Source organism: Sphingomonas sp. AC435 (assembly GCF_979253005.1).
Map to the genome: position 1 here is coordinate 170,630 of NZ_CEEDCJ010000003.1, position 54,317 is coordinate 224,946.

The following is a 54,317-nucleotide window of genomic DNA, read 5'->3' on the forward strand; positions in this document are numbered from 1 at the left end:
CGCCAACATCATCTGGGGCAACCCCGCCAGCGTGCTGGTCGGCGATTTCCTGTTCAGCCGCAGCTTCGAACTGATGGTCGAGGATGGCAGCCTGAAAGTGCTGAAGATCCTGTCCAACGCGAGCGCTGTGATCGCGGAGGGCGAGGTCAACCAGTTGACCGCCGCCCGCCGCGTCGATTTGGGCGAGGACCGCTATCTCGACATCATCGGTGCGAAGACGGCCGCCTTGTTCGCCGCCGCGTGTCGCATCTCCGCCGTCGTCGCCGAGCGATCGGATCGCGACGAAATGGCGCTGGACGCCTATGGCCGCAATCTGGGCATTGCGTTCCAGCTGGTCGACGACGCGATCGATTACGTGTCGGACGCCGGTACGATGGGCAAGGATGCCGGCGACGACTTCCGCGAGGGCAAGATGACGCTGCCCGTCATCCTGGCGCATGCGCGCGGCGACGCCGAGGATCGCAAGTTCTGGAAGGACGCCATCGAGGGACGCCGCGACTCGGACGAGGATTTCGCGCACGCGATCGACCTCGTCCGCCGCACCCGCGCAGTCGACGACACGATCGCCCGTGCGCGCCACTATGGCCGGCGCGCGATCGACGCGATCGCCGGCTTCGCGGACGGACAGGCGAAGGACGCGATGATCGAAGCGGTCGAGTTCGCGGTGGCGCGGGCCTACTGAACGTCGGGTCGTTCGCGCGAGCGACCCATTGCCGTCGAAGCTCAGGCGGGGTGCCTGTACCTCACACCCGCGGCATGACGGAGATCAGCGCCCGAACAGGCCGCCCAATCCGCCAGCCAGTCCGCCGAACCCGCCAATCTTCGCCAGCACCTCCTCGCCGCCGATCTGCTCCAGAAGCGCACGGAGCGGTTCGATCGGCAAGCCGGACGAATCTGCCGCCTCCGCCGCGGTGTCGCCGGGGTGGGCCTGTGCGATGCCGAGCGCTGCCAGCGCTGCACCCACCTGATCCGGCGTCAGCCCGACCCGGGCCGCCAGCGACTCCGCGTCGAAGCCGCCGGGAATCTGTCCCATGATGCCGTCCAGAATGCCCATCGCGCCGACTTCCCATAGATAAAGCCCATCCTTGGAGGGCGCCGCATCGAAATACAATCGATCGCAGGACAGGTCGCCGATCCCGTAATCTGTACCAAATTGAGAAGCTTATGAATTTACTATCTTTAGCGCTTCTCTCGAAAATCCTTCATGGTTACGAAACTGTCAACGCCGACCATCGGGGCGGCGGATTCGGGGGATATCTGAGATCATGAAGCATTTTGCTCGCGCTGCCGTGCGCGCCGCCTTTATCGCCACCACTGCCTTGTCCGTTCCGGCTTTTGCCGGCGAGGTAAAGGTACTGCCGACCGACACTGCGTGGCGGAACCTGCCGGGCGAACTGCGCGATAACGCGACCGCCGGCATCACCGATACCGCACCGCGGTCCGGCAACGGTTCGCTGGAGCTGACCGGCCCCCGGACGCGCTTCGCGATCGGCAACATCTATCCCAACGCGCAGACGACGCCGCTGATCGCTCTCGATCAGGTCACCGGCCTGACCTTCGACTGGCGGATCGCCGGCGACTCCGTGAACCCCTACAACCCGGATTACACCCCGGCGCTGCGCCTCCACATCTGGGATGCGGGTGCGGGCGTCCGCCGCGAGATCATCTGGGAGGGTGCGTATAACGGCGCCTACGGGCCGCAGACGGTGCCGAACACCTGGTACAGCTCGACACTGACCGACTCCTTCTATGTCGGTGCGGGGAACGAGAATAATGGCCGGACCGTCGCCGACTGGGCGCAGCGGTATGCCGCCGGCTCGTTCGTGGCGGCGATCAGCGTCGGCTCGGGCGGCGGTGCCGGTGCGTATCACGCCTTTGCCGACAACGTGACGCTGTACACGGTCGGCGGTAGCACGACGTACAACTTCGAGGTCGCCGGCGCGGTGCCGGAGCCCGCCACATGGGGCATGATGATCGTCGGCATCGGTGCCGTCGGCGGTGCCGCCCGCGTCCGTCGTCGGAAGGTGACCGTCGCGATCGCCTGACCCTGTCCTAAGGCGCCCCGGCTGTGGCATGGGGCGCCGATGACCGGCCCGCTGCTTCCTCCGTTCGACCCGTCGCCGGCGACGCTCGTATGAGCGAGCGCCTGCCGATCGAAGCGGTGTTGCCGGACCTGCTTATGGCGTTGCGGCAAGCGCCGAACGCGGTGCTCGTCGCGCCGCCGGGAGCGGGCAAGACCACCGCCGTCGCACCGGCCCTGCTGAGGGAGGACTGGTGCGACGGCGAGGTGCTGTTGCTGTCGCCGCGGCGGCTGGCAGCGCGGGCGGCGGCCGAACGCATGGCCGCGCTGGCGGAGGAGCCGGTCGGCCGCACCTTCGGCTACGCCACGCGGCTCGACAGCAAAGGCTCCGCCGCGACGCGCGTCACCGTCGTGACCGAGGGCATCTTCGTTGCGCGGATACAGGCCGATCCTGAACTTGCCGGCATCGCCGCGGTGCTGTTCGACGAGGTTCACGAACGCAGCCTCGACGGCGACTTCGGATTGGCGCTTGCACTGGATGCGCAGGCAGGGCTGCGGCCCGACCTGCGGCTGGTGGCGATGTCCGCGACGCTCGACGGCGCGCGGTTCGCGGCGTTGATGGGCGCAGAGGGCCAACCCGCGCCGGTGATCGAGAGCGAGGGCCGCAGCTATCCGTTGGCCCTGCGCTACCTCGGGCGCGACGGAGCGAAGCGGATCGAGGACGAGGTCGCCGCCGCCGTTCGCCAGGCCTTGGCGACGGACGAGGGCGGGGTGCTCGCGTTCCTGCCCGGCGTCGCCGAGATCGAGCGGGTGGCGGAGCGGCTCGACCGGTTGCCGGCGGGCACGATGCTGCACCGGTTGCACGGCAGCCTCGACCCGGCCGAACAGCGCGTCGCGATCCGGCCTTCGGCGGAGCGCAAGGTGGTGCTCGCCACCTCGATCGCGGAGACCAGCCTGACGCTCGACGGCATTCGCGTGGTCGTCGACGCCGGGCTGGCGCGGCGACCGCGCTACGACCGTGCGGCCGGCATGACCCGCCTCGTCACCGAGCGCGCCAGCCAGGCCGCCGCGACGCAGCGTGCTGGCCGTGCGGCGCGGCAGGGGCCGGGCGTCGCCTACCGGTTGTGGGAGGAGGCGGCGACGGCGGGCCTGCCGCGGTTCGACCCGCCGGAGATCGTCGAGGCGGACCTGTCGGCGCTGCTGCTCGCGACCGCGATCTGGGGCGTCTCCGATCCGCGTGCACTGGCTTGGCTCGACCCGCCGCCCGAGGCGGCGGTGGCGGAGGCGCGTGCCCGCCTGACGCTGCTGGAGGCGCTGGACGAGGATGGCCGGCCGACGCCGCATGGCCGCGCGATCGCGGCGATGCCGATGTCGCCGCGGCTGGCGCACATGCTGGTCCGGGCGAGCGAACGCGGACTGGCGGAGGTGGCGGCGGAGGTCGCGGTGCTGCTGTCGGAGCGGGGGCTGGGCGGGAACGATCCCGATCTGGAGGTTAGGCGGCGACGCTGGCGATCCGAACGTGGGCCCAAGGCGGAGGCGTCGCGCAAGCTGGCGGTGCGGTGGGCGCGATCCAGCGATCCGGTGCGCGGCGGCACCGCCCCGCCGAAAACGAGGGGGGACCGATCGGCGGAGGACGTCGCCACCTGCATCGCGATCGCCTTTCCGGACCGGGTCGCGCGGCGGCGGGATGCGTCGGGGGAGTTCTGGGCGTCCGCCGGGGGGCGCGGTTTCCGGCTGGATCCGACATCGTCGCTGGCGTCGGCCGAGTGGCTCGCGGTGGCGGAGACGCAAGGGGCGGCGTCCGGCGCGCGCATTCTGGCGGCGGCGGCGATCGACCTTGCGACGATCGAAGCGCTGTTCGCCGACCGGATCGAGCGGCGGCGGACGGTGACGTTCGACCCGACAACGGGCGGGGTGCAGGCGCTGCACGAGCGGCGGCTGGGCAGCCTGCGCCTGCAATCCGGGCCGGACGCTAATGCCGATCCGGCGGCGATCGCCGCGGCGCTGCTGGAGGGGGTGCGGACGCATGGGCTGGCGTTGTTGCCGTGGAGCCGGGCGGCGGAGGCGCTGCGGCGGCGGGCCGAGTACGCCGGGCTGGCGCTCGGCGATGCCGAGCTGCTCGATCGGGCGGAGGAGTGGCTGGTACCGCTGCTGGCCGGCCGGCGTCGGCTGGATGCGATCCCGCCGGGCGATCTGACCGACGCGCTGCGCGGGCTGATCGGGTGGGACGATCTGAAGCGGCTGGACCGGCTTGCACCCGCCGATTTCACCAGCCCGGCGGGCAGCACGCATGCGATCGACTATGCGGCGGAGGGTGGGCCGCGCGTCGAGTTGCGTCCGCAGGCGCTGTTCGGGCTGGCCGAGCATCCGGTGATCGGCGAGGCGCGGGTGCCGCTGGTGCTGTCGCTGACCTCCCCTGCGGGTCGCCCGATCCAGACCACGCGCGACCTGCCGGGCTTCTGGGCGGGCAGTTGGGCCGATGTCGCGCGGGAGATGCGCGGACGCTATCCCCGTCACCCCTGGCCCGACGATCCGGCCGCGGCGAGCGCGACGCTGCGGACGAAAAATGCGGATGCACGGCGCGCGCGATCCGGCTAGGGGAGGCATATGGCTATTGCTCGCATATTCCAGCGCCCCAAGAACGCGATGCAGTCCGGCAAGGCGCGCACCGACCTCTGGCAACTCGAATTCGAGCCCTCCGAGGCGAAGCATCCCGACCCCCTGACCGGCTGGGCGGGCAGCGGCGACACGCGCGAACAGCTCCGCCTGTTCTTTCCCACCGCCGAGGCCGCCGTCGCGTGGTGCGAGCGGGAGGGGCATGAGTCAGTCGTGATCCCCGCGCCGCAGAAGACGCTGAAGTTGCAGGCTTACGCGGATAATTTCCGCTGAATCGAGCCCGTCGCTGGGTCGGAAGGTTAGGCTAAGGTTAGTCCAACGCGGTGTTTCGCGCAGGGCTGCGTTCGTTTTTATGCATGTCCAAAGAGCGGCTCGTGTTCGCGGTTTACGCTGGTGCCGGGTTGTAGGACAGCGGTTTGCCGGCGGTGCTTGCGGCCCCGATGTGCCGCCCCGGCAAGGGCCGGAATCCAGTCGCCTCCGACGCGTGGAATCTTGGTGGCGTTGCCGAGATTGGGCGTCTGCCGCCGTCGGAGGGCTCTGGTGACGGCCTGTGTTCCCGCGCAGGCGGGAGCTCTCACATCGTCGCTGCGTCCAGCAACAGCAGGATCTTGGCGTCGATCCCCAACCCCTCCGAGCGCTTCAGGCTGATGAAGGCGGGTACGTCCTCGACGGGCACCAGATGCACGGTGATGTCCTCCTGCGCATCGCCGCCACCTTCGCCGACGCGGGTCAGGCCGGTCGCGCGGACGATCGTGAAGCATTCGGAGGTCATGCCGGGCGACGAGTAGAACAGCCCCAGTTCCTCGACGGAATCGGCGCGAAAGCCGGTTTCCTCCTCCAGTTCGCGGCGGGCGCCGGTCGCGACCGACTCGCCGGCCTCTTCGTCGCCGATCAGACCGGCGGGTAGTTCGATCGTGCGCCTGCCGACCGGGATGCGGTGCTGTTCGACCAGCACCAGCCGGTTTTCGCCATCGATGGCGACGATCACCGCCGCGGCGATCTGGCCCCTGCGCTCGGCATATTCCCACGTCCCCTCCGTCACCACGGTGAGGAAGCGGCCTTCCCAAACGACGGTCTTCATAGCTCGATCACCCGGTCCGGCAATTCGTTGGTGTCGTTATCGGAGCGCGGAAAATGCTCCGCGAGCACGGTGCCGATCTGCGTCACGGCAGCGGCCATGCCGTCGCCTGGGCGACCGTCTTTCACCGCGAGGACCAAGGCCGCCATCGCCTCGCCCCAGCGTTCGGGCGCAACGCGGCTGTGGATCGCGGCATCGGCGACGATCTCCGCCCGGTGCTCCGCCAGCGACAGGTACAGGAGCACGCCGGTGCGACCGCGGGTGCGCTGTTCGGCGGCGGTGCGGAACAGCGTCATCGCCCGGGCGCGGACCCGCCGCGCCTTGGTCGCGCCGGGGGTCAGCGCCATGCGCAACGCGGGCAGCGCGAAGACGTAACGGCCGATCAGGAACGCCGCCGTCACCACCACCAGCGCGATCGTGTAGAGCGCGGCGGGCGTCGCCGGTCCGCTCCACGGATCGGCGACCAGCGCGTGCAGCCAGTCGGGCAGCCCCGGTACGCTCGCCAGCAAGGCCAGCGCGAGCAGCATCGTCAGCACCGCCCAGTGCAGGCCGACATCGTGGTACGCGTCCGACTGGCGCGCGACGATCGTGACGATCTCGCCATCGGTCTGGAGTTCCGCCGCCGTGACGGCCTGGGTGACGCGGGTGCGATCCGCTTCGCTCAACTGCATCACCAATCCCCCGAAGCGCCGCCGCCGCTGAAGCCGCCGCCACCGCCGCCGGAGAAGCCGCCATCGCCCCAGCCGCCACCGCCATCCGACGAGCCGCCACCCCAACCACCGCCGAAGCCGCCGCCGCTTTGCCCCGATCGGCCGATCTCGTTCGCGATCGACCACAGGACGATGGGCAGGGCGCCGCCATCGTTGCTGAAGCGTCGGCCGCGACCGTGCTTGCGTCCGACGATCGCGGGCAGGATGACGAAGCCGAGCACGACCAGCCAGAAGATCAGCCCGATCGGGATGCCGCCGCCGTTGTTGCGGCGCTGCGTCTTGTGCGTGCGGTCGAACTCCTTGATCGCCGCGTCGGTGCGCGCCTGCGCTTCCTCGGGCGAGGCGCGCAATTGCTTGTCGATCGCGTCGACACCGGCGATCATCGCCGAGTTGATGTCGTCGCCCGCGCGCAGCTTGGGCATCATCTGCTGCTGGATCATGACGCTGCTGAACGCGTCGGTCAGGATCGGCTCGAGTCCCGTGCCGACTTCCAGTCGCGGACCGCGCTGCCCGCCGGGGTTGTTCGGCGCGGCGAACAGCACCGCGCCGTTGTTGACGTCACGCAGGCCGACGCCCCAATTGCGGCCGAGCCGATACCCGTATTCGTCCAGCGGGTACCCTTGCGTATCGGACACCGTCGCGACCACGACCTGGCGCTTCGTATCCTTCTGCAATGCCTCCAGCTTTGTCGTCAGCACCGCCTCCGTCTCCGGAGACAGCACATTGGCGGCGTCGACCACATAGCCGGTAAATTTCGGGAAGGTCTGCGCCTGCGCGGCTCCTGCCGTCATCAGCAGGAGCAGCGCGGCGATCCAGCGCATCATGACGCTCAGCTGGCCCGATTAACTGGCGTTACCGAAGTTCACCGCCGGCGCCTGCTCCGCGCCGGGCGTGGTCGCCGCGAACGGCGTCAGCGGCTTGGCACCGTAGAAGATGCGCGCGCCGACCGCGTCCGGGAAGGTGCGGATGCGGGTGTTATACGCCTGCACCGCCTGGTTGTAATCGGTGCGGGCGATGGTGATGCGATTCTCCGTCCCCTCCAGCTGGCTCATCAGCGTGGTGTAGTTGCCCTGCGACTTCAGCTCCGGATAGGCCTCCTGAAGGCGCTGCAACGACAGCGTCAGCCCGGCCTGCGCCTGCTGATACGCCTGAACCTTGGCAGGGTCGGTCAGCTGGTCCGGCGCGACGCGGATCTGACTGGCGGAGGCGCGCGCCTGCGTCACCTGGGTCAGGATGTCCTTCTCCTGCGCACCCGCGGCACGCACGGTCGAGACGAGGTTGGGGATCAGGTCGGCGCGACGCTGATACTGGTTCTGCACATCGGCCCAGCGCGCCTTCGCATTCTCCTCCGCGGTCGGCACCGAGTTGATGCCGCACCCGGCCAACAGGGCCGAAGCGCCGATGAGAACGGTGATCGAACGACGGGACATGCGTGAAGCTCCTGCTGTCTGTCCTATGGATATAGGACACTCGTGCCGCTTGGCGAAGGGGAAAACGGGGGTTACCCTCGCGCAAGGATCAACGACGGCGAAAGGGGCCGATGATGCTCAAGGAATTCAAGGCGTTCATCGCGCGCGGTAACGTGCTGGACCTGGCCGTCGCGGTCATCATCGGCGCGGCGTTCAGCAAGATCGTGACCTCGCTGACCGAGGACGTGCTGATGCCGATCATCGGCAAGCTGTTCGGTGGACTGGATTTCTCCAGCTACTTCCTGACGATGGGACCGGTGCCGGCCGCTTTGCAGGGGTCGAGCGACTATGCCGCCCTGAAGAAGGCGGGCGTGCCGCTGCTCGGATATGGCGAGTTCGTGACCCAGGCGGTGAATTTCATCATCGTCGCCTTCATCATCTTCCTGATCGTGCGATCGGTCAGCAAGCTGCTGCCGAAACCCGAAGCTCCCGCGACGGCGGAACCGGCCGACGTGACGCTGCTGCGCGAAATCCGCGACGAGCTGAAGGCGCGGCCGCGCGTCTGAGGCTTCGCTGCCCACCTGTCGGCTCCCATCACTGCGCGAACGGGAGCCGATCGGCGTGATCGGCGGCAAGGCGCGCGTGCTTCGCCAGGGCTCGACACGAACGGTTCGAGCGGATGGCACGCGCTCCCACGTTCTGACGGTGCGAAACGCGTCGCACGAATGCGCGGCCGGAATGCTTTCGAACAAGCATCCCGGATCAGGCGCAGATGTCGTCTGTCGATCGTAGGCGGTCGATCAATAGGCCGGGCACGTGTTCGCGACAGCCGCGAGATTCTCGAGATGCCGCGGGATCGACCGGGCACCCAGAAAACGCTCCTTCGCATCGGTGGATTTCACCGTTACTTCGACTCCGTCCTTCATCAGATCAACGACGCGGTGCAGGAACTTGTGCTTGTCGCTTATCTTCTCCGGCACCGCTCCCAACGGACCGAGATACCCAATCGTGTGGGCAAGCCGATATCCCTTCTTGTGAAGGTAGCGGGCGACGAGATCGGCAAAGGCAGGATTGTTGTCGTTCTTGATGGAACTGTAGCACACGTCGCAGGAGATCGCGCCGAGATAGCGCTTCGGCAGGCCCTTCTCGATCAACCTGTCGACGACGACATTGTACGGCAGATATTCCTTCTGCCCGTAACCCGCCGAGTTGCTGACGTACGGCCGTCCCGCCAACCCGTGACCGGCGATCATGACCCGTGTCATCGGAGAAAATCCGAGACTCGCCAAGGGTTTGCCAGGGTCGTCATAGCATACGAGCGCGAACTTGCGCCCGTGATGAGTGCTGGCGCCGAGTGCCTCCGCCTTCTTAGTTTCCGCGATGAAATCACCGGCCTGATCCCTTTTGAACGGGATGAACACCAATCGGTCGACGGTCATCTTGATTCTCCCCCTGACAATTGCGGGGACAATCCGTCAGCATCGAACGCGAGTCAATATTCCACGCAGATCGATCCTGATCTTGACCGGAGCTAGAACAGCGATCGGTCGGGCGCAAAATTTGTTTGTGAAGTAGTTACAGGGTCTTGATCGCGACGGGTCGTAATTTCGAAATCCGGAGGGTGAGCGACGGTCGATCGGTGCGCCATAGCGCCGACGTCCGTTCAGACACCGCTATCCGCGCTCGCCTGCGCGCGCCGGTGCTGCCATGACGTTCCGGAATGGGTTCGCGCAGGCATGACAGGCCGGGATCGGCATCCGGCTTACGCCGCAACCAGGTCCTCGGCGGTGGCGTCGGCGAGGCTGGTGCCGTCGAGGATGCGAGCGGTTTCGTCGCGGACGCGCATCATCGCGTGACGGATTGCGCAGGCGGCTTCGTCGGCGCAGTCTGCACAGCGACGATAGGCGGTGCGGCTGACGCAGGGGACCAGCGCCAGCGGTCCTTCGATCACGCGAATGATGTCGCCGAGCGAGATCAGGTGCGACGGGCGGGACAGGCAATAGCCGCCGAGCTTGCCGCGGTGGCTGTGCACCAGTCCGGCATCGCGCAGGTCGGCGAAGATCAGCTCCAGAAACTTGCGCGGGACGTTCGCCTCCGCCGCGATCCGGGTCATCGGAATGGGCGGGCTCTGGGCCGGCGCGCGTGCCAGAAACAGCATGGCGCGCAGAGCATAACGGGAACGCTGGGTCAACATGATCGGTCCGCTATGGACCCGCATTGTGGCAAGCGGAAGGCCCCGGACCCGATGTCGTGAAAGACGTTGCGTCGATGCGCGCGACTACCTACATCCGTGGCTGCCGGGTTTACCCGGCTATAGCGATAAAAGGCGGCGCGCAATAGATGCAGCGGACCCGGGGGCGGTACCCGGCGGCTCCACCATTTACGCCGATCTGCAAACCGTTTCGGCGGGTGGCGGGACGGCGTAACTGACGGGGCCGAACTAGGATCGACGTGTGTTGAAAAACGCTGCTCTTCGCTCGGAATGGGACCACCGTAACGGCCCATTACACAAGTGCCAACGATAACGAAGCACTCGCGATTGCGGCGTAACTGAGGGCCTCACGGCCTAAGGTTACTCCAAAATAGCGCGGTTGGACCCCACCGGGCAACAGAAGGGGAATCCAGCGGTACGGGGAGCACCGGGCAACAGAAGCTCCCCACTTCCCCCTTTTGCTACCGGGCTTGCGACCCGCTCGCGCTGGGGCCGGTCGACGATGAGCTTTTGCCCTCTACTCACCCGTCACCCCGGACTCGTTCGCTACTTATCCCCCCGAGACACGTACCGATCTTATGTCTCCGCGGTGGCGTGGACTCACCACTGGGCTCCCGCCTTCGCGGGAGCACATGGGATGTCCCGTGCCTGTTCAAAGCGATAAGTACCGGCTCGTTCGGGTTTCACCGTGCCGATAACCCAGAGTTTCGCCCACTTGTCCGTCGAAAGCCGCGTAATGGACCCGGAACACGTCCGGGGTGCGCTTCGACGCACCCTCCCTCAGGGCACGGCTTACGTCGCCGATGCCAGTATGCAGTAGACGAGTACGGGAACGCCGATCAGCAGGATCATCAGCAAGAGGTTGAGATCGATCAGACGTTCCAGACCAGTGGCGTGGGCACGCGGCCGAGCACTGGGGCGTGCACTGGACCGGCCGCTGGGCGGTTGCGGGTGTTCCACGTCCTCGATGTGAAGGTGGAACCGGTGGGAGAAGAAGCTCTCCGGCCGCATGATCAGGTGCGGTTCGGTGGTTGCGGTCGGGCCTGTAGGGGCAATGGGCTCCGATCGGCGATCCATCGCCGATGCGTTATCGTCAGACATGGTGCGTTATCCGCTTATTCGAGAACACGGACGCGAGGGCGCGACCGTGGATCGTCAGATCGAATAAGTCCCGGACTCGGACCGGATGCCCGAGTCCGGGCTACAGGCGCGCGGCGAGTTGGCCGGCGTGGTTGCGGAAGCGCAAATATGTCGCGGGGGCGTACACAGGACATAGATGACAACTCCGTCATCTTTGGTCAAGCCCTGCCGGTAAATGCTTGAAGCGGCTCCGGGTCCGCACCGTTCACCGCGGCGTCGGGCGGCACTTGCCAGCGTCCATCGTCGATGCGACGCTCGGCGTCCGAAGAGGAGGCCGACATGCAAGAGGCGAACATACTAGTGATGCGGCGAGCGGCGATCCTGTGGACCGGCTCCGCCCTGGTGACGGGCTTCAATATCTTTGCGGCGTACGCACAGGATCAGCGTCTGGTGATGGGGGCGCTGGCCCTGACGGCGGCGTTCGCCCTGTTCGGGGTAGCCTTCGGGATCTGGGCCGCGCGCAAGGTCACGGCACGACCGTAGCGCGGCGGGCGGTGGTGGCTCCACGCGGTCGCCCATAAAAAAGGGGCCCGGTCGCCCGAGCCCCTTTTCGTCATTCCAAGACGAGGATCAGTCGCGATCGCCGGTCAGGAAGGCCGGCGCGAACTCGGGCGCGGGGCCGCGATCGTCATTGGCATCGTTGCCGCCGCTGCGGGGTGCGCGGTCGCCGCCACCGTCGCTGCGGGGGCCACGGTCGCCGCGGTCGCGACGCGGACCGCCACGGCCACCACCGTCACCGCCGCCACGCGGACCACGATCGCCGCCGCGGCCGCCATCACGCCCACCGTCACGGTCACCACCGCCGCTGCGCGGACCGCGGGGACCGCGGTCGCCGCCTTCGCGGGGCTCGCGGGCCGGACGCGTGTCCTCCAGCTCGGCACCGGTTTCCTGATCGACGACGCGCATGGACAGGCGAACCTTGCCGCGCGGATCGATTTCCAGGACCTTGACCTTCACGTCCTGCCCCTCGGACAGGACGTCGGCGACCTTCTCAACGCGCTCGTTCTTGATCTCGGACACGTGGACGAGACCGTCCTTGCCGCCCATGAAGTTCACGAACGCCCCGAAATCGACGAGGTTGACGACCTTGCCGTCGTAGATCTTGCCGACCTCGGCCTCTTCGACCAGGCCCTTGATCCACTTGATCGCGGCTTCGATCTGCGCCGGATCGGACGACGACACCTTGATGACGCCCTCATCGTCGATGTCGACCTTCGCGCCGGTGGTGGCGACGATCTCGCGGATCACCTTGCCGCCGGTGCCGATCACTTCGCGGATCTTCGACTTGTCGATCGTGAAGCTCTCGATACGCGGTGCGTGCGCCGACAGTTCCGAACGGGTCGAGTCGAGCGCCTTCGCCATTTCGCCGAGGATGTGGGCGCGGCCCTCATGCGCCTGCGCCAGCGCGACCTTCATGATCTCCTCGGTGATGCCGGCGATCTTGATGTCCATCTGGAGCGACGTGATGCCCTCCGACGTACCGGCCACCTTGAAGTCCATGTCGCCGAGGTGATCCTCGTCGCCCAGGATGTCGGACAGGACGGCGAAGTCCTTGCCCTCCAGGATCAGGCCCATCGCGATGCCCGACACCGGGCGCTTCAGCGGCACGCCGGCATCCATCATCGACAGCGAACCGCCGCACACCGTCGCCATCGACGACGAGCCGTTCGACTCGGTGATGTCGGACAGGACGCGGATCGTGTACGGGAACTCCTCCTTCGTCGGCAGCACCGGGTGCAGCGCGCGCCACGCCAGCTTGCCGTGACCGACTTCGCGACGGCCCGGCGCGCCGAAGCGGCCGACTTCACCGACCGAATAGGGCGGGAAGTTGTAGTGGAGCATGAAGTGCTCGTAATTCAGCCCGTTCAGGCCGTCGATCATCTGCTCCGCATCGCGGGTGCCCAGCGTCGTGGTGCAGATCGACTGCGTCTCGCCGCGGGTGAACAGCGCCGAACCATGCGCGCGGGGCAGGAAGTGGACCATCGCCTCGATCGGACGGATCTGCGTGGTGGTGCGACCGTCGATCCGCACGCCGTCCTTCAGGATGGCGCCGCGGACGATGTCCGCCTCCAGCTTCTTCACCAGCTTCAGCGACGCGAGATACTCGGCCGGGTTCTCGTGCTTGAGGCCCTCCAGCTCGGTGCGCGCCTTGGTGCGGGCCTCGTTGATCGCGGTCTGGCGCGCCTGCTTGTCGCGCAGCTTGTACGCAGCGGTCAGGTCGTTGCCGATGATCGCCTTCAGCTTGGCCTTCACGGCCTTCGCATCGACGCCGGCCTTCAGCTCCCAAGGCTCCTTGGCGGCCTGCTCGGCGAGATCGATGATCGCGTCGATCACCTGCTGCGACGCCCGGTGCGCGAACATCACCGCACCCAGCATGACCTCTTCCGACAGCTCCTTGGCTTCGGATTCGACCATCATCACCGCGTCGTGCGTGGCGGCGACGACGAGGTCGAGCTCGCCCGACTTCACCTGATCGATCGTCGGGTTCAGGACGTACTCGCCGTCGACATAGCCGACGCGTGCCGCACCGATCGGGCCCATGAACGGCACGCCGGAAATCGTCAGGGCCGCCGACGCCGCGACCATCGCGAGGATGTCCGGCTCGTTCTCGCCGTCATAGCTGAGCACCTGGCAGATCACGTTGATCTCGTTCAGGAACTCTTCCGGGAACAGCGGGCGGATCGGACGATCGATCAGGCGGCTGGTCAGCGTCTCCTTTTCGGTCGCGCCACGCTCACGCTTGAAGAAGCCGCCGGGGATGCGACCCGCGGCCGAATACTTCTCCTGATAATGGACGGTCAGCGGGAAGAAATCCTGCCCCTCCTTCACCGACTTGGCGGCGGTCACCGCGCACAGCACGACGGTTTCGCCGAGCGTCGCGAGCACTGCGCCATCGGCCTGGCGGGCGACGCGGCCCGTTTCCAGCGTCAGCGTCTTGCCGCCCCATTGGGTGGTTACGGTCTTGGTATCGAACATATCGTTTCCTTCACTCCCGACGCCAGATGCGACGGGGGCCTATGTGCGGACTTAGCCGGTCCGCGGCGGTGTGGGGCGAGTTGTCGCCCCCGCGCCAGCGCCACCGAATTGCGGGCTGGCCGATACGAGAAGGGCGACCCGCAGGCCGCCCTTCCGAATTACTTGCGAAGGCCAAGCTTCGCGATCAGCGCCAGATACCGGTCGCCATCCTTGTGGCGGAGGTAGTCGAGCAGCGAGCGACGCTTGTTGACCAGCATCAGAAGGCCACGACGCGAGTGGTTGTCCTTCTTGTGATCCTTGAAATGCTCGGTCAGGTTGCGGATACGCTCGGTCAGGATCGCGACCTGCACCTCGGGGGAGCCGGTGTCGCCGTCCTGGCGCGCATGCTCCTTGACGAGTTCGGTCTTGCGCTCTGCGGTAATCGTCATGAATCTTCCTTCGACATCGTCACGTTGAAGCCCCTGACGACCCGCACCTCTCCTGCGACAACATCGACCAGCGCCACCGGCACATCGTCGAGCATCGCAAAGGCCGCGCCGTCGGTGGCTGCGATCCCGGCCAGTACACGCCCCTGTCGGAGCGCCCCTGCCTGGTCGGGGGTGAGGGAAAAAGCCGGGATGTCGTCCAGCCCCGCCCTCAACGGCAGGAGTATCTGTTCAAGGGCGCGCGCCTGCCCGAGTTCGTCCAGTTTGTCCAGCGATATCGCCTGCGACAGGTCGAACGGACCGGCCTTCGTCCGCCGTAGCATGGTCACGTGCCCGACCGTGCCGAGCGCCAGCGCGATGTCCCGCGCGAGACTGCGGATATAGGTGCCCTTGGAGACATGGGCGAGGAGGGTGGCTTCTTCCAGTTCCTCCACGATACGGGGAGGTGGCGCGCCCGCAGGGCGGGATGGAGGGGCGGTCACGAGCGGCGCTGCTTGCGGTTCCCCCTCCACCAGCGTCGCTGGTCCACCTCCCCGTGCCGGGAAGGATTGGAGGGAGAAGATCGTCACATCGCGGCTGGCCAGCACCACCTCCTCGCCCGCCCTCGCGAGGTCGTAGGCGCGCTCGCCATCGATCTTCAGCGCGGAATAGGCCGGCGGCACCTGCGCGACCGGGCCGGTGAAGCGCGGCAGCACCGCCTCCAGCGCCGTCGCCGTCGGCCGGACCGGCGAAGTCGCGATCACCACGCCCTCGGCGTCCAGCGTGTCCGTCTGCTCGCCGAAACGGAACGTGAAGGCATAGATCTTGTCGCCGTCGAGCAAGCGGCCGGCCAGCTTCGTTGCCTCGCCGACAGCGATCGGCAGCACGCCCGTGGCGAGCGGATCGAGCGTGCCGCCGTGGCCGACCTTGAACTTGCCGTAGCCGCCTTGTCGCAGGGCGCGCTTGACGGCGCTGACGCCCTGCGTGGAGCCGAGCCCCAGCGGCTTGTCGAGTATGATCCATCCGTGCATCGCCGCGCCTCTACCCGACGCGAGTGGAAACGTCAGCGCTTTGCGACGCGCTTTCCACCCTTCGACGGGGGCGCGACGGTGGCGACGATACTCTTCACGCCGCAGGTGACGTTCGGGTAGCGCAGGAAGCGGATGCGCGAGAAGCGGTCGAACGTGCCGTTGCTGTCGGTGGTATAGCTCAGCGTGTCGAGATTGCCGATATGGGGGCAGGGGCCGGTCGTGGTCACGCGGTACCAATGCTCCGTGCGGTCCCGGACCAGCAGAACGTCGCGGGTCGGGCCGAACTCCCAATCCCGCAGACCGCCGTTGCCGGCAAAGCTGATGACGGTTTCCTTTTCGGGGGGCGCGGCGGCTGTGGCGGTCTGGATCAGGGCGGCGGCGAGGATCGGAAGAAGCATAAGTTTCTCCTTATTTGGTAATCGCTTAACCGGCGCTGACAGGCTCCGTTCCGGCGAGTGCGGCGCAGTAATGGCGGCGGCATAAAGCGACGTAGCGGTCGTTGCCGCCGATCTCGGTCTGGCGACCTTCCGCGACGGGACGGCCTTCGTGATCGACGCGCAGGTTCATCGTTGCCTTCCGCCCACACTGGCAGACCGACTTGATCTCGACCAGCGAGTCCGCCAGCGCGAGTAACCGCGCCGAGCCCTCGAACAGGCGCGCCTGAAAGTCGGTGCGTAAACCGTACGCCAGCACGGGAATGTCGTGGACGTCCGCCAGCCGGGCGAGCTGGTCGACCTGCCCGGCGGTCAGGAATTGCGCCTCGTCGACGAGGGTGCAGGCGATCCGCTCCGCTGCATGCCGGGAGAGCACGCACGCCTCGATATCGGTCAGCGCGTCGAACGCCGTTGCCGGCTGGGTCAGGCCGATCCGCGACGTGATCGTACCCCGTGCGAACCGGTCGTCGATCGCCGCGGTGAACAGCATCGTCGCCATCCCGCGCTCACGATAGTTGAAGTCGGCCTGGAGCAGGTTGGTCGACTTTCCCGCGTTCATCGACGCGTAGTAGAAATACAGCTTGGCCATGTCAGGCGAGCGTTTCGACGGGGATGGGGGACGATGACCCGGCGAGACTGGCCAGTTTCGCCTCGAAGCTGACGAAGCCGTCGGTGTCGCGTCCGCCGAGGATGTGCATCATGTCCGCAAAATCGGCTCCCGCCGCAAACCGGTCGATCGCCCATTCGGTCAAGTCGCGGTTCATGACAGAAACGGAGGGGAGGCGCAGAACGTCCTTTAGCGTGGCCGCAAGGTCGCTGCGTGGCATCCGGTAACTTGAGCGCAGGACCCACGCTGTCTCGAGAAGGACGGTGTCGGCGATGAAGCAATCCTGGGTTAGTAGAAAATGCTCGGCAAAGGGCGATTGCACGGGATCATCCTGCGTCACGTAGCGGACGATGATGTTGGTATCGACTGCTTTCACCGGTCCCAGTCCGGTCCGCCATTCGCCCACATCTTTGCAATTGATGCGCTCATGTCTTCGAGCGGAATGGGCGGACCATCATACCGGACGCGCGCGCGGATTCGCGCCGTAACCACATCGAACGGTTCTTTCAGCCCAGCCGGACGGCGTCGCAAGAGCACGCCGTCCGGTCGCTCGATCACGTCGAGCCGGTCGCCGGGTGACAGATGCAGACGGTCGCGAACATCCTTTGGGATGACGACCTGACCTTTTCCAGAGATGATTGTCTGCGCATTCATACCGGTAAGATGCGTCTTACCGGCGGCTGCGTCAATCGTCGATCAGGTCGCGCGCGACGGCCGGCTGGCGGAGCAGCGCGTCGATATGGCTGCCCTCGTCGAAGCTTTCGTCCGCCAGGAATTTGAGCTTGGCCGCGTATTTGTTCTGCACTCGGGCCGCGACCTCACGCTGGAGGTATGCCGTATTGGTGCGCAGTGCCTTCAGAACCGCGTCTTCGTCCTTGCCGAGCAGCGGCTTCACGAACACCGTTGCGTGGCGCAGGTCGGGGGACATGCGCACCTCCGTGATCGACACGACGTGCTTGGCCAGCACATCGTCGTGCACGTCGCCGCGGGCGAGGATTTCGGACAGGACGTGGCGCACCTGTTCCCCCACGCGCAGAACGCGAACGGACTTTTCGGGAGCGGCTTCGTCCTTACGCATCGTGTCGGTCCTGCGGTGCTGACGCCGCCTCGTAGAAAGTGGTGGGCGTGTAGAAGGTCAGGCGATTGCTCGCCGGATCGGTGATCGTGATCTCGCGCGTACCCCAAGGCGTCTCGCCGGGAACGCCGGGTCGCGCATTGCCGTGATGCTTGGCGAGCAGGTCCGCGGCGAATGCCACTACGTCGTCGACGGGAATACGGATCGCCGACCCCGGCGTGGCATCGCCATAATGTTCCGACAGGTGCAGCACGCAGTCGCCGCGCCGCACGCCCCGGTACAACGGCAACCCGGGTTCGAAGCGGTGCTCGAACACCGTCTCGAACCCGAGGAAGTCGATGTAGAACGCCGTGGTCCGCGCCTCGTCGAAGCTGCGCAGGATCGGGATCGGCGCCTCGAACATCGTCGCCTTACAGCGTCCGCTCGCGCATCTCGACCTCGAACGTCTCCAGGAAGTCGCCCGGCTTGATGTCGACGAAGTTCGACGTGAAGGTCACGCCGCACTCCAGACCCGCACGCACTTCAGGGACATCGTCCTTGAAGCGGCGCAGCGACGCGATCTCACCCTGGTAGATGATGACGTCGTTGCGCGTGATGCGTGCCTTGAGCGCCTTGCGGATGACACCATCGACGACCAGCAGACCCGCCGCCTTGCCGTGCTTGCCGGCGGAGAAGACGTCGCGGATTTCCGCTCGGCCCACCACCGTCTCGAACGCTTCCGGCCCGAGCTCGCCCGCCATGCCGGCGCGAATCTCGTCGGTCAGGTCGTAGATGACGTCGTAGTACTTCAACGCCACCTTGTGCCGCTCGGCGATCTCCCGCGCCTTCGCATTCGCACGAACATTGAAGCCGATGATCGGCGCACCGCTGGCACCGGCCAGCGTCACGTCGCTCTCGGTGATGCCGCCGACGCCCGAGTGCAGGATGCGGGCGCGGATCGCGTCGGTGGAGATCTTGTTGATCGCCCCGACGATCGCCTCGACCGTCCCTTGCGTATCGGCCTTCACGACCAGCGGATACTCGATCGCCTGCTTGTCCTTCAGCGCGGAGAACATGCTCTCGAGGCTGGCGGGAGCGGTCGTCGTCCGCTTCTGGGTGATGACGCCTTGACGATACTCCGCGACCTCGCGGGCGCGCGCCTCGTTCTCGACGACCTGCAGCGGATCGCCCGCGGACGGCACGCCGGACAGGCCTAGCACCTCGACCGGCATTGACGGTCCGGCTTCCTTGATCTGGCGACCCTTGTCGTCGACCAGCGCACGGACCTTGCCGCTCTCCGCGCCGACGACGAACACGTCGCCGACCTTCAGGGTGCCGCGATTGACGAGCACCGTCGCGACGGGGCCGCGGCCCTTGTCCAGCTTCGCCTCGATCACGGTGCCTTCGCCCGGACGATCGGGGTTGGCGGACAGTTCGAGCAGTTCGGCCTGAAGCTGGATCTTCTCGATCAGTGTATCGAGGCCGAGCTTCTTGAGCGCGGACACTTCGACGTCCTGCGTTTCGCCGCCCATCTCCTCGACGACGACCTCATGCTCCAGCAGGCGCTCGCGCACCTTCTGGGCATTCGCCTCGTGCTTGTCGATCTTGTTGATCGCCACGATCATCGGCACGCCGGCCGCCTTGGTGTGGTTGATCGCTTCGATCGTCTGCGGCATCAGCCCGTCGTCCGCGGCCACCACCAGCACGACGATGTCGGTGACGTTGGCGCCGCGCGAGCGCATGTCGCTGAACGCTTCATGGCCCGGGGTGTCGAGGAACGTGACCTTCGACTTGTCTTTCAACGTGACCTGATACGCACCGATATGCTGGGTGATGCCACCCGCCTCGCCGCGGACCACGTCGGTGCCGCGAAGGGCGTCGAGCAGCGACGTCTTGCCGTGATCGACGTGACCCATGATCGTGACGACCGGCGGACGCGACCGCAGCGTGTCGGCGGCATCCTCCGTCGTGTCGAGCACCAGATCGATGTCGGCATCGCTGACACGAACGATGTTGTGGCCGAATTCGGTCACCAGCAACTCGGCCGTGTCCTGATCGATCGTCTGCGTCATCGTGACGGGCATGCCCATCTTGAACAGCGTCTTGACCAGATCCGCACCCTTTTCGGCCATGCGGTTGGCAAGCTCCTGCACCGTGATGGCATCGGGCACCTGCACGTCGCGGACCTGCTTGGCCTGCGGCTCGCGATTGCCGCCGAAGCCACGCTTCTCCTTCTCGCGCGCGCGCTTCAGCGCGGCGAGGCTGCGCGAACGCGCACCGTCGTCGCCCAATGCGCGGTTGACGGTCAGCTTGCCGCCGCGACGCTCGTCACCCTTGCGATCGCGCTGCGTCGGCCGGCTGGGGACGCTGTTGCGTGGCGTGGCCGAGCCGGACGTGAACGCACGCGGCTGGGCGGACCCACCCGATGCCGCGGGAGCGGACGTCGGCGCAGCGGCAGCAGGCTGCTCCACGGGCTTGGGCGCAGGCTTCGGAATTTCCGGCCGCGCGACCGGCGAGAAACGGCGCGGGGCCGGCATCGACGGGTCGCGGGCCAACTCGATCGTCGGCGCAGGCGCGGGGGCAGGTGCAGGCGTCGGCGCTGCCCGCACTGGCGCAGGGGTCGGTGTCGGGGCGGGAGCCGGTGCCGCGGGAGCAGGGGCGGCTTCGGCGACCGGTGCGGCCTCGGGCTGCGGCTCGGGCGTCGGCGGCGCCGGCCGCTCGACCGGGCGGAAGCCACGGCCCGCGGGGGTCGGCACCACGACGGGGGCGGCGGGAGCCGGCGCAGGCGCGGCTTCTGCGACCGGAGCGGGCTCCGGCGCAGCCGGCGTCTCGACGACGGGCGCGGCGGCAGGGGCTGCCGCACGCTCTTCGGCGCGACGACGCTCGTCCTCGGCGGCACGAGCCCGGTCGGCGTCCTCGCGGCGGCGGGCATCCTCCAGCGTGTGCATGCGCTGATCCTCGGCCTCGCGCAGCATGCGGGCCTGACGCTCCTGTGCCGTCTCGTTCGACGGGGCGGGGCGGGGGGCAGGCGCGGCGGCAGGTGCCGGCGCGGCCTCGACCGGCGCGGATGCGGCGGCCTCTACCTGCGGCTCGGCAGCGGGCGCGGGATCGCCCGGGCGACGCAGGACGCGCGCCTTCTTCGTTTCCACGATCACCGTATTGGAGCGGCCGTGGCTGAAGCTCTGCTTCACCTTGCCGGTCTCGACCGTGCGTCGCAGCCCCAAAGGCGCGCGCATTCCGAGTTTCGGCTTGTCGTTGTCGGTGTCGCTCACTCAAATTCCTCGTGCACAGTCGCGGCCGGTGACGCCCCGGCCCGGATGTCATCCGGGCGGTGCGCCGATGCGCCTTGCGAGGCCGTTTCGCAAGGGGCCGTGGGTTCGCGCAGATGGTCCTGCGGCGATCCCGGTTGGGGTTCGGGTCCGATGAAATGCAGCCAGCGGCCGAGCGCATCGCTCACCCGCTTCGCCGCCAGCCGGTCGGTCAGGCCGATATGTACCACATTCTCGCGGCCCAGCGCCAACGACAATATGGGGCGTTCTACCGGCAACGCCAACCCCTTCAGGGCGGAACCTTCACGATCCGATCCGACCCGCCACGCCTGCGCCAGCTTGGCGCGGCCGTCGAGGCCCGAGTCGGCTGCATGGTACAGCGCGTGAAGCTGGCCGGAACGCGCCGCCGTCTCGATCCGGTCGAACCCGGTCAACAGCATACCGCCACGCGCCTCCAGCCCCAGCCGGTCGAGCGCGTTACGCTCCAGCGCCGACGTTATCAGCGCGGGCAGATCGTCGCCGAGTTCGAACTCGCCGGTCTTGAATGCCCGCGCCAGGGCACCGCGCAGGCGACCTTTATTGTAGCTGGCGATCAGTTCGGCGCGATCCACGCCGATCCACGCACCGCGGCCGGGGGCCTTGGCGCGCACGTCCGGCAGCACCCGCCCGTCAGGGGCGAGCGCCAGCCGGATCAGCTGCGCGCGCGAGTCGTGCTCCCGGCTCAGGATACACTTGCGGGTGGGATCGTCCTCTCGCGAGGACGCGTCCGGCCGCGAAGAGGCGTCCGTCAGGGTCTCATTGCGAGGGGTCCGCATGCGCGTCCTCCCTCGAATGAGCCACGGCGATGATGCGACGATCGGGCATCAGGCGGTCTTGTCCTCGTCCGAGCCGCCGTCCGGGTCGGCGGCGGCCACCGGAGCGGCGTCTGCCGTCTCGATCTCAGCGTCGACCTCGTCCTCGCTTTCGTCCGAAGCGGCGGCCGGAGCCTCGTCCTCGAACCAGTGCGCGCGGGCGGCCATGATGATCTCGTTACCCTGTTCGTCGGACAGGCCGTACTGCGCCAGGATGCCGCCCTTCGGCTCCGGCCGCTTCGGCGCGTCCTCGTTACGGCGGCGCGGCTCGACGCGCTTCTTCTCGACCAGTTCGTCGGTCGCGAGATCGGCGAGATCGTCGAGCGTCTTGATGCCCGCCTTGCCCAAAGTCACCAGCATCGCCTCGGTCAGATACGGCATCTCCGCCAGCGCGTCCTCGACGCCCAATGCGGTCCGCTCCTCGCGATTGGCCTGCTCGCGGCGGTCGAGCGCTTCCTGCGCCCGGCTCTGAAGCTCCGCACCCAGATCGTCGTCGAAGCCTTCGATGCCGGCGATTTCCTCCAGCTCGACATACGCGACCTCTTCGAGGCTGCTGAAGCCTTCGGCCACCAGCAGCTGTGCGAGCGTCTCGTCGACGTCCAGCTCGTTCTGGAACAGCTCGGAATTCGTGACGAATTCCTTCTGCCGCTTCTCCGACGCATCGGCCTCGGTCAGGATGTCGATCGCTTTGCCGGTCAGCTGCGACGCGAGGCGTACGTTCTGGCCACGACGGCCGATCGCCAGCGACAGCTGGTCGTCGGGCACCACGACCTCGATCCGCTCCTCCTCCTCGTCGATCACGACGCGGCTGACGCTCGCGGGCTGAAGCGCGTTGACGACGAAGGTGGCGATGTCGGGCGACCAGGGGATGATGTCGATCTTCTCGCCCTGCATCTCCTGCACGACGGCCTGGACGCGGCTGCCCTTCATGCCGACGCAGGCGCCGACCGGGTCGATCGACGAGTCGCGGCTGATGACGCCGATCTTGGCGCGCGATCCCGGATCGCGGGCGGCAGCCTGGATGGTGATGATGCCGTCGTAGATCTCGGGCACTTCCTGCGCGAACAGCTTCTTCATGAAGTCGGGATGCGCGCGGCTGAGGAAGATCTGCGGCCCGCGGTTCTCGCGCACCACCTTCAGGATCAGCGAGCGGATGCGGTCGTTGACGCGGACGACTTCGCGAGGAATCTGCTGGTCGCGGCGGATGACGCCCTCGGCGCGGCCGAGATCGACGACGACATGGCCGAATTCGACACGCTTGACGACGCCGGTGATGATCTCACCCTGACGATCCTTGAACTCTTCGAACTGGCGCTCGCGCTCGGCGTCGCGGACCTTCTGGAAGATGACCTGCTTCGACGCCTGCGCCTGGATGCGGCCGAACTCGATCGGGGGCAGCGGATCGACGAGGAAGTCGCCGACCACCGCGCCGGGCTTCAGCTTCTGCGCGCCCTTCACGTCGACCTGCTTGTACAGGTCGTCCACCAGTTCCACGACCTCGACCACGCGCCACAGGCGCAGATCGCCGGAATTCGCGTCCAGCTTGGCGCGGATGTCCATCTCCTGCCCGTAACGCGTGCGTGCGGCGCGCTGGATCGCGTCCTCCATCGCCTCGATGACGATCGCGCGATCGATCATCTTCTCGGTCGCGACCGAGTTGGCGATCGCGATCAGTTCGGCGCGGTTGGCGGTGGCCGTGGCCATCAGTGGTTATCCTCTACTGGCATCGACGACTCCTGGTCGTCCGATGCGTCTTCCAATTCGTCGGTCCCTTCCATCGAAAGGGGCGCGGTGGCGGCGATCAGCCGGTCGGTCATGACCAGCTTGGCATTGTCGATCTGGTCGAAGCCGATCGTGACGACGCCATGCTGGCCCAGGTCGACGCTGATCGCATCGCCCTCGACACCGGCCAGATCGCCGGTCAGCTGCTTGCGGCCGTCGATCGTCTCGGTCAGGCGAATGCGCGCCTCGTGCCCGGCCCAGTCGGCGAAATCGCTGAGCCGGGTCAAAGGACGATCGATGCCGGGCGACGACACCTCCAGCCGGTACGCCTCCGCGATCGGGTCCTTGCCGGCGGCTTCCAGTTCGTCGAGCCGGTCGCTGATCCGGTGCGAAAGGGCGGAACAATCGTCGATGTTCAACTGGCGCGTGTCTGGCCGCTCGGCCATCACCTGCAACGTCGGGTCCGACTTGCCGCCCGTCATCTTCACGCGCACCAGTGCAAACCCCAGCGCCTGCGCTTCGGGTTCGATCAAGGCGGTCAGTGCGGCGATATCGGCCAAATCATGCTCCGGACAGGTATGCGGCTTCGGCGCCGCGGAGCTTGGCCCCGCAGCCTCTTCATCCGACGATGTAGAGAAAGCATGGCCGATATAGAGGAAGCACGAGGGGTGCACAATCCCCTTTGCCGCCCCTTGGTCTGCGGACCGGAACCGCTACACCATGTCGCTGGTATTCCCGCCGACTTCGCTCTTGTCACAGGATGACCCGTGCTTCGACACAGCCTCTTCGCCGCCACGCTGCTCCTCTCGTCCGCCGCCGCCTGTTCGGCGCAGGAACCCGCTTCGGGATCGACCTCGGCCAAGCCGTTCGTGGAGACGGTCGTCGCCGATTTCGACTCGCCCTGGGCGATGACGTTCCTGCCCGACAAGCGCATGCTGGTGACGGAAAAGGACGGCCGGATGCTGCTCGTCTCCGCCGATGGCCAGCAGAAGCAGACGGTGGCGACGATCACCGTCGACAGCGCCGGGCAGGGCGGCTTGATGGACGTCGTCCTCGCGCCTGATTTCGCGACCAGCAAGCGCGTGTATTTCAGCTATTCGGCGGCGGGCGAGGGCGGCAAGGGCGTGACGCTCGCGCGCGGTCGCCTGCGCGCCGATGGTGGCGGGGGCGAGCGGCTCGGCGAGATCGAGGTGCTGTTCCAGGCACGTCCGTTCGTCGACGGCAGCGGCCATTTCTCCGGCCGCATCGCGTTTTCGCCCGACGGGAAATATCTGTTCTTCACGAATGGCGAGCGGCAGAAGTTCGATCCCGCGCAGGACCCCAAGGTCACGCTCGGCAAGGTGCTGCGCCTGACGCTCGACGGCAAGCCCGCGCCGGGCAATCCGCTGGCGGCCAGAGGGTTCGCGCCGGAAGTGTGGAGCTATGGGCACCGCAACCTGCTCGGCCTCGCCTTCGACAAGGCGGGCAATCTCTGGGAGCAGGAGATGGGGCCGAAGGGCGGCGACGAGGTGAACCTCATCCAGCCGGGTCGCAACTATGGCTGGCCGAATGCGTCGAACGGGTCGCATTACGACGGTCGCGACATTCCGGATCACAAGGCGGGCGACGGTTACGAAGCGCCCAAAGTGTGGTGGAACCCGTCGATCTCGCCCGGCGGGCTGATGATCTATTCGGGCGCGCTGTTCCCGCAATGGAAGGGTGATGCGTTCATCGGCGGCCTGTCAAGCAAGGCCCTTCTGCGCGTCGACCTGAACGGCACCAATGCCATCAAGGGCGACCAGTTTCCGATGGGCGCCCGCATCCGTGAGGTCGAGCAGGGGCCGGAAGGCGCGATCTATGTGCTGGAGGATGGCGGTCAGTCGCAGGGGCGGCTGATCCGGTTGACGCCGAAGGGGTAGCCTAAGTGGGGGGGGTCATCAGGTCCGCCCAGCTTCTCGCCGTCAGCCCGGCGAAGTTCGCCCTCCACCTGACCCGTCATCCCGGCGCAAGCTGCGATCTCCTTGTGGCGAGCGGATCGTGCCGCTGCTTGAGATCCCAGCTTGCGCTGGGATGACGGGAGGGGCTCGGGATCGCGACCCCCTCCTTGGCGGTGAGCCAGCAATATGGCCCCCGCTACATCACCGCTCGATCAGGTAGTTCAGCCGCGCCGCCGCGATCGGCTTGGCGCGGTCGTCCTGCCACGCCGTCGCCTCCACGTTGGCGATGCGGTTGCCCAGCCGCGTGACGACGCCTGCGGCATAGGTCACGCGGTCGCGCCCGCCGCGCTGGTAGTCGACGGTGACGTTGATCGGCTTGATCCGTCCGCCGCCGTCCGCCTCCAGGACATGCGCCAGCGCGGCGATCGCCGCGACCTCCAGCAGGCCGGCGATCGCACCGCCGTGCAAAAAGCCGGGCCGCCCCAGCACGGGCTCCCCGAACGGCAGCACCAGCAGCGGCGCCCCCGTCTCGTCGCGTTCCAGCCGCGCGCCGAGTGTCGCGGCATAGGGGGGAAGGGCGATCATGTGCGCTGATCCTGCAAGGGAACATCCTTGGCGGGTGCATCCATCAGCATGAACGTACCTGCGACATGCGCGATCGGGTCTTCGGGCGCGTCGTGATAGGCGACCCCGCGCACGAACGCGACGGATCGTGAAAGCCGGTAGCACTCGCCGCGCCCGATCACCGCGCGTTCTGGCGTCGCCGGCCGCAGGTAATCGACGCGCAGGTCGAGCGTGACATGCGGCGCGAACCGGCCGCGCCGGATCCACACCGCCGAACTGGTCGCCATATCCATCAGCGCGACGATCGGTCCCGACGCCAGGATGCCGGTGGCCGCATCGCCCACCAGCTTCGCATCATAAGGCAGGATCAGGTCGATCCATCCCGGTCCCTGCGCATGGAAGCCGATCGCGAGCTGGCCGGTATGGCCGCCCTTGATGAGGTCGAAGAAACGTTCTGGGTCGAAGCCGGGCATCCGGCGCTTCATGCCCCGGCCTGCGCGTGAAAGGCAAATGCGTCGCTCTCGTCCTGACCGCTCGCCTGCGCTACGCATCGGAAAACGATCGGGAGAGAGCAGCCATGACGCGCGTGACGATGACGGTGGAGGACGGTGTTGCGGATGTCCGGCTCGCCCGCGCGGAGAAGCTCAATGCCCTGGACGCGGCGATGTTCGCGGACATCGCCGCAACGATCGACCGCATCGGGGCGATGACCGACGTGCGCGCGGTCGTGCTGTCCGGTGAGGGCAGGGGCTTCTGCGCCGGCCTCGACATGGCGGCGATGGCGGGAGGTGGCTCCGGCCTGCTGACGGCGGAGCGGACGCATGGCCCGGCCAATCTCGTCCAGCACGTCGCGTGGGGCTGGCGCGCGCTGCCGCAGCCGGTGATCGCCGCGCTGCACGGCGTCGCGCTCGGCGGCGGGCTCCAGATCGCGTCGGGCGCGGATATCCGCATCGCCCACCCCGAGACGCGACTTTCGGTGCGCGAGCTGCACTGGGGCATCGTGCCGGACATGGCCGGCTTCGCCCTGTGGCGCGGCACCGTGCGCGACGATCATCTGCGCGAGGCGATCTACACCGCGCGCGAGTTCGCGGCGGTGGAGGCGGAGCGGCTCGGCTTCGTGACCCGGCTGGCGGACGATCCGCTGGCGGAGGCGCTGGCGCTGGCCCGCACGATCGCTGGCCGGAGCCCCGCCGCGACCCGCGCGGCGAAGCGGCTGGCGGGGGCCGAGGGTGATGCCGCGACACTGCTCATGGCCGAGACGGAGGAGCAGCAACGCTTGCTCGGAACGGCGGAGCAGACCGAACAGGTGTGCGCGAACATGGAGAAGCGCCCGGCCCGGTTTTGATCGCCGGCATCCGCAGCGCGAGTTCAGTTCTAACCCGGAGCGAACACGCCATACCGCCCGCGCCACGCGGCGACTTCTTCGTGCAGGTGGGCGGGGGCCGGGCCGTCTCCCATGACAAGCGCGGCGACCTCCTGGTCGGGGTGCATCAGCATCTTCCTCGATCCGTCACTGAACCAGACCGGGATCAACCGATCGCAGACGGCATCGAGGACGGTGCCGGCCATGCCGTTCTCGATCGCCGCGCTGCCCGCCAGCGCCCGGACGGTGATCGACACCCCCTCGAAGCAATTCTGCGGCGCGCGATTGAAGGTGAGCGAGACGAGGAGTCCCGAGCGGTCGGGCCGGGCCTCGTCGGGCAGGCGGGCGTCCCTGCGCCAGACGCAGAATCATGTCCGGCAGATGCCGGGGCGCACCGCATGGATTGAGCAGCCCCGATCGCCGAGGTGAACACATGGCGTCCCCGCGGCCTTCCTGAACTCGGGGGTATCGACCGTCAGCGTCGTGCAGCACGCAGTGCAGGCTCCGCAATCGCGATCGGGCAGGACCGGCCCGAGCAGCGTGGTTTCCAGATCGGCCGGTGCGTGCATCCGCCGTGGGTTGCCTCCAGCCGCACGGCGACACAAGCGCGATCTCCACCGTCCGTGTCCTGTATCGCGAACGCGCGTGACCGGGGCGTCTCGAGTCCCCATAAGGTGCCCGCCTGCATGGGAGCCGCCGATGACCTTCTCGCTGTACGACGCCGTGATACCGTCCAACCTCCAGATCCTGAGCGCGATCGACGCGCTGCTCGACAAGGCTGCTGCATTCTGTGCGGACCAGGGTACGGCGGAGGCCGACCTGATCGACGCACGTCTGGCGCCCGACATGCTGCCGTTCGGTTATCAGGTGAAATCCTGTGCGGCGCACTCGATCGGCGGGATCGAAGGGGTTCGGGCGGGCAGCTTCTCCCCCGACCGGTCGTCATGGCCGACCGACTTTGCGGGGCTTCACGCATTGTTGCAGACCACGATGGCGAGCCTGAAGGCGTTGGACCGCGACATGGTCGACGCGCTGGTCGACAGCGACACCCACTTCGCGTTCGGCGAAACCCGCATGCCCTTCACCGGCGCGAACTTCCTGCTCTCGTTCTCGCAACCGAATTTCTATTTTCACGCCACCACGGCGTACGCGATCCTGCGCGCGCAGGGCGTGAAGATCGGCAAGCGCGACTTTCTGGGCATTCCGCGGATCAAGCGATAGGCGCGCGGCCCCGATCGTTCGGGGCGGGCCGGTGTCGGTCTAGGCTGGAGCGGGTGAAGGGAATCGAACCCTCGTCGTAAGCTTGGAAGGCTTCTGCTCTACCATTGAGCTACACCCGCGTGCCGTACCGATAGCATCGGTGGGCGGTGGTGGACAGGGCTGGATTCGAACCAGCGTACGCTTGCACGGGCAGATTTACAGTCTGCTGCCTTTAACCACTCGGCCACCTGTCCATTGGGCCGCCCACGGCGAGGCGGCTCCTTGGCGAAGCGCGGACCCGCTGTCAACGCCTGCCGGTCCGATCGCCGTCGAGAAAGGTTGCGCGCGTGCCGCCGTCCGCATAGCTGTGCGGCAACGAAGGGGAACCCATCATGCGTCACCTGCTGCTTGCCGCGACCGCGGCCGTCATCGCCATGCCTGTCGCCGTGTCGGCGCAGGAGAACGTCACCAATCGCATCATCGACGAGGGTACGAACCACAGCCAGGTGATGCCGACGGTGCAGCATCTGACCGACGTGATCGGCCCGCGGATGACCAATTCCCCTGCGATGCGCGTCGCGGAGAAGTGGACCGCCGACAAATTTTCGCAATGGGGCCTGAAGAACGTCCACAAGGAAGCGTTCCCGTTCGGTCGCGGCTGGACGATCGAGCGGTCCAGTGTACGCATGACGACGCCGCGCGTGGTGCAGCTGACGGCGATCCCGATCGCCTGGACGCCCGCGACGCAGGGGACGCTGACCGCACCAGTCATCGTCGCGCCGATCGAGAAGGAGCGCGACTTCGCCAAGTATCGCGGTCAGCTTCGTGGCAAGATCGTCCTCATCACCGAACCCGGCACCGGTGACGAGCCGACCACGCCCGATTTCAAGCGGCTGTCGGGCGAAGACCTGTCGAAGCTCGACCAGTTCCAGCAGCCGAGCTATGACCCCGCCGCCAACGACCGCCGCCTGAAGCGGCTGGATTACGCCAAGAAGCTCGACGCGTTCCTGACCGCGGAGGGCGCGGTCGCCTATGCCACCAAATCGTACCGTGACGGCAAGCTGGTGACGGGCGAGGGCAGTCTTTTCGGCGTCGGCGAGACGGGCGCGCTGCCGGGTATCCAGATCGCCGCCGAGGATTACCGCCGCCTCGCGCGCCTCGCCAAGACCGGCGCGGCGCCGACGCTGGAGATCGTCAGCGACGTGCGCTTCGACGATAGCGATACGAACGGCTACAACATCATCGCCGAAATCCCCGGCAGCGATCCGAAGGCGGGCTATGTCATGGCCGGCGCACACCTCGATTCGTGGGTCGCGGCGGACGGCGCGGCGGACAACGCCGCCGGCTCGGCGATGATCATGGAGGCGGCGCGCATCCTGGCCGCGACCGGCGTCAGGCCGAAGCGCGCGATCCGCTTCGCCCTGTGGGCGGGCGAGGAGCAGGGCCTGCTCGGCAGCCTCGCCTATGTGCAGAAGCATCTCGCCACGCGCGGCGCCCCGAACGATCCAGTCGCGAGCGGCGGCAATGCCTATTACACGTGGTCGAACCGCTGGCCGGTCAATCCGCAGCCGGGCTATCGCGACCTCGCCGCCTATTTCAACATCGACAACGGCTCGGGCAAGCTGCGCGGCCTGTATGCGGAGAACAATCCGGCGGTCGTACCGATCTTCCGCGAGTGGCTTGCGCCGTTCTCGGCAATGGGCGCGTCGACCGTCGTCATGCGCCAGACCGGGGGCACCGATCACGTGTTCATGCAGCAGGTCGGCGTCCCAGGCTTCCAGTTCATTCAGGACCCGCTCGATTATTTCCCGCGCATCCACCACACCTCTGTCGACACGTTCGATCATCTGAAGGCGGAGGACATGCGTCAGGGTTCGATCGTGCTCGCCTCCGTCCTCCTGTCCGCCGCCAACGCGGACAAGCCGCTCCCCCGCAAGCCGGTACCGACGCAACCCGTCGTGACCGACCCGTATGCCTACCCGCAGGATGACGATTGATGGCCAAGCGTGGACACCGCCCCTCGACCGGCGTGGGCAATCGCCCGCGCATCTGGGGGCGCCACCCCGTCACCGCCGCGCTGGCGAACCCCGACCGCACCGTCCGCAAGCTGTGGATGACGCGGGAGGCGGCGGCGGCGCTGGACGTGCCACCGGCGATCCCGGTGACCTTCGCCGATGTCGCCGACCTCGGCCGGCTTGTGCCGTCCGACGCGCCGCATCAGGGCGTGGTGGCCGAGGTCGATCCGCTCGACGACATGTGGCTGGCCGACCTGCTGGAGGCCGGTCGCGACGATCAACGTCCGCTCGTCGTACTCGATCAGGTGACGGATCCGCATAATGTCGGCGCGATCCTGCGCTCGGCGGCGGCGTTCGATGCGCTGGGTATCGTCACGCAGGACCGGAACTCGCCGCCGGAGTCCGGCACGATCGCCCGCGCGGCCTCGGGTGCGCTGGAGACGGTGCCGTGGGTCCGCGTCGTCAATCTCGCCCGCGCGCTGGACGAGATCGCGGAGGCCGGCTTCTGGCGCATCGGCCTGACCGGCCACGCCCCCAAGACGCTGGCGGAGACGATGGGCACGCAGCGCATCTGCATCGTGCTGGGCGCCGAGGGTGAGGGCATGCGCCAGAATACGGAGCAGCACTGCGACGAACTGGCGAAGCTGCCGATCGGCGGCAAGGTCGAGAGCCTGAACGTCTCGAACGCCGCCGCGATCGCGCTCTACGCGGTGGCGACGCGGGGCTAGCCGCCATGCCCGCCTTCACTCTCCCCTTCAGGGGAGGGCCGGGGTGGAAGAGCCTTGGCAGGTCGCAGGCGAAGGCATCCACCTGTGTAGAGGAGGGGGCGACCGACGCCGTCCCCTCTTACAGCCGGCGCCCCAAGACCGCTTCGTCCGGCGTCTCGCGCCCGCTGCCCTCGTCATGGATCGTGAACGACAGGGTCGCGTCGCCGCGGCGACGCCAGCCATAATCGGACAAGGCCCGCAGCCGCCCGAAGACCTCACCCGTCCGGCGTCCCTTTGCCTCGACGAAGCGCGGTCGTCGATCCACCGCGACGATCGCGCCACCCAGTTCGGAGACGGGTTCGCCCGGGGCCAGTCGATAGCTGACGACCACCAGCCGCCCGCCATCGGGCGACAGGCAATCGCCGGGCCACCCCGACAACAGCCGCAGCGCCTGCTGTTCACCGGATACACGCCATTGCCACAACAACCGTCCATTGCTGGCGAACCGGCGCAGCCGCGTGAACGGCCGCACCGCCGCCGCCCGCGCGCAGGAGCCGGCGGGTGCCTTGGTCGTCGCAAGTTCGCTTTTCTCCGCGCGCGCCGCCGCCGCATCCGCGACGAAACCGTCCGCTACGATACGCCCGCCCGTCTTCACCGCGGCGGTGACCGATCGGACCGCGCCGGGCTGGCCATCGATCGTCCAGCGGGCGGCGGGTGCCGCGACCTGACTGGCGGCGGCGGCGAGAAGCATAGGGATCATCACGGTGTCGCTGTCGGGGTGAAGGAGCCGGGAACGGCACTGAGCGGCGACGACGGACCCATGATCCGCTCGGCACGCTCGGTGGCATGCGTCATCTGGGGCTTGTAGTTCGTCGACGCTCGCTCGGTGCTGTAATTGGCCAGAATGTCCGCTTCATAGGTCGTTCGCTGTTCGGCTGTCCAGGTGGCGGGATCACGCGAGGCCTTGGGGTTGGCGGCGTAGAAGGTGTCGAGCGCCGCCCCGAATGCGTTGTCGACATGGGCGGGACGGTTGACGTGGTGGTCTAGGATCATCGCCGCTCCCCTCGGGCATGTCCGCCAGCCGCCCTTTGCTGCGTACCCCCACGGCCTGCGAACGTGCGCAAAAGGTCCCGGCGATCAGTCCTCGGCGGCGATCGTCACGCGCAGGCCGTCGAGCGCCGGGCCGAACGGGATCTGGCACGACAGACGCGAGGTCGCGTCGCGGTCGCTGGTCGAGTCGAGCAGGTCGTCCTCGTCGATGCCGATCGGCGGCAGCTTGTCGGCGAAGGCGGGATCGACATGGACGTGGCAGGTCGCGCAGCTCAGGCAGCCGCCGCACAGCGCCAGCAGCTCGTCGACGCCGCCGTCGCGGATCACTTCCATCACCGACAGGCCCGCTTCGCCGTTCAGTTCGCGGGTGTCGCCTTCACGGGTGGTGACGATCAGCGTGGGCATTGATGTATCTCCGAAACTCGGTCTCGTGCATGGCGGCGCGCCGCGTGCGGATCAAGCGGCAACACTCTTCACGGGAACGACGTCATGGGCCTGACTGCCGACCAGATACGCGCCAGCCTCGATGCGCTGGCCGAAGTGGAGCCCGCCTTCGCCACAGCGCTGGCCCGGATCGGCTATCCCGCGCCACGCTATCGTGGGCCGGGCTATTCCACCTTGCTGCGGACGATCGTCGGTCAACAGGTCAGCGTCGCCTCCGCCGCCGCCGTGTACGCGAAGCTGGAGGCGGTGCTGAGCGAAGCGGGGCTCGGCTCGCCGGACGATCCGCTCGCCATTCTCGCGGCGAGCGACGAACAGCTGCGCGCCGCCGGCCTGTCGCGGCAGAAGGCGGGCTATGCGCGCAGTCTGGCGGACGAGGTGGCGAGCGGGCGGCTCGACCTGACGGCGCTGCCCGCGGACGACGAGGAGGCGATCGCGCAATTGGTGCGGGTCAAGGGCATCGGCCGCTGGTCGGCGGAAATCTACCTGCTGTTCGCGGAGGGGCGGGCGGATATCTGGCCAGCGGGCGATCTGGCGGTCCAGATCGAGGTCGGTCGCATCCTCGGCCACGAGACGCGGCCCTCGGAAAAACTCACGCGGGAGGTCGCGGAGGCATGGCGACCGCATCGCGGCGCGGCGGCGATCTTCGCGTGGCACCATTATGGCGCGGACATGACGGTGTTATGATTCGGCGAGCCGCACGATGCACGTCCATTCGGCGTCGGTGACCGGCGACACCGACAGTCGTGACTGGCGCAGCATCGCCATGTCCGCCAGCGCCGGCTCCGCCTTCATCGCCGCGAGCGTGACGGGGCCGGGCAGGGGCTCGACGGCCTCGAGCCGGACGGACACCCAATTGTCCGCCGGATCACCGTCGGCCTGCGCGACGCGGGCGATGCGGGCTATCCCGACCGCTGCCTTGGCCTTGCCGCTGTGATAGACCAGTACAAGCTCGCCGACGCTCATGCGCTTCAGATGCCCGGCGGCGGCATGATTGCGCACACCGTCCCATTCGGTGCCGCCGTCACGCACCAGATCGTCCCAGCCATAGCTGTCCGGTTCCGACTTCAGCAGCCAGTGCATTGGCTGAACTCCCGTTAAACATCCCGTTCCGCGCGCATTCAGCACGTTATCGCTAATGACGGCAACACGGTCGCGGCTCGTGCGTTTTGACCAAGTGGACCGGGTATAGCGTATGGAGGTCTGAAATGACGGGTTTGTGGAAGAAGGCTGGGCTGGGTGCGGTGATGGCCGCGACGGTCCTGACGGCGGCGGTACCCGCGGATGCGCAGCGCTGGCGCGGCGGATATCGCGGGCATCACCGCGGCGGCGGCGATGTCGCGGCGGGCGCGGTGCTCGGCGGCATTCTGGGTCTGGGCGTCGGCGCGGCGATCGCTTCGAGCAACCGGAACCGCTATTACGACCGCGGCTACTATGGCGGCGGGGGCTATCGTGGAGGCTATCGCGGCTATTATGCGCCGCCGCCTCCGGTGCGCTACCGCGGCTATTACGACGGCGGCTATTATGCGCCGCGCTGTTGGACGCAATGGCAGTTCGATCCCTATTATGGGGACCGCGTGCCGGTGCAGGTCTGCAACTGATATCAGTTCGTCACGGGAAGAACGGCGTGGGGCTTCGGTCCCGCGCCGTTTTTTCTTGTCAGCGGGTCGTATCCCGGTAAGCCGCCAGCATTATGACCGATACGCCCCCCGATCGCCTCTCGATCAACCCCGACAGCCCCTATTTCGACCAAGCGCTGCTGGAGCGCGGCATCGGTATCCGCTTCAAGGGTGCCGAGCGGAAGGACGTCGAGGAATATTCGATCCCCGACGGCTGGATTCGCGTCGCGCTGGGCAAGAAGGTCGATCGCAAGGGCCGGCCGCTGACCCTGAAACTGTCGGGCGAGGTCGAGGCGTGGTTCGAGCGTCCCGCCGCGACGGACGAGGCGACGACCGACGAGGGCTGAAGCGCCTCCGCGGCGATGCGCTGGAGTTGCTGGGTGACGAGCGGGTCGAGCCCGAGATGCTCGGCCGCTTCCTCGCGCGGGCCCAGCGTCCGCGGATCGATGCCCGTGACCGCGCCGAAGATCGTCAGCGCCGACAGGTAATAGCCGGCGCTGCTCGCGTGATACTGGTCATAGGTCCAGAGATCGACCTTCCCGTACGCGATGCCGTCGAACGGGTTGCCGTCGGCGATGCCGTTGCGGATCGCGATATTCCACGCGGCGCCGACCGGGATCGGCCGGCCGAACATCGGGTCGGCGGCGCTGATCTGCGCATTGGCGGCGTACAGGTCGTCCGCCATGCGCGTGATCGGCTGGCCGGACCAGCGGCTGCCGGGTCGATAGGTCAGGTCGGCGCGCGACCATGTCGAGGTCAGATGGATGCTCGCGGCCTTGTTGCGGACCTTGAGCATCGCCGCGAGGGCGCGGGCGGCGGCAGCGTGGTTGGTGGGATCGCCGGGCCGGGCGGCATCGAGCGTGCTGAACCCCTGCAGCAGCACGACATCCCATTTGCGGTCGATCAGTTGCCGCTTCTCCGCGAGATGCCACGCGAGGTCCTTGCCGGGCGAGGTTTCGAGGCTGACTTTCCAGTCCTGCTTCGTTTCCTCCGCGAAGGTCGCGAACAAGGCAGGGACGCCGCCGATGCCTTCCTTGTTGAGGTCGGTCACGCGGTCGGGGTGGTAGTGCTGGACGGGCGAGCCGGCGCCGAAGGTGAAGCTGTTGCCGACGAAGAGGATGGTCTTGGCGGCCGCGGGGGTGGTCGCGAGGAATGAGGCGGCAAGCAATAGCATCCACCCCGGCGAAGGCCGGGGTCCAGTCGCCACGATTGATGTGACGAATGTCAGCCCGCGCTTCGACGCGCCCGGCAACTGGACCCCGGCCTTCGCCGGGGTGGTGCGGAGAGTGCGAGGCACTCGCCCCGAATCCACCATCACGCCGCCTGCGCTCCCGCCATTTCCAACGCTTCGCTCGCCTCCAGCCATTTGGCTTCGGTCGTTTCCAGCTTCGCCTGCACCTCGGCGCGGCGGCGATTGAGGTCGCTCATCGACAGCTTGGCGAAGCGCGGCTCTGCGCCAGACGGGTCGAACATCGCGCGGTCGATCGCGTTGCGTTCCTTCGTGAGGCGCGCGGTGTCCTCCTCCAGATCGCGAACGGTCTTTCGCAGCGCGAGGTCGCGGTCGCGCGCTTCGGCGGCGGCCTTCTTGCCGGCCTTGCGATCGGCCTTGCTCTCGCCGGGCTTGTTCGGTTCGCCCTTGAGGATGAACGCGATGTAATCGTCGAGGCTGCCGTCGAATTCCTTGGCGGTGCCCTCGTCGACCAGCACGAGCCGGTCGGCGGTGAGTTCGACCATATGGCGATCGTGGCTGACGAGGATGACCGCGCCCGAATAGTCGTTCAGCGCCTGCACCAGCGCCTCGCGCGCATCGACGTCGAGGTGGTTGGTCGGCTCGTCGAGGATCAGCAGGTGCGGCGCGTCACGGGTGATGAGCGCGAGCGCCAGTCGCGCCTTCTCGCCGCCGGACATCTTGCCGACCTTACCCGTCGCGCGCTCGCCGGAGAAACCGAACCGGCCGAGCTGCGCGCGCACGGCGGCGGGTGTCGATCCGCGCATGATCCGCGTCATATGCTCCAGCGGGGTATCGTCGGAATCGAGTTCCTCGACCTGATACTGGGTGAAATAGCCGACCTTCATCTTGCCGGTGGCATTCATCTCCCCCTCCATTGCCGACAATTGGGCGGCGAGCAGGCGGGCGAGGGTGGTCTTGCCGTTGCCGTTGCGGCCGAGCAGTGCGATCCGGTCGTCGGGATCGATGCGCAGGTTCAGGCGACGCAGGATCGGCGTGTCGGCATAACCGACGCTCGCCATGTCGAGCGTGATGAGTGGCGGGCGCAGTTCTTCGGGGTTGGGGAAGCCGAACGACAGGGTCGGATCATTCGCCATCTCCGCGATCGGCTGCATCTTGGCGAGCATCTTCTGGCGGCTCTGCGCCTGTTTGGCGGTGGAGGCGCGGGCGGAGTTGCGTGCGACGTAATCGATCAGCTTCGCGCGCTGCGCGTCCTGATTGGCCTTGGCGGCGGCGAGCTGCGCCATCCGCTCCGCACGCTGACGCTCGAAGGCGTCGTAGCCGCCGGGGTAGAGCGTGATCTTGCCGCCCTGCAAATGCAGGATGTGATCGACGACGTTGTTCAGGAAATCGCGTTCGTGACTGACGACGACGATCGTCGCTTTGTACGACTTCAGGAAGTCCTCCAGCCACATCACCGCTTCGAGATCGAGGTGGTTCGAAGGCTCGTCGAGCAGCAGCAGGTCGGGCTGCGAGAACAGCAGGGCGGCGAGCGCCACGCGCATCTTCCAGCCACCCGAAAAGCTGTCGAGCGGCTGCGCCTGCATCGCCTCGTCGAAGCCGAGCCCGATCAGGATCTGCGCGGCGCGGGCAGGAGCAGTGTAGGCGTCGATCGCGATCAGGCGTTCGTAGATGTCGCCGAGCTTGTCGGCGTCCTGCTCCGTCTCGCTGGCGTGCATCAGCGCGGCGCGCTCCAGATCGGCGGCGAGGACCGTTTCGAACGGTGTCGCCTCGCCGTGCGGAGCCTCCTGCGCGATATAGCCGATGCGTGCGCCGCGCGGCATGTCGGCGCTGCCGCCGTCCGGTTCGAGCTGGCCCGCGATCACGCGGACCATCGTCGATTTGCCCGCGCCGTTGCGACCGATCAGGCCGACGCGGCTGCCGGGAGGAAGCGTCGCGGTCGCGCCGTCGAGTATCGTGCGGCCGCCGAGGCGCACGGTGATGCCGTTCAGGTTGAGCATGCGCCGCCCCATAGCAGATTGCGGCGGTGCAGCGAAGAGGGGCGGTGAAGGGGCGAAGTGGAGGAAGTGGAGGCGACCGGAGGGTGTCCTCCATTTTGTTGGATACGACATCGGTTCTCCCACTCTCGCGTTCGCTTCGAACAGGATCGAGCGTGTCGAGAGCGCGTGTCGAAGACTGCGCCGCGGGGGAGGCATCTCTCGATACGCCGTCTCGGCTGCGCTCGACGGCTATTCGAGACGAACGGCGGAAGCTGTGATCGTCCGGATTGATCGCGAACAGCATGTTGCCGCTATGTCACGCCTGTGCCGTGTAGGACATAGCTGCCCCTATCCTGTCACAAATCACGCCTAGCGGGAGCGGCGACCCGCACCGGGTCCGGGATGACCGGTGCCGAGTCGTTGTTTTCGAAAGGGATTACCGTGACTGCTTCCGCCGCCCTCCGGGCGATGCTTCTGCTCACCGCCGCCACCGGCGCGACCGCCGTCCACGCACAGGAGGCGGCACCGGCCGCTCCTGCCGCGCAGGACGACAGCCTGGGCGATATCGTCGTCACTGCCGAGCGCCGGTCCGAGAACACGTTGCGCGTGCCGGTGTCGGTCGGCGTCGTGTCGGGCGATAACCTGCGCGACTATACGTCGGGCGGCGACGACACGCTGCTGTCGCTGTCGGGCCGCGTCCCCAGCCTGTATATCGAGTCGACTACCGGCCGCATCTTCCCGCGCTTCTACATCCGCGGGCTCGGCAACATCGACTTCTATCTCGGCGCGTCACAGCCCGTGTCGATCATCCAGGACGATGTCGTGCTGGAGCATGTCGTGCTGAAGTCCAACCCGGTGTACGACGTGCAGCAGGTGGAGGTGCTGCGGGGGCCGCAAGGGTCGCTGTTCGGCCGCAACACCACCGCCGGCATCATCAAGTTCGACACGTTCAAGCCGACGCAGACGTTCGACAGCCGCGCGAGCGCGTCGGTCGGCACCTATGGCTCGGTCAACCTCGACGCGGGTGTCGGCGGGCCACTGATCGCCGACGTGCTGGCTTTCCGCCTGTCGACGCTGATCCAGCACCGCGAGAACTGGGTGGACAACAGTTTCGCGGGCACCAGCGCGGACTCGACCGCGACGCCGCGCAAGAACGCGATGGGCGGCTATGACGATCGCAACGTCCGTCTTCAGTTGCTGCTGACGCCGGGATCGGACTTCTCGGTCGATTTGTCGGGCCACGCCCGCTGGTATGACGGCACGTCGACGCTGTTCCACCGCGCCGCCCTGACCAGGGGATCGAACGACGTGTCCCGCGAGCCGCGCGGCCGCGTCGCCTATGACGAGGCGAACGACAATCCGCAGTCCTACGACACGTTCGGCGGGTCGGTGCGGGCCGCGTACGACTTCGGTGCGGCGACACTGACCTCGATCACCGCATACGAGACGACGTCCGGTTACAGCCGCGGCGATACGGACGGCGGTGCGGGCGCGAACTTCCCGGTGCGCGGGGTCGCCAACGGCTTCGGCGAGTCACAGGGCCAGATCCGCGATCTCGACCAGTGGACGCAGGAAGTGCGGCTGGCGAGCGACGGCGACGGCGCATTCCGCTGGCAGGTCGGCGGCATGTACTTCGACAGCCGCGACATCACGGACTTCTACCAGCGTACGTTTTTCCTGACGACGCCGGCGCGCAATCCCAACAACTGGGTGCGGTTGCACGACGTGAATACGTCGTGGGCTGGCTTCGGGCAGGTCAGCTACACGATCGACCGGCTGACGCTGACCGCCGGTGGTCGCGTGACCGAGGACAAGAAGCGCACGCAGTTGCTGAAGACGGTGCTGAGCGCGACCGGCGTCAACCAGTATCCCGCCACCGGCCGCCGCGACGTGACGCTGAAGGACACGCAGCCGAGCTGGGACTTCAGCACGCTGTATGCCGCCAGCGATGATGTCAGCCTGTATTCGCGCGTCGCCCGCGGCTTTCGCGGACCGACGATCCAGGGCCGGTCCGCGGTGTTCAACACCGACTTCACGACCGCGGATTCGGAGACGATCCTGTCATGGGAGACGGGCGTGAAGACGCGCCTGCTGAACAACACGCTGAGCCTGAACGCGACGGTCTTCGGTTACCGCGTGAAGGACATCCAGCTGAACGGCAATGACGTGTTCGGCAACGGTATCCTGTTCAACGCCCGCCGTGCCGACGCGTACGGTGTCGAGGCGGATGCGACGTGGCGGCCGGTGCGCAACGTCACTTTGGGGTTGGGCGGAAGCTGGCTGCACAGCGAGATCAAGGACCGGAACGCCGAGACGCAGATCTGCGCGCTGAACAGCGTCGTCGTCTGCACGCCGTCTGCGCCGGTGCGCTCGGTGCCGGGGGCGTTCGGGCCGGTCTATCTCGTCAAGATCGACGGCGAGCCGCTGCCGAATGCGCCGGAGTACAACATCAACGTCAATGCGCGCGTCGACCAGCCGCTGGGCAATGGCGGGCGCGCGTTCGTCGCGGGCGACTTCAACATCCAGGGCTACACGCAGTTCGTCCTCTACAAGACCGCCGAGTTCACCTCGAACGGCAACTTCGAGGGCGGCCTGAAGGTCGGATACAGCGCGCCCGGCGATGCGTACGAACTGGCGGTGTTCGCCCGCAACATCACGAACGAGAAGAACCTGAAAGGCGTGATCGAGAACTATATGGCCGCGGTATTCAACGAGCCGCGGATCATCGGCGTCTCGCTGTCGGGTAAGTTCCGCTGATCGGTCAAGCGAGCTGATGGACCACGACTTCGGCTGGCGCAAATGCGTTTCGCCAGCCGAAGTTTGGGGTCGACAGGGCGCGGTTGGCGGTTAGGGATCGGGCGATGCGCTTGTCGATCCTTGCCCTCGTTGCCGCGTTCGTGTTCGCCGACACCGGGGCGGCCGAACCGCCTGCGCGGCAGGCGCATGCCTCGACCGCCGTTGCCGGCGTGGAGGCGTGGCTCCGACAGCCGGCGGCGGAGCGTCGCGGCGACGATCCCGCCCTCTCGCGGCCCTTGAGCAGGGCCGACGCCGCCCGGGCGCTGGCCGCGATGGCGACAGCGCGCCTGACGACGGTGGCGGCGGAGTATCGCGGCGCGATCGCTGCCAAGGCGCTGACGATCGGCAACAAGACGCTGAAATGGGAAACCCGTGTTTTCGGCGACGCGCCCGCCGGGGGACGCAGCCTGTGGATATCGATGCACGGCGGCGGCAACGCGCCGCCCGCAGTGAACGACGGTCAATGGCGCAACCAGATCCGCCTCTACGAACCCGCAGAGGGCATCTACCTCGCGCCGCGGGCACCGACCGACACCTGGAACCTGTGGCATGAGCCGCATATCGACGGACTGTTCCAGCGGCTGATCGATGCGCAGGTCGCGGTGAACGGGGTGAACCCCGACATGGTTTACCTGCTCGGCTATTCGGCGGGGGGTGATGGCGTCTGGCAACTCGCGCCGCGCTTGGCCGATCGTTTCGCGGCGGCGGCGATGATGGCAGGGCATCCGGGCGATGCGAGCCTGCTGCCGCTGCGCGACCTGCCCTTCGCCGTGTTCATGGGCGGGGCGGACGGGGCCTATGATCGCAACCGGCATGCGGCGGAGAAGACCGCGGAGCTGGCGCGGCTGCACGCGGCCGATCCCGGCGGCTATACCTTTATGTCGCGCATCTATCCGGGGTTGCCGCACTGGATGGACCGCAAGGATGCCGAAGCGCTGCCGTGGATGGCGCGCTTCACGCGCGATCCGTGGCCGAAGCGGGTGGTGTGGGTACAGGACGACGTGCCGCACGACCGCTTCTACTGGTTGGGTATCGGCGATGCAGGGCAGTTAAAGGTCGGTGGTACGGTCGTCGCGACTGCGACGGGGCAGGGGATCACGATCGCGGGCGACGTGCCGCCGGGACTGACGCTGCGATTGTCCGATCGCCTGCTCGATCTGGACCGCCCGGTGCGCGTGACGGTGAACGGCAGCGTCGTATTCGCGGGCAAGGTACCGAGGACCGCGCGCGCGATCTGGCAGTCGCTGGAGGAGAGGGCCGATCCCGCCTCCGCCGCGACCGCGCTGCTGACGCTCGCCGGAACGAAGCGACCAGACCGTTAACCCTGACGGCGTATGTGCCGGCGGGGGACGCCGCCGCGGATCGGGTGGCACGGCGGCGCGGATCGGGGCAGAACGTGGGAATGGACTGGCGCAGAACAGCGGCTTGGGTCGGGATCGCGGTGCCGCTGGCGGGCGTCGCGGCGCTGGCGTTCGTCGGTGCACGGCCTGTGTCGGTGCCCGTCGTGGTGAAGCCCCTCGCTCGTGTGCCTGCTCCGCGTGCCGCGCCTCGCCCCGCGCCTTCTCCGTCGCCGACGGAAGCGCCCTACATCGTCAAGCGCGTCCTCCCCGTCGCCAGTCCGATGAAGTTCGGCGAATGGCATTGGGACGAGGCGGGTGCACCGGCGACCGGGGAGATCGTCATCACCGTCGATCTGGAGGCGCAGGTGCTCAGCGTGTTCCGCGACGGGTACGAGATCGGCACGGCGGTGGCGCTGTACGGGGCCGACGTGAAGCCGACGCCGCTCGGCGTGTTCAAGGTCAGCCAGCGCGACGCCGACCACGTGTCGAACATCTACGACGCGCCGATGCCCTACATGCTGCGCCTGACCAACGACGGCGTGTCGATCCACGGATCGAACGTGCAGGCCGGATACATGACGCATGGCTGCGTCGGCGTTCCCACCGCGTTCGCGAAGAAGCTGTTCGCGGCGACGAAGCTGGGCACGAAGGTGATCGTCACCCGCGGCGAGATGCTGGATATCGGCGGCGCGATCACCGCCGCCTGACTGCCTTTCGCTTCCCGGACATCCACGCCGGGACTATGACGATCGCCGCAGATACGCGGTCACCCCGGATGTGCTCCGGGGTCCACCCATCGGCACAGGGCTTAGCGGGCGACGCTGGTGGGCCCCGGAATACGTCGGTGTCGATCCCCTGAGAGATATGCCGACCATGTGTCCCCGCAAAGGCGGGGAGCCAGTACGGGCTCCCGCCTTCGCGGGAGCACATGGGAGGGCGGGCAGGCCGCAGTCGTGTTCGAAAGGTTGAGTATCGAACGTCCCGGGCGAAGATGCTGGAATAGACGAGCAGGCGACGGGAAGGCCAGGTAGAGCCTGACCGCCGCCAGCCTAGTGGACGAAGCGCGCCACCACGTCGCGGTAGCTGCGGCTGACCTTTACCTGTGCGCCGGAGCCGAGGACCAGGAAACATTCGCCGTTCGTGTGCGGCTTCACCTGCTTGACCAGGTCGAGGTTGACGATCGTCGAGCGGTGGACGCGCTGGAAACGGCGCGGGTCGAGGCGCTTTTCCAGGTCCTTCATCGTCTCGCGCAGGATCAGCGTGTTGTCGCCGGTGTAGATGCACATGTAATCGCCGGCGGCGTCGATGCGCTCGATCGTGTCGACGTCGACGCGGAAGATCTGACCGCGATCCTTGATGTTGATGAGCTTTTCGAACCGGTTCGACGCCAGATCGGCACTGCCCCCGTCGGTGATGTCGGCCGCCGCGGCGGCTTCGGGGGCATGTTCGGCGAGCACTTCCTTCAACCGGTCGACTTCTTCCGCGCCGCGCTTTTCCGACAGGCGCTGGCGGACCCGGTCGAGCGTGTCGGCGAGGCGGCTCTCCTCCACCGGCTTCATCAGGTAATCGACCGCCTGTGCTTCGAACGCGCGCAGGGCATGGTCGCTATAGGCGGTGACGAACACGAACAACGGCGGTTCGACCTCCATCAAGCCCTGAACGACGGAGAAGCCGTCGAAGCCAGGCATCTGGATGTCGAGGAAGACGAGGTCGGGTTTGTGGGTCTTGATGGCGCGGATCGCTTCGCGCCCGTTCATGCACTTCTCGACGATCTCCACATCGTCGAAAGCCTGGAGGCGAAGCTCCAGCCCCTGAATGGCAAGGGGCTCGTCGTCGACGAGGATGGTGCGAATGGTCATGCGGCCTCTCTATTCACGTCTTCCAGCTGGTACGGAATCTCGATCTCGACCGAGAAACCGCCGGCGGGCGTCGAGCGCGTCTCGAAACGCTGATCCGGGCCGTAAGCCTGAACCAGACGCTCCCGTATATTGGTGAGCCCGACACCGGTTGAAAGGCTTGGACTGATCCGCGCCTCATGCAAGCCGGGGCCGGTATCGGATACGCCGATCTGCACCCGTTCCCCGGCGAGCCGCACCGTGACGCAGATTTCCGCGCCTTCCTCCTGCGGGGTCACCGCATATTTGATCGCGTTTTCGACCAGCGGTTGCAGCAGCAGCGAGGGCAGGCGACCGCGCTCGGCGCGGGGATCGATGTCGAACTTCGGACGCAGCCGATCCTCGAACCGCATCTTCTCGATCTCGAGATACAGCTTCAGTTGCTCGACCTCCTGCGCGATGGTGACATGCGCGGTCGGTTCGTTCGCCAGCGTATAGCGGAGGAAGGACGACAGGCGCGACAGCATCGCATTCGCCCGCTCGGTCTGTTTCAGCAGGACCAGCGTGGAGATGGAATTCAGCGTGTTGAACAGGAAATGCGGGTTCAGCTGGTAGCGCAGCATCGCCAGCTGCGCCGACGAAGCCTGTAGCTCCAGCGCGCGCAATTCGTCGATCTGCTCTTCGAGGATCAGGAAGAAGTTGATCGCGTAATAGAGCGCGGACCAGCCGGCGAGCACCGTGAAGTTGAGGAAGCTGTAGCCCAGCACGCGGGTGATGCTGACTTCCGTCGTCGCGGTCTGGATGAACGACCAGGTGAAGGCGTTCAGCGTCGCGTACAGCGCGGTGGCCGCGAGCAGCGTGACGACGCTGAGCGGCAGGCTGGTGATCCGCGGCAACCGCCGATACGCGCCGTAGAAGGTCGAGAGCAGCAGCGTGATGCAATAGCCGACGATCGCCTCGACGATGATCGGGATCACGACCTGAAGCTGGAAGCCGTTCGAGCTGGCCGATACGCCGCGCAGCAGCAGATACCCGCCCCAGCCCACCGCCTGAAGCGTCCAGAAGGCGCGGGCCTTGTTCTCGAAAAAGGGGCGGACGTTGATGGTCCGGCCGGCGGAGGGGGCGGTTAGCGATGCCACCCGCCGGCTTCTACACGCCCGCACGGGGCGGTGCAAAGCATGGCCGCCGCCTAAACGAGCCGGGCGCAACGAAAAGGGCCGCCGCGATCCCGAAGGTTCGCGGCGGCCCCGTTCAGGCGTTGGTGCGGATCAGAAGCCGACGCGCAGCGTGCCGATCACCGTGCGGCCGTAGCCCACCGTGAAGTTAGGGCCACCGGCGGCGTTGATCTGCGTGCTGAGATTGCTGAAATACCGCTCGTTGAGCAGGTTCTGGATGTTCAGCTGGAAGCTGGTGCGCTCCAGACCGAACTTCTCCAAGCTGTAGCTCGCATTCAGATCGACCAGCGTGTAGCTGTCGACGACCACGTCGTTGACGTCGGTCGCGAACCGCTCGTCCACCCACTTCGCCTGAACGCCCAGATCGAAGCCCCCGTAGCTGAACTGCGCGCGGCCGCCGAACTGCCATTCCGGCGTTTCCGGCACGGCCTTGCCCGCGGTCGGCGCGAACGTCGTCGAGGTCAGCGGCACGTTCGAGAGAATTTCGGTGTGCGTGTAGGACGCAATGCCGGTCACCGCGAACCAGTTGGTGGCACGCACCGTCGCCGTGGCGTCGAAGCCGTAGCTTTCGACCGCGCCGATGTTGCGATCGAAGGAAATGCCCTGTTCCTGATCGAACGAGGTCACGATCCGGTTCTTGTAGCGGATATACCAGCCGGTCAGCTGCGACTGCACCGTGCGGTTGTTGTAGCGCACGCCGAGGTCGAAGGAGTCGGTCGTCTCCGGCGCCACGCCGATGAACGGCGCACGATAGAGGTTGTCGGTACGCGGTGCCGAGAAGCCCTTGGCATAGCTGCCGAACATCGATGCGCCCGTATCGGCGATGCGATAGGTGAAACCGGCGTTCGGGAGCAGCTTGTCGTACTTGTAGGTCTGCGCATACGGCGCATACAGCGGCACCGGATTACCCGTTGCAGCGAAGGCCGAGCCAGGAGCGACGATCGCGTAAGGCTGGGTTCCCGTGGTGGTCGGGTTCGGGATCGGCTCGCTGGTGCAATAGGCGAAGCCGTCGCGGGCCTGAACCGGGCAGAAGGTCTGCAGATCGCGCTTGAAGAACGGCGCACGCAGGCCGAGCTGTACGGTGAAGGCGCGGTCGAAGAAGCGGCCGATATACTCGCCAGCCACTTGGTTCAGCAGGGCGATCGACTTGCGGTCACGCTGCTGAATCTGGAAACCGTCGGCCGTCAGCACCGGGCGACCGTTGCGGCCGGAGAAGATGTTCTCCGGATTGCCGGCCGCATCGAGGTAGCCCCACTCACCGGTCTGGCGGTGGTTGCCGCGATCATAGGTGTAGGCAACGCGGAAACGCTGCGTGTCGGTCAGATCGTAGATCAGCGACGCGGTGCCCGTGTAGCGCTTCGTATTGGTGATGTTCGGCGTGAAGAAGCGGATAGTGTCGAGGAAGTCGCCGTCACCATTATAATCCACGCCGGGCGAGGTGAGCAGGCTACCCTTCGCGCGGGGCGAATTTTCGGCCAGTGTCGTCGAACCGCCGCCATGCGCCAGCGTGTACTGGTACCCGCCGTCGGCGGTCAGCGTCAGCTTGTCCGACAGCGTGAGACGGAGGTTGGAGCGGATGTTGCCCGTGTTCGACGGGTTCACGCGAAGGCCGGCGAAGTTCGAGCAGCTCGACGTGTTCGCGATATTGTCTGCGCCACCGGCGGCGACGTTCGTCGCCGCGCTGGACCCGCTCGGCAGGCGCCCGCCATTGTCGTTCTGGGCGCCGGCGCCACCAGTCGTCTTCGTGCAGGTGCCGAAGTTCTCGAGATCGCGGATGGTGGCGAACTGCGCGTTCGTGTAGTCGCCGATGTTGATCGGGTTTTCAGGCGTCGCCGTGGTCGGGACCAGCGTGGTGCCGAGCAGCGTGCGGATATTGGTCAGCGTCGGGTTACGATACTGGTTGTTGCGGTTCTCGTTATAGTGACCCGACACGCGGAAGAAGTCGCCGTTCGAGCCGATCGGCTGATAGATGCCGACATTGTACTGCTGCTTGTAGATCTCGCCAAAGCCCTTGAACTTGTCGTTACGGGCGGTGGAGGCGGACAGGAAGGCGCGGGTGCCGAACGGGGTCAGGTTGCCCGTCTCGATTAGGCCGAACACGCGATGATAGTCGTTGTCGCCGTAGGAGGCGACGGCCAGTGCGCGCAGCTTCTCCGAAGGAACGATCGTGCGATAGTTGATCGTGCCGCCCGAAGCCGACGCGGTCGGGCTGTCGACATCGGTCGCGCCCAGGTTGACGTTGATTTCGTCGACCAGTTCCGGATCGAGCTGCTGGTTCGAATAGATCGCGTAGTTGCCGGTGTCGTTCAGCGGAAAGCCGTCGAACGTCAGCGAGATGCGGTTGCCGTCGAAGCCGCGGATGCGGATATTGCCACCCGATGAGCCGTACGGATCGCTCTGCGTGAAGTTCACGCCCGGAATGATGTTGAGCGCGTCGAGCACGGTGTTGCCCGGCGTCTGCTTTTGCAGATATTCCTGGTTCAGCACGACGCGCGCCTTGGCGCTGTCGGGCACCTTGATCCCTTCGACGCCGTTATCGGCGCGCGAGCCCGTGACGACGATCTCTTCTTCGATCGCCGTGGAGCCCGTCGACTGCGCCATTGCGCCAGCCGGAATCATGAGCGCGGCAAAGGCCACGCTGCAATAAAGCTTCGTTCGCATCTATTGTCCCCTTGAGCCCAACGCTCCGGTCGGCGGTCACTGCCGCTTCGATCCGCGCCCTGCGGCACGATTATGACGCTTCGGTGACAGATGCGAGATGGTTCCAAGGCTTTGATAATTCTGTCGTGCTGCGTTGCAAAACGGCAACGCTGCTGACCCGTGCAGCGGCTCAGGCCGTAGCGGAAACGACCTCCGTCCATTCCGCCTCGGTCATGACGCGGATGCCGAGATCCTCCGCCTTCTTCAGTTTCGATCCGGCACCGGGGCCGGCCACGACGATGTCGGTCTTTTTCGATACCGAGCCCGCGACATGGGCACCGAGCGATTCGGCCTGCGCCTTGGCTTCGTCGCGACTCATCGTCTCCAGCGTGCCGGTGAAGACGACGGTCAGGCCGGACACTTCGGAGGTGCGCGTCTCGTGGACCACGTCGGCGGGCCGGACCTGACGCAGTAGGTCGAATACGACCGTGCGGTTATGCGCCTCCGCGCAGAAACCGATCAGCGCGTGGGCGACTTCGGGGCCGATGCCGGCGGTGTCGATGTGCGCGACGAGCAGGCGGTCGCGGCGCAGCACGAACTTGCGTTCTGGCTCGCCGATCTGCGGCTGGGTCGCGCGGCGCAGCGCCACGGCGGAGCGGAGCATCGCGCCGAGCGCCGCGGCGGTGCGATAGCGGCGGGCGAGATCGCGTGCGGTGACCTCCCCGATATGGCGGATGCCGAGCGCGAACAGGAAGCGGTCCAGTGGAACGCTGCGCTTGGCGTCGATCGCCTCGGTCAGCTTGCGCGACCAGAGCCGGCCGTCCTTCTTGCGGGCGGCGAGTTGCTCCTCGGTCAACTTGAAGATGTCGGCTGGCGACTGGATCAAGCCGTCCGCGAAGAACGCCTCCATCAGGGTCTGGCCAAGTCCTGTGATGTCGAACGCATGGCGGGAGACGAAATGGCTCAACCGCTCCACGCGTTGCGCCGGGCAGATCAGGCCGCCGGTGCAGCGATAGACGACCTCGCCCTCCTCGCGATCGGCGGCGGAGCCACAGGCGGGGCAGGTGGTGGGGAAGGTGTAGGGGGCGCGGTCGGCGTCGGGCGTCAGGTTCTCGACGATCTGCGGGATGACATCGCCGGCGCGTTGCAGGACGACGCGGTCGCCCTCGCGCACGCCCAGCCGCGCGATCTCGTCCGCGTTGTGCAGCGTGGCGTTCGCCACGACGACACCGCCGACGGTCACGGGTTCGAGCCGCGCGACCGGGGTCAGCGCGCCGGTGCGGCCGACCTGGATATCGATCCGCTCCAAGGTCGTCTGCGCGCGTTCGGCGGGGAATTTGTGGGCAATTGCCCAACGCGGGGTGCGCCCGACGATGCCTAATCTGTCTTGCCAATCCAGACGATCGACTTTGTAAACAACTCCGTCGATGTCGAACGGGATGTCAGCGCGAGAGGACTCGATGTACCGATAGGCCGCAAGGCAATCCAGAATAGTGCCAGCGTGAGTTGTTGTTGCGACAGACACGTTATCTGTAAACAAGCGATCACTTGCGAGGCGGAAGCCAAGCTGCCTAATAAACCTCATCTCTGCTGACTGGCTCGACTCTCGCGCGCCGATTTCTCCCCAACCCCAAGCCACGAAGCTTAGAGGACGACTTGCTGTAACCGCAGAGTCCTTCTGTCTCAAGGATCCCGCAGCGGCATTGCGCGGATTAGCGAATTGGCGAGCATCTTTTTCACTATTTGCCTCGGAAGCCAAGCGGGCGTTTAAGTCGGCAAACGCCTTCTTTGACATGTAGACCTCGCCTCTTACTTCGAAGATATCGGGGGCGTGGGCGGGCAAGATACTGGGTATGCCGTCAATTTCTGCGACGTTTCTAGTGACATCTTCTCCAGTTGCACCGTCGCCGCGGGTCAGCGCCTGCACCAGTGCGCCGCCTTCGTAGCGCAGCGAGCAGGACAGGCCGTCGATCTTGGGCTCGGCAGTCAACGCGACGGGTTCGTCGTCGGGCAGCTTCAGGAAGCGGCGGATGCGCGCGACGAATTCTTCGACCTCCTCGTCGTTGAAGGCGTTGTCGAGGCTGGTCATCGGCCGCGCATGCGCGACCTTGGCGAGGTGCGCGGCGGGGGCGGCACCGACCTGCTTCGACGGGCTGTCGGCGCGGATAAGGTCGGGAAAGGCCGCCTCGATCGCGGTGTTGCGGCGGACGAGCGCGTCATATTCGCTGTCGCTGATCTCGGGCGCGTCGTCGGTGTGGTAGAGCGACGAATGACGGCCAATCTCGGCAGCGAGGGCAGCGAGTTCGGCGGCGGCGGCCTCTGGCGAATCAGGCAACGGGTCCATGCGCGTTCGCCTAAAGCAGCCAGCCCGGCCATGCGAGCAGGACCAGCGCCCAGAGCAGCAGCACCGACAAAACAGGCCGCCAGACGAAGGCGCTCATGATCTCGATCGAGACGATGGTGTTGCGGACCGCAACGACCGCACCCGCCGCCAGCCACGCGACGTAGCGCCAGCCGCTGCCCGACATCGCCGCCCAGTAAAGCCCGAGCAGCATCGTTACGACGAAACCGATCGCGGCCAATCCCGATCCGATTGTCAGCATTCCGCCGACCGGGAGCATGGCCAGCGCAACCCGGCCTTCACGGCGCTGCGCCGGGGTCATGCGGTTTCCAGCAGACGGTCGGCCTGCGCGCGCGCCTCGTCGGTGATCGTCGCGCCGGACAGCATGCGCGCGATCTCCTCACGCCGATCGTCCTCGTCCAGATGGCGGACGCCGGTGCGGGTGACGGTGCCGTCCGACGATTTGGCGATCAGCAGATGCGCGGCACCTCGCGCCGCGACCTGCGGGCTGTGCGTGACGACCAGCAACTGCGTACTTTCCGCCAGCCGCGCCAGCCGCTCGCCGATCGCGGAGGCGACCGCGCCACCGACGCCGCGATCGATCTCATCGAACACCATCGTCGCCGCGCCGCCCGTTTCAGCCAGCGCGACCTTCAGCGCGAGGATGAAGCGGGACAGCTCGCCGCCCGATGCGATCTTGGTCAGCGGTGCGAAGGGCGCGCCGGGGTTGGTCGAAATTTCGAACTCCACGCGGTCGCGGCCGGCGGCGGACCAGCCCTCGGCGGCAACCTCCGCGACGACGGTCTTGAAGCGCGCAGCGTCCAGCTTCAGCGGCGCGAGTTCGTTCGCGACCGCCACGTCGAGCCGCGTGGCGGCGGCACGGCGCTGATCGGACACAATTGCGGCGGCGGCGTCATAGGCGGCGTGCGCGGTCTTCACCGTCGCCTGCAACTTGGCGATGCCGCCTTCGCCCGCCTCCAGCCGCTTCAGCCGGGCGGCTAGGTCGTCAGCCAGGGCGGCGAGATCGTCGGGCTGGACGCGATGCTTGCGGGCCATGGCGCGCAGTTCGAACAGGCGCGTCTCGTCATCCTCCAGCGCGCGGGGATCGTACGACAGCGCCGTGCGGGCCTCGCGCAGGCTGTCCTCGGCGGCGTCCGCCTCCGTCACGGCGCGATCGACCGCGGCCAGTGCCTCGGCGAGGGCGGGATGGTCGGCGGCGACCCGCTCCAGCACGCGGGCGGCCTGACGCAGCTTCGCGAGGCCGCCGTCCGAACCCTCCAGATGCGCGTCGATCGCGGCGAGGTCGTCCGCCACCTTCTCCGCGCGCTGCATCGACCGGCGCTTGTCGGCGAGCGCCTCCTCCTCACCGGGCTCGGGAGCGAGAGTGCGCAGTTCGCCGACCGCATGTTCCAGCCACTCGCGGTCGCGGGCCGCCGTCTCGATCTCCGCACGCGCGGCAGCCAGCGCGGACTCCGCCTCGCGATAGGCGCTCCAGGCGCGGCCGGCGTCGCCGATGTCGACCCGGCCGAACGCATCGAGCAGCGCGCGGTGGCCGCGGGGATTGAGCAGGCCGCGATCGTCGTGCTGGCCGTGAATCTCGACCAAGCGCGGCGCGATCTCGCGCAGCAGGGTCGCGGATGCAGGCTGGTTGTTGACGAAGGCGCGGCTGCCGCCGTCCGCCTTCACAATGCGGCGGATCAGCAGCGGCTCGCCCGGCTCCACCTCGACACCGTTGTCGTCGAGCAATGCGGCGAGATCGGCGGCGGGGGGCTCGAAACTGGCGGTCACCACCGCCTGCGCCGCGCCGTGCCGCACCAGACCGCTGTCGCCGCGTCCACCGAGCGCGAGGCCGAGCGCATCGAGCAGGATCGACTTGCCCGCGCCCGTCTCGCCGGTCAGCACGCCGAGCCCCGGCCCGAAGTCGAGGTCCAGCGCCTCGATCAGCACGACGTCGCGGATGGAAAGGGCGGTCAGCATCTGCGGTGCTGTTTAGTGCGGGTTGGCGGGGAATTGAACCGCTTATGTTCCGGGGCAACGGCGTGCAACCCGTCGATCGTGCCGCGCGTATCCGGGATACCCTAACCAGCGACGCAGCTTCGTTGTCCGGGAGCGCAATAGCACGCGAATGCAATTGTCTTGCCGCCGCTCCGCAACCAGAGAAAAGATGTGTGCCTTATGGATAAAGGGGCGCTGAAATCATGCGATCGATGGTCGTCACGATGCTGTGTCTAACCGTCGGGACCGGGTCGATTGCTCAACAAGTTCAATCGGGTGCACGGACATTCGTCATCAAATACGAGATCGTCGATGGAGGCCGCGTCATCGGCAGACCGCATATCATCATCGCCGACGGGGGAACCGGCACGGTAGACAGCGAGGCGTTTGCGCTGCGATCGACGCTGTCCCGCGTGCCGGGCGGTCGGGAAGGCGCGAGACTGGTAGCATCCGACCTGTCGCTTCCGAGCGGAGGCAAGCTGATGCGCGTGGCATCTCCCCAAGTGACCGGACAGATCGGGAAGGCGACGACGGTCGGCATCACCCGCTCCGGACATGCGCCATTGACGATGACGGTTCTGGTGGAAGAGCGATAGGATCGTCCGCCATGCCGGGACGAGCACGGCATGACGGTGAAATCAGGCCGCCCTAACTTTCGGCCTTCTGCACCGCATAGGGCATGACCAGCGTACCGTCGGGCGCGGCGGTGTAGGTGGTCTGGGTGGGATAGGGGATGACGATGCCCTGTTCGGCGAAGCGGCGCATCAGCAGCACCAGCGCTTTGTTGCGGGTCGCGTGGGCGGTGGGCCAGTCGTCGCCGGGCACGTCGAACTGGACGATGAAGTCGAGGCTGGACGCGCCAAAGGTTTCGAAGCTGGCCCGAGCGACCTTGCCGCCGGCGTCTTCGAAGACGGTCTTCAGCAGGCCGGGCAGCGCCTCCAGCTTTTCCGGCGGGGTCTCGTACGCGACGCCGATCGTCAGGGTGACGCGCACGTGATCGCGGTTGGAGATGTTCTGGATCTCCTTGTCGAGCAATTGCCGGTTGCTGATGACGCGCATTTCGCCGCCGAACGAGCGGATGCGGGTCGATTTCAGCCCGATCGACTCGATCACGCCGACGGTCTGGTCGTACTGGACCTTGTCGCCGCGCCGGAACGGTCGGTCGAAGATGATCGCCAGCGCCGCGAACAGGTCGCCGAAGATACCCTGCGCCGCCAGACCGATGGCGATACCGCCGACGCCGAGACCGGCGACGAGGCCAGTGACGTTGACCCCCAGATTGTCGAGCACCACCACCAGCGCGATCGCGAACAGCGCGAACGTGATGAGGACCCGGATCAGGCCCATCGCGGATAGCAGCGCCTCGCCCGAATAATGCGCCGACTGGGTACGATGCTCGATCGCGCCCAGCGCAATTTCCCGGACCCATGCCGCCGCCTGGAAGACGGAGGCGATCGTCCACAGGAAGTTGATCGTGATCGATACCTGCGACGGTGCGCCCGCGTACCCCGCGACGAGTTTGGCGGCTAGCATGATGATGAAGAAGTTGCTGGTCTTCACCAGCGCGCGGCCGATGATCGAGCCCCAGCCGGCGCGGCCTTCCGGATCGCGCACCGCCAGCTTGCCGGCGACGCGGCGGGCCGCGTGAAGGACGATGACGATGACCGCCCCGATGGCGAAGGCGATCAGGATCTGGAGCCAGTGGTGCTGCAACCACTCCCGGCTGGCGGTGAACAGGCCGCTCGTCTGGGTGGCGAAGCCGGAGGCGTCGAACAGCGGTTCCTGCGCGTTGGCGGCGGGGGATTTGGACATGGCGGACTTACTCAGGTGGCGGGCGTGCCGGCTTCGAGGAACGCGATCAGGCCGCGCTCCTCGCGCGTCAGATAGCGTTTGGCACGGGGAAGGCGCGTGGCCTGGCGAAACGCCGACTGACCCTTTTTGACGAGGTCGATCAGCGACGGATGGACATAGCTCTTGCGCGCGATGGCGGGCGTATTGCCGAGCTTCTCGACGACGGGCTCCAGCAGCGACTTCAGGCTCAGGTCACGCTCGGCGGAGGCCAGCGCCTCGAACGCACAGACGCTCGCGCACCAGGTGCGGAAATGCTTGGCGGTGAAATCGTGGCCGGTAGCCTCGCGGATATAGTCGTTGACGTCGGACGAGGTGACCGGATGCGCCTCGCCCTTGTCGTCGAGCCACGCGAAGAGATGCTGTTCGTCGAGGTCCTGCATCTTCTTGACCGCCGACGCGAGCGCGCGGTCGGCGACCTTCATGTCGCGTTCCTTGCCCGATTTGCCCTTGAAGCGAAGGCGGAGCGTGTGCCCCTTCACCTCGCCATGACGCTTGCGCAGCGTGGTCGCGCCGAAGCTCTCGTTGCTGGCGACGTATGCCTCGTTGCCGACGCGAAGGTGACCGACATCCAGCAGCCGCACGACCGCGGCGACGGCGCGGTCGCGGGAGAGCGAACGCTTGTTCAGGTCCGCCTCGACCTTCTTGCGGATCGCGGGCAGGCTATGGCCGAAATCGGCGCATTTCTCGTACTTGGCGGCTTCCTGCGCCTCGCGGAAGCCGGTGTGGTACCGATACTGCTTGCGGCCCTTTTCGTCCCAGCCGACCGCC

The 54,317-nt window shown here is 67.0% G+C and carries 55 protein-coding genes, 2 tRNA genes, 1 other RNA gene and 1 pseudogene (2 of these 59 running past the window's edge); 20 read left to right on the forward strand and 39 right to left on the reverse strand.

Going from position 1 to position 54,317, the window contains the following annotated elements:
* Positions 1-682, forward strand: partial view of a polyprenyl synthetase family protein gene (locus AC0CH8_RS07155; RefSeq protein ID WP_204199537.1) — the 3' portion only. It extends 332 nt beyond the left edge of the window; the window shows 682 of its 1,014 coding nt (coding positions 333-1,014); the start codon falls outside the window, past its left edge; its stop codon occupies positions 680-682.
* Positions 683-766: 84 nt separating this feature from the next.
* Here AC0CH8_RS07155 and AC0CH8_RS07160 read toward each other — a convergent pair whose 3' ends face one another.
* The gene (locus tag AC0CH8_RS07160; protein ID WP_465239285.1) at positions 767-1,111 is read right to left on the reverse strand and encodes a hypothetical protein; all 345 of its coding nucleotides are present in this window, start codon (positions 1,109-1,111) and stop codon (positions 767-769) included.
* A gap of 154 nt (positions 1,112-1,265) precedes the next feature.
* Between AC0CH8_RS07160 and AC0CH8_RS07165 the strand changes: the two genes are divergently transcribed.
* The 3 genes from AC0CH8_RS07165 to AC0CH8_RS07175 all read left to right on the forward strand — a co-directional run bounded on the left by AC0CH8_RS07165 (position 1,266) and on the right by AC0CH8_RS07175 (position 4,909).
* Entirely contained in the window at positions 1,266-2,045 is a 780-nt protein-coding gene (locus AC0CH8_RS07165; RefSeq protein WP_465239286.1) for a PEPxxWA-CTERM sorting domain-containing protein, read from the forward strand.
* Positions 2,046-2,134: 89 nt separating this feature from the next.
* Positions 2,135-4,618: an ATP-dependent helicase HrpB gene (hrpB, locus tag AC0CH8_RS07170; protein ID WP_465239287.1), complete on the forward strand. Its 2,484-nt coding sequence runs from the start codon at positions 2,135-2,137 to the stop codon at positions 4,616-4,618.
* 9 nt (positions 4,619-4,627) lie between these two features.
* Positions 4,628-4,909 (forward strand): ETC complex I subunit, encoded by a 282-nt coding sequence (locus tag AC0CH8_RS07175; RefSeq protein ID WP_465239288.1) that lies wholly within the window; start codon positions 4,628-4,630, stop codon positions 4,907-4,909.
* A gap of 301 nt (positions 4,910-5,210) precedes the next feature.
* On the opposite strand, the gene AC0CH8_RS07180 is transcribed toward AC0CH8_RS07175, so the two are convergent.
* From AC0CH8_RS07180 to AC0CH8_RS07195, 4 genes are read right to left on the reverse strand one after another with little or no spacing between them, the layout of a single operon-like run.
* Positions 5,211-5,717, reverse strand: coding sequence for an NUDIX hydrolase (locus AC0CH8_RS07180; RefSeq protein WP_465239289.1), 507 nt, complete (start codon positions 5,715-5,717; stop codon positions 5,211-5,213).
* A complete protein-coding gene (locus AC0CH8_RS07185; RefSeq protein WP_465239290.1) occupies positions 5,714-6,385 on the reverse strand; it encodes a TPM domain-containing protein in 672 nt (223 codons plus the stop codon). Before AC0CH8_RS07185 ends, AC0CH8_RS07180 begins: the two co-directional genes overlap by 4 nt.
* Entirely contained in the window at positions 6,385-7,248 is an 864-nt protein-coding gene (locus AC0CH8_RS07190) for a TPM domain-containing protein (protein ID WP_465239291.1), read from the reverse strand. Before AC0CH8_RS07190 ends, AC0CH8_RS07185 begins: the two co-directional genes overlap by 1 nt.
* Before the next feature lie 18 nt (positions 7,249-7,266).
* Complete coding sequence (locus AC0CH8_RS07195) at positions 7,267-7,854, reverse strand: LemA family protein (protein ID WP_465239292.1); 588 nt, start codon at positions 7,852-7,854, stop codon at positions 7,267-7,269.
* Positions 7,855-7,967: 113 nt separating this feature from the next.
* Between AC0CH8_RS07195 and mscL the strand changes: the two genes are divergently transcribed.
* On the forward strand, positions 7,968-8,399 hold the full coding sequence (mscL, locus tag AC0CH8_RS07200; protein WP_211534548.1) for a large conductance mechanosensitive channel protein MscL: 432 nt from the start codon (positions 7,968-7,970) through the stop codon (positions 8,397-8,399).
* Positions 8,400-8,633: 234 nt separating this feature from the next.
* Here the strand turns inward: mscL and AC0CH8_RS07205 are convergent, their stop codons facing one another.
* Both AC0CH8_RS07205 and AC0CH8_RS07210 read right to left on the reverse strand, forming a co-directional pair.
* Positions 8,634-9,272: a hypothetical protein gene (locus tag AC0CH8_RS07205; RefSeq protein WP_465239293.1), complete on the reverse strand. Its 639-nt coding sequence runs from the start codon at positions 9,270-9,272 to the stop codon at positions 8,634-8,636.
* Between the two features lie 323 nt (positions 9,273-9,595).
* Entirely contained in the window at positions 9,596-10,027 is a 432-nt protein-coding gene (locus tag AC0CH8_RS07210) for an RrF2 family transcriptional regulator (RefSeq protein ID WP_204199526.1), read from the reverse strand.
* A 62-nt stretch (positions 10,028-10,089) separates the two neighbouring features.
* On the opposite strand from AC0CH8_RS07210, the gene ssrA reads away from it, so the two are divergent.
* Positions 10,090-10,457, forward strand: a transfer-messenger RNA (tmRNA) gene (gene ssrA, locus AC0CH8_RS07215).
* A 380-nt stretch (positions 10,458-10,837) separates the two neighbouring features.
* On the opposite strand, the gene AC0CH8_RS07220 is transcribed toward ssrA, so the two are convergent.
* Positions 10,838-11,146, reverse strand: a complete 309-nt coding sequence (locus AC0CH8_RS07220) for a hypothetical protein (protein ID WP_465239294.1) — start codon at positions 11,144-11,146, stop codon at positions 10,838-10,840.
* A 318-nt stretch (positions 11,147-11,464) separates the two neighbouring features.
* On the opposite strand from AC0CH8_RS07220, the gene AC0CH8_RS07225 reads away from it, so the two are divergent.
* A complete protein-coding gene (locus AC0CH8_RS07225; RefSeq protein WP_465239295.1) occupies positions 11,465-11,668 on the forward strand; it encodes a hypothetical protein in 204 nt (67 codons plus the stop codon).
* 87 nt (positions 11,669-11,755) lie between these two features.
* Here AC0CH8_RS07225 and pnp read toward each other — a convergent pair whose 3' ends face one another.
* The 13 genes from pnp to rimP form a co-directional block, all read right to left on the reverse strand.
* Complete coding sequence (gene pnp, locus AC0CH8_RS07230) at positions 11,756-14,161, reverse strand: polyribonucleotide nucleotidyltransferase (RefSeq protein WP_465239296.1); 2,406 nt, start codon at positions 14,159-14,161, stop codon at positions 11,756-11,758.
* A 158-nt stretch (positions 14,162-14,319) separates the two neighbouring features.
* Positions 14,320-14,589: a 30S ribosomal protein S15 gene (gene rpsO, locus AC0CH8_RS07235; protein ID WP_055841353.1), complete on the reverse strand. Its 270-nt coding sequence runs from the start codon at positions 14,587-14,589 to the stop codon at positions 14,320-14,322.
* Entirely contained in the window at positions 14,586-15,596 is a 1,011-nt protein-coding gene (gene truB, locus AC0CH8_RS07240; protein WP_465239297.1) for a tRNA pseudouridine(55) synthase TruB, read from the reverse strand. The genes rpsO and truB overlap by 4 nt, the downstream gene beginning before the upstream one ends.
* Positions 15,597-15,628: 32 nt before the next feature.
* On the reverse strand, positions 15,629-15,994 hold the full coding sequence (locus AC0CH8_RS07245; protein WP_204199521.1) for a DUF6491 family protein: 366 nt from the start codon (positions 15,992-15,994) through the stop codon (positions 15,629-15,631).
* A 25-nt stretch (positions 15,995-16,019) separates the two neighbouring features.
* Positions 16,020-16,619 carry a thymidine kinase gene (locus AC0CH8_RS07250; protein WP_204199520.1) on the reverse strand — a complete coding sequence of 200 codons (600 nt, stop codon included), beginning with the start codon at positions 16,617-16,619 and terminating at the stop codon, positions 16,020-16,022.
* Position 16,620: 1 nt separating this feature from the next.
* Positions 16,621-17,043 carry a type II toxin-antitoxin system VapC family toxin gene (locus AC0CH8_RS07255; protein WP_465239298.1) on the reverse strand — a complete coding sequence of 141 codons (423 nt, stop codon included), beginning with the start codon at positions 17,041-17,043 and terminating at the stop codon, positions 16,621-16,623.
* Positions 17,010-17,291 (reverse strand): AbrB/MazE/SpoVT family DNA-binding domain-containing protein, encoded by a 282-nt coding sequence (locus AC0CH8_RS07260; RefSeq protein ID WP_465239299.1) that lies wholly within the window; start codon positions 17,289-17,291, stop codon positions 17,010-17,012. The genes AC0CH8_RS07255 and AC0CH8_RS07260 overlap by 34 nt, the downstream gene beginning before the upstream one ends.
* 31 nt (positions 17,292-17,322) lie before the next feature.
* Complete coding sequence (gene rbfA, locus AC0CH8_RS07265; RefSeq protein ID WP_465239300.1) at positions 17,323-17,715, reverse strand: 30S ribosome-binding factor RbfA; 393 nt, start codon at positions 17,713-17,715, stop codon at positions 17,323-17,325.
* Positions 17,708-18,115, reverse strand: a complete 408-nt coding sequence (locus AC0CH8_RS07270) for a glyoxalase superfamily protein (RefSeq protein WP_465239301.1) — start codon at positions 18,113-18,115, stop codon at positions 17,708-17,710. The genes rbfA and AC0CH8_RS07270 overlap by 8 nt, the downstream gene beginning before the upstream one ends.
* Before the next feature lie 7 nt (positions 18,116-18,122).
* Entirely contained in the window at positions 18,123-20,963 is a 2,841-nt protein-coding gene (gene infB / locus AC0CH8_RS07275; RefSeq protein ID WP_465239302.1) for a translation initiation factor IF-2, read from the reverse strand.
* Positions 20,960-21,775, reverse strand: coding sequence for a DUF448 domain-containing protein (locus AC0CH8_RS07280; RefSeq protein WP_465239303.1), 816 nt, complete (start codon positions 21,773-21,775; stop codon positions 20,960-20,962). The genes infB and AC0CH8_RS07280 overlap by 4 nt, the downstream gene beginning before the upstream one ends.
* Positions 21,776-21,823: 48 nt before the next feature.
* On the reverse strand, positions 21,824-23,515 hold the full coding sequence (gene nusA, locus AC0CH8_RS07285; protein ID WP_465239304.1) for a transcription termination factor NusA: 1,692 nt from the start codon (positions 23,513-23,515) through the stop codon (positions 21,824-21,826).
* Positions 23,515-24,093: a ribosome maturation protein RimP gene (rimP, locus tag AC0CH8_RS07290; RefSeq protein ID WP_465239305.1), complete on the reverse strand. Its 579-nt coding sequence runs from the start codon at positions 24,091-24,093 to the stop codon at positions 23,515-23,517. The genes nusA and rimP overlap by 1 nt, the downstream gene beginning before the upstream one ends.
* Positions 24,094-24,300: 207 nt before the next feature.
* Between rimP and AC0CH8_RS07295 the strand changes: the two genes are divergently transcribed.
* Positions 24,301-25,431: a PQQ-dependent sugar dehydrogenase gene (locus tag AC0CH8_RS07295; RefSeq protein WP_465239306.1), complete on the forward strand. Its 1,131-nt coding sequence runs from the start codon at positions 24,301-24,303 to the stop codon at positions 25,429-25,431.
* A gap of 219 nt (positions 25,432-25,650) precedes the next feature.
* Here the strand turns inward: AC0CH8_RS07295 and AC0CH8_RS07300 are convergent, their stop codons facing one another.
* The gene (locus AC0CH8_RS07300; RefSeq protein WP_465239307.1) at positions 25,651-26,034 is read right to left on the reverse strand and encodes a PaaI family thioesterase; all 384 of its coding nucleotides are present in this window, start codon (positions 26,032-26,034) and stop codon (positions 25,651-25,653) included.
* The gene (locus AC0CH8_RS07305; RefSeq protein WP_465239308.1) at positions 26,031-26,498 is read right to left on the reverse strand and encodes a PaaI family thioesterase; all 468 of its coding nucleotides are present in this window, start codon (positions 26,496-26,498) and stop codon (positions 26,031-26,033) included. Before AC0CH8_RS07305 ends, AC0CH8_RS07300 begins: the two co-directional genes overlap by 4 nt.
* A 92-nt stretch (positions 26,499-26,590) precedes the next feature.
* On the opposite strand from AC0CH8_RS07305, the gene AC0CH8_RS07310 reads away from it, so the two are divergent.
* The gene (locus AC0CH8_RS07310) at positions 26,591-27,358 is read left to right on the forward strand and encodes a crotonase/enoyl-CoA hydratase family protein (protein ID WP_465239309.1); all 768 of its coding nucleotides are present in this window, start codon (positions 26,591-26,593) and stop codon (positions 27,356-27,358) included.
* Positions 27,359-27,387: 29 nt separating this feature from the next.
* Here AC0CH8_RS07310 and AC0CH8_RS07315 read toward each other — a convergent pair.
* Positions 27,388-27,945: pseudogene (locus tag AC0CH8_RS07315) on the reverse strand (YkgJ family cysteine cluster protein).
* A 130-nt stretch (positions 27,946-28,075) separates the two neighbouring features.
* On the opposite strand from AC0CH8_RS07315, the gene AC0CH8_RS07320 reads away from it, so the two are divergent.
* Positions 28,076-28,597, forward strand: a complete 522-nt coding sequence (locus AC0CH8_RS07320; RefSeq protein ID WP_465239310.1) for a DUF1993 domain-containing protein — start codon at positions 28,076-28,078, stop codon at positions 28,595-28,597.
* A 45-nt stretch (positions 28,598-28,642) separates the two neighbouring features.
* On the opposite strand, the gene AC0CH8_RS07325 is transcribed toward AC0CH8_RS07320, so the two are convergent.
* Both AC0CH8_RS07325 and AC0CH8_RS07330 read right to left on the reverse strand, forming a co-directional pair.
* Positions 28,643-28,716: transfer RNA gene (locus tag AC0CH8_RS07325), tRNA-Gly, on the reverse strand.
* Between the two features lie 28 nt (positions 28,717-28,744).
* Positions 28,745-28,830, reverse strand: a tRNA-Tyr gene (locus AC0CH8_RS07330).
* Between the two features lie 138 nt (positions 28,831-28,968).
* On the opposite strand from AC0CH8_RS07330, the gene AC0CH8_RS07335 reads away from it, so the two are divergent.
* Together AC0CH8_RS07335 and rlmB are read left to right on the forward strand one after the other, a co-directional pair.
* Positions 28,969-30,573 carry a M20/M25/M40 family metallo-hydrolase gene (locus AC0CH8_RS07335; protein WP_465239311.1) on the forward strand — a complete coding sequence of 535 codons (1,605 nt, stop codon included), beginning with the start codon at positions 28,969-28,971 and terminating at the stop codon, positions 30,571-30,573.
* Positions 30,573-31,319 (forward strand): 23S rRNA (guanosine(2251)-2'-O)-methyltransferase RlmB, encoded by a 747-nt coding sequence (gene rlmB / locus AC0CH8_RS07340; RefSeq protein ID WP_204199504.1) that lies wholly within the window; start codon positions 30,573-30,575, stop codon positions 31,317-31,319. Before AC0CH8_RS07335 ends, rlmB begins: the two co-directional genes overlap by 1 nt.
* A 118-nt stretch (positions 31,320-31,437) precedes the next feature.
* On the opposite strand, the gene AC0CH8_RS07345 is transcribed toward rlmB, so the two are convergent.
* The 3 genes from AC0CH8_RS07345 to AC0CH8_RS07355 all read right to left on the reverse strand — a co-directional run bounded on the left by AC0CH8_RS07345 (position 31,438) and on the right by AC0CH8_RS07355 (position 32,753).
* Complete coding sequence (locus tag AC0CH8_RS07345) at positions 31,438-32,058, reverse strand: hypothetical protein (RefSeq protein ID WP_465239312.1); 621 nt, start codon at positions 32,056-32,058, stop codon at positions 31,438-31,440.
* Positions 32,058-32,351 (reverse strand): hypothetical protein, encoded by a 294-nt coding sequence (locus AC0CH8_RS07350; RefSeq protein ID WP_465239313.1) that lies wholly within the window; start codon positions 32,349-32,351, stop codon positions 32,058-32,060. The genes AC0CH8_RS07345 and AC0CH8_RS07350 overlap by 1 nt, the downstream gene beginning before the upstream one ends.
* Positions 32,352-32,435: 84 nt before the next feature.
* Positions 32,436-32,753 (reverse strand): 2Fe-2S iron-sulfur cluster-binding protein, encoded by a 318-nt coding sequence (locus tag AC0CH8_RS07355; RefSeq protein ID WP_204199501.1) that lies wholly within the window; start codon positions 32,751-32,753, stop codon positions 32,436-32,438.
* Positions 32,754-32,837: 84 nt separating this feature from the next.
* Between AC0CH8_RS07355 and AC0CH8_RS07360 the strand changes: the two genes are divergently transcribed.
* Entirely contained in the window at positions 32,838-33,476 is a 639-nt protein-coding gene (locus AC0CH8_RS07360) for a DNA-3-methyladenine glycosylase family protein (protein WP_204199500.1), read from the forward strand.
* Here the strand turns inward: AC0CH8_RS07360 and AC0CH8_RS07365 are convergent.
* Positions 33,471-33,872 (reverse strand): EVE domain-containing protein, encoded by a 402-nt coding sequence (locus tag AC0CH8_RS07365; protein WP_465239314.1) that lies wholly within the window; start codon positions 33,870-33,872, stop codon positions 33,471-33,473. The two genes, AC0CH8_RS07360 and AC0CH8_RS07365, sit on opposite strands and share 6 nt — an antisense overlap.
* 125 nt (positions 33,873-33,997) lie before the next feature.
* Here AC0CH8_RS07365 and AC0CH8_RS07370 point away from each other — a divergent pair, with 125 nt between their 5' ends.
* From AC0CH8_RS07370 to AC0CH8_RS07380, 3 genes are all read left to right on the forward strand, one after another.
* Positions 33,998-34,390, forward strand: coding sequence for a hypothetical protein (locus tag AC0CH8_RS07370; protein WP_465239315.1), 393 nt, complete (start codon positions 33,998-34,000; stop codon positions 34,388-34,390).
* 92 nt (positions 34,391-34,482) lie between these two features.
* Positions 34,483-34,755 carry a DUF3297 family protein gene (locus AC0CH8_RS07375; protein WP_204199497.1) on the forward strand — a complete coding sequence of 91 codons (273 nt, stop codon included), beginning with the start codon at positions 34,483-34,485 and terminating at the stop codon, positions 34,753-34,755.
* A 26-nt stretch (positions 34,756-34,781) separates the two neighbouring features.
* Complete coding sequence (locus AC0CH8_RS07380; RefSeq protein ID WP_465239316.1) at positions 34,782-35,564, forward strand: hypothetical protein; 783 nt, start codon at positions 34,782-34,784, stop codon at positions 35,562-35,564.
* Positions 35,565-35,722: 158 nt separating this feature from the next.
* On the opposite strand, the gene AC0CH8_RS07385 is transcribed toward AC0CH8_RS07380, so the two are convergent.
* Positions 35,723-37,597 carry an ABC-F family ATP-binding cassette domain-containing protein gene (locus AC0CH8_RS07385; RefSeq protein WP_204199496.1) on the reverse strand — a complete coding sequence of 625 codons (1,875 nt, stop codon included), beginning with the start codon at positions 37,595-37,597 and terminating at the stop codon, positions 35,723-35,725.
* A 447-nt stretch (positions 37,598-38,044) separates the two neighbouring features.
* On the opposite strand from AC0CH8_RS07385, the gene AC0CH8_RS07390 reads away from it, so the two are divergent.
* The 3 genes from AC0CH8_RS07390 to AC0CH8_RS07400 all read left to right on the forward strand — a co-directional run bounded on the left by AC0CH8_RS07390 (position 38,045) and on the right by AC0CH8_RS07400 (position 42,419).
* Entirely contained in the window at positions 38,045-40,333 is a 2,289-nt protein-coding gene (locus AC0CH8_RS07390) for a TonB-dependent receptor (RefSeq protein ID WP_465239317.1), read from the forward strand.
* A gap of 104 nt (positions 40,334-40,437) precedes the next feature.
* Entirely contained in the window at positions 40,438-41,694 is a 1,257-nt protein-coding gene (locus tag AC0CH8_RS07395) for a hypothetical protein (protein WP_465239318.1), read from the forward strand.
* Positions 41,695-41,774: 80 nt separating this feature from the next.
* Positions 41,775-42,419, forward strand: a complete 645-nt coding sequence (locus tag AC0CH8_RS07400) for a L,D-transpeptidase family protein (RefSeq protein WP_465239319.1) — start codon at positions 41,775-41,777, stop codon at positions 42,417-42,419.
* Positions 42,420-42,761: 342 nt separating this feature from the next.
* Here the strand turns inward: AC0CH8_RS07400 and AC0CH8_RS07405 are convergent, their stop codons facing one another.
* From AC0CH8_RS07405 to recN, 6 genes are all read right to left on the reverse strand, one after another.
* A complete protein-coding gene (locus AC0CH8_RS07405) occupies positions 42,762-43,571 on the reverse strand; it encodes a LytR/AlgR family response regulator transcription factor (protein WP_204199492.1) in 810 nt (269 codons plus the stop codon).
* The gene (locus AC0CH8_RS07410; RefSeq protein WP_465239320.1) at positions 43,568-44,686 is read right to left on the reverse strand and encodes a sensor histidine kinase; all 1,119 of its coding nucleotides are present in this window, start codon (positions 44,684-44,686) and stop codon (positions 43,568-43,570) included. Before AC0CH8_RS07410 ends, AC0CH8_RS07405 begins: the two co-directional genes overlap by 4 nt.
* A 129-nt stretch (positions 44,687-44,815) precedes the next feature.
* On the reverse strand, positions 44,816-47,383 hold the full coding sequence (locus AC0CH8_RS07415) for a TonB-dependent receptor (protein WP_465239321.1): 2,568 nt from the start codon (positions 47,381-47,383) through the stop codon (positions 44,816-44,818).
* 169 nt (positions 47,384-47,552) lie between these two features.
* Positions 47,553-49,706 (reverse strand): NAD-dependent DNA ligase LigA, encoded by a 2,154-nt coding sequence (ligA, locus tag AC0CH8_RS07420; RefSeq protein WP_465239322.1) that lies wholly within the window; start codon positions 49,704-49,706, stop codon positions 47,553-47,555.
* A gap of 10 nt (positions 49,707-49,716) precedes the next feature.
* Positions 49,717-50,025: a hypothetical protein gene (locus AC0CH8_RS07425; protein WP_465239323.1), complete on the reverse strand. Its 309-nt coding sequence runs from the start codon at positions 50,023-50,025 to the stop codon at positions 49,717-49,719.
* Positions 50,022-51,680: a DNA repair protein RecN gene (gene recN, locus AC0CH8_RS07430; RefSeq protein ID WP_465239324.1), complete on the reverse strand. Its 1,659-nt coding sequence runs from the start codon at positions 51,678-51,680 to the stop codon at positions 50,022-50,024. The genes AC0CH8_RS07425 and recN overlap by 4 nt, the downstream gene beginning before the upstream one ends.
* 230 nt (positions 51,681-51,910) lie before the next feature.
* On the opposite strand from recN, the gene AC0CH8_RS07435 reads away from it, so the two are divergent.
* Positions 51,911-52,294, forward strand: a complete 384-nt coding sequence (locus tag AC0CH8_RS07435; protein WP_465239325.1) for a hypothetical protein — start codon at positions 51,911-51,913, stop codon at positions 52,292-52,294.
* 52 nt (positions 52,295-52,346) lie between these two features.
* Here the strand turns inward: AC0CH8_RS07435 and AC0CH8_RS07440 are convergent, their stop codons facing one another.
* Together AC0CH8_RS07440 and AC0CH8_RS07445 are read right to left on the reverse strand one after the other, a co-directional pair.
* Positions 52,347-53,510, reverse strand: coding sequence for a mechanosensitive ion channel family protein (locus AC0CH8_RS07440; RefSeq protein ID WP_465239326.1), 1,164 nt, complete (start codon positions 53,508-53,510; stop codon positions 52,347-52,349).
* 11 nt (positions 53,511-53,521) lie between these two features.
* On the reverse strand, positions 53,522-54,317 hold the 3' portion of the coding sequence (locus AC0CH8_RS07445; RefSeq protein WP_465239327.1) for a DNA topoisomerase IB. 197 nt of this gene lie beyond the right edge of the window; 796 of the gene's 993 nt are visible here — the last part of the coding sequence; the start codon falls outside the window, past its right edge; its stop codon occupies positions 53,522-53,524.

Coding starts and splice junctions, on each gene's coding strand:
- AC0CH8_RS07165 (WP_465239286.1), top strand. CDS start 1,266: ATGAAGCATTTTGCTCGCGCTGCCGTGCGCGCCGCCTTTATCGCCACC.
- hrpB (WP_465239287.1), top strand. CDS start 2,135: ATGAGCGAGCGCCTGCCGATCGAAGCGGTGTTGCCGGACCTGCTTATG.
- AC0CH8_RS07175 (WP_465239288.1), top strand. CDS start 4,628: ATGGCTATTGCTCGCATATTCCAGCGCCCCAAGAACGCGATGCAGTCC.
- AC0CH8_RS07180 (WP_465239289.1), bottom strand. CDS start 5,717: ATGAAGACCGTCGTTTGGGAAGGCCGCTTCCTCACCGTGGTGACGGAG.
- AC0CH8_RS07185 (WP_465239290.1), bottom strand. CDS start 6,385: ATGCAGTTGAGCGAAGCGGATCGCACCCGCGTCACCCAGGCCGTCACG.
- AC0CH8_RS07190 (WP_465239291.1), bottom strand. CDS start 7,248: ATGATGCGCTGGATCGCCGCGCTGCTCCTGCTGATGACGGCAGGAGCC.
- AC0CH8_RS07195 (WP_465239292.1), bottom strand. CDS start 7,854: ATGTCCCGTCGTTCGATCACCGTTCTCATCGGCGCTTCGGCCCTGTTG.
- mscL (WP_211534548.1), top strand. CDS start 7,968: ATGCTCAAGGAATTCAAGGCGTTCATCGCGCGCGGTAACGTGCTGGAC.
- AC0CH8_RS07205 (WP_465239293.1), bottom strand. CDS start 9,272: ATGACCGTCGACCGATTGGTGTTCATCCCGTTCAAAAGGGATCAGGCC.
- AC0CH8_RS07210 (WP_204199526.1), bottom strand. CDS start 10,027: ATGTTGACCCAGCGTTCCCGTTATGCTCTGCGCGCCATGCTGTTTCTG.
- AC0CH8_RS07220 (WP_465239294.1), bottom strand. CDS start 11,146: ATGTCTGACGATAACGCATCGGCGATGGATCGCCGATCGGAGCCCATT.
- AC0CH8_RS07225 (WP_465239295.1), top strand. CDS start 11,465: ATGCAAGAGGCGAACATACTAGTGATGCGGCGAGCGGCGATCCTGTGG.
- pnp (WP_465239296.1), bottom strand. CDS start 14,161: ATGTTCGATACCAAGACCGTAACCACCCAATGGGGCGGCAAGACGCTG.
- rpsO (WP_055841353.1), bottom strand. CDS start 14,589: ATGACGATTACCGCAGAGCGCAAGACCGAACTCGTCAAGGAGCATGCG.
- truB (WP_465239297.1), bottom strand. CDS start 15,596: ATGCACGGATGGATCATACTCGACAAGCCGCTGGGGCTCGGCTCCACG.
- AC0CH8_RS07245 (WP_204199521.1), bottom strand. CDS start 15,994: ATGCTTCTTCCGATCCTCGCCGCCGCCCTGATCCAGACCGCCACAGCC.
- AC0CH8_RS07250 (WP_204199520.1), bottom strand. CDS start 16,619: ATGGCCAAGCTGTATTTCTACTACGCGTCGATGAACGCGGGAAAGTCG.
- AC0CH8_RS07260 (WP_465239299.1), bottom strand. CDS start 17,291: ATGAATGCGCAGACAATCATCTCTGGAAAAGGTCAGGTCGTCATCCCA.
- rbfA (WP_465239300.1), bottom strand. CDS start 17,715: ATGCGTAAGGACGAAGCCGCTCCCGAAAAGTCCGTTCGCGTTCTGCGC.
- AC0CH8_RS07270 (WP_465239301.1), bottom strand. CDS start 18,115: ATGTTCGAGGCGCCGATCCCGATCCTGCGCAGCTTCGACGAGGCGCGG.
- AC0CH8_RS07280 (WP_465239303.1), bottom strand. CDS start 21,775: ATGCGGACCCCTCGCAATGAGACCCTGACGGACGCCTCTTCGCGGCCG.
- nusA (WP_465239304.1), bottom strand. CDS start 23,515: ATGGCCACGGCCACCGCCAACCGCGCCGAACTGATCGCGATCGCCAAC.
- AC0CH8_RS07300 (WP_465239307.1), bottom strand. CDS start 26,034: ATGATCGCCCTTCCCCCCTATGCCGCGACACTCGGCGCGCGGCTGGAA.
- AC0CH8_RS07305 (WP_465239308.1), bottom strand. CDS start 26,498: ATGAAGCGCCGGATGCCCGGCTTCGACCCAGAACGTTTCTTCGACCTC.
- AC0CH8_RS07310 (WP_465239309.1), top strand. CDS start 26,591: ATGACGCGCGTGACGATGACGGTGGAGGACGGTGTTGCGGATGTCCGG.
- AC0CH8_RS07320 (WP_465239310.1), top strand. CDS start 28,076: ATGACCTTCTCGCTGTACGACGCCGTGATACCGTCCAACCTCCAGATC.
- AC0CH8_RS07335 (WP_465239311.1), top strand. CDS start 28,969: ATGCGTCACCTGCTGCTTGCCGCGACCGCGGCCGTCATCGCCATGCCT.
- rlmB (WP_204199504.1), top strand. CDS start 30,573: ATGGCCAAGCGTGGACACCGCCCCTCGACCGGCGTGGGCAATCGCCCG.
- AC0CH8_RS07345 (WP_465239312.1), bottom strand. CDS start 32,058: ATGATCCCTATGCTTCTCGCCGCCGCCGCCAGTCAGGTCGCGGCACCC.
- AC0CH8_RS07350 (WP_465239313.1), bottom strand. CDS start 32,351: ATGATCCTAGACCACCACGTCAACCGTCCCGCCCATGTCGACAACGCA.
- AC0CH8_RS07355 (WP_204199501.1), bottom strand. CDS start 32,753: ATGCCCACGCTGATCGTCACCACCCGTGAAGGCGACACCCGCGAACTG.
- AC0CH8_RS07360 (WP_204199500.1), top strand. CDS start 32,838: ATGGGCCTGACTGCCGACCAGATACGCGCCAGCCTCGATGCGCTGGCC.
- AC0CH8_RS07365 (WP_465239314.1), bottom strand. CDS start 33,872: ATGCACTGGCTGCTGAAGTCGGAACCGGACAGCTATGGCTGGGACGAT.
- AC0CH8_RS07370 (WP_465239315.1), top strand. CDS start 33,998: ATGACGGGTTTGTGGAAGAAGGCTGGGCTGGGTGCGGTGATGGCCGCG.
- AC0CH8_RS07375 (WP_204199497.1), top strand. CDS start 34,483: ATGACCGATACGCCCCCCGATCGCCTCTCGATCAACCCCGACAGCCCC.
- AC0CH8_RS07385 (WP_204199496.1), bottom strand. CDS start 37,597: ATGCTCAACCTGAACGGCATCACCGTGCGCCTCGGCGGCCGCACGATA.
- AC0CH8_RS07390 (WP_465239317.1), top strand. CDS start 38,045: ATGCTTCTGCTCACCGCCGCCACCGGCGCGACCGCCGTCCACGCACAG.
- AC0CH8_RS07395 (WP_465239318.1), top strand. CDS start 40,438: ATGCGCTTGTCGATCCTTGCCCTCGTTGCCGCGTTCGTGTTCGCCGAC.
- AC0CH8_RS07400 (WP_465239319.1), top strand. CDS start 41,775: ATGGACTGGCGCAGAACAGCGGCTTGGGTCGGGATCGCGGTGCCGCTG.
- AC0CH8_RS07405 (WP_204199492.1), bottom strand. CDS start 43,571: ATGACCATTCGCACCATCCTCGTCGACGACGAGCCCCTTGCCATTCAG.
- AC0CH8_RS07415 (WP_465239321.1), bottom strand. CDS start 47,383: ATGCGAACGAAGCTTTATTGCAGCGTGGCCTTTGCCGCGCTCATGATT.
- ligA (WP_465239322.1), bottom strand. CDS start 49,706: ATGGACCCGTTGCCTGATTCGCCAGAGGCCGCCGCCGCCGAACTCGCT.
- AC0CH8_RS07425 (WP_465239323.1), bottom strand. CDS start 50,025: ATGACCCCGGCGCAGCGCCGTGAAGGCCGGGTTGCGCTGGCCATGCTC.
- recN (WP_465239324.1), bottom strand. CDS start 51,680: ATGCTGACCGCCCTTTCCATCCGCGACGTCGTGCTGATCGAGGCGCTG.
- AC0CH8_RS07435 (WP_465239325.1), top strand. CDS start 51,911: ATGGTCGTCACGATGCTGTGTCTAACCGTCGGGACCGGGTCGATTGCT.
- AC0CH8_RS07440 (WP_465239326.1), bottom strand. CDS start 53,510: ATGTCCAAATCCCCCGCCGCCAACGCGCAGGAACCGCTGTTCGACGCC.